Raw genomic sequence first — 57,671 nt, forward strand, 5'->3', positions numbered from 1 at the left:
TGAGCCCTTCGATCGACAGCCAGGGCTGGGACGGAACGATGAACGGAAGCCCGCTTCCTTCGACCGACTACTGGTTCAGGGTGGAATTCAGTGAGCAGGGAGTGGCCAAAGAATTTAAAGCGCATTTCTCTCTTAAACGATAATTTCCAAATTTTATATTAAAAAAGGCTTCCAGATGGAAGCCTTTTTTGTTTGTATAAATTATGGATTTGCTTTGGACGTACGTTTTGGAGAAGTTTAAAGAATGCCTGAAAGTTTGATGAATAGCCCTGATGCTCGAAAATATCCTTTTGTTTTGGGGTTCAAAACAAAAGATATTTCGAAGCAGCAGGAACATGGTTTAAAAAATGGATAAATGTTGGGCTTCTAATTTTTATTGGCGATTGGATTTTGATTTGACTTTTTGCAATAAAAAAGCCAGACGATTGTCTGGCTTTTCATTTATTTATAAATTTTACTTTCCGAAAAACTTTCCGAGCAATCCGCCAATTCCTCCCTTTTTTTCAACTGCAGCCATCGCGTCAGACATATCAACTTTGCCATCATTATTTTGGTCTAAGCCAAATTGGCCACCATACTTTTGAATAGCATCCATTACGGCAGAATTTCCTTGGCCACCAGAAATCGAGTTTACGATATCTGAAATTTCGAAACTTTTATCGTTTGGATTTTTTGCTTTTCCGATCAGCGAACTTAAAACTTTTGGAATCAAACCTCCTGCAACTTCTGAAGAAGTGTCTGAGCTTAATCCAAACTTTTCTCCTAAATTTCCAGAAAGCTGTTCTGTCAATTGCTTCACAACCGGATTTGATGCTGAACCAGCGTTGTTTCCTTGAAATAATTCCCCAATTTTATCTGCGCCACCTTCTGAAATAATTTTCTGCAAACCAGAAAAAATTGAGGTACTGGCTTCATCCATCACACCTTCATTCAGCTCATTTGGAACCGACTTATTATTTACAACAGCTTCGTTTCCAAATTGTTTTACTAACTCTGATAATTGTTCTAACATTTTTGTATGGGTTTAAAAATTTATCAAATCTATACAAAATTGTTTTACATTTAACATATGAAGAATTAATTTTTCAGCAGGCTAATAATTTGTTCCGCCAATTCAGTTCCAATTCTATCTTGAGCTTCTAAAGTCGCAGCGCCAATATGTGGCGTCAACGAAATTTTTGGGTGCATTAAAATCTGAACTGCGGGCGTTGGTTCTTCTTCAAAAACGTCTAAACCAGCAAATAAAACTTTTCCAGTTTCAAGCGCTTCGATTAGTTCAACTTCATTGATAACGCCTCCTCGCGAAGCATTTACGATTCCAACTCCTTCTTTCATCAACTCAAATTCTGCTTTGCCAATCACATAACCATCTTGCGCCGGAACGTGAAGCGAAATAAAATCTGAATGTCTGAAAATGTCTTCCATCGGTTCTGTAACAATATCCACATTGATGAATTGTCCGTTGTAAAAATCAACTTTGATTTCAGCATTTCCTACGAATTTATCCGAAGCAATAACGCGCATTCCAAGTCCCAAACCGATTTTTGCAACTGCTTTTCCAATACGTCCAAAACCAATGATTCCAAGTGTTTTTCCGCGTAATTCCAATCCGTTTGCATAAGCTTTTTTCAAACCTTCAAAGTTAGAATCACCTTCCAATGGCATATTCCTGTTGGCATCGTGCAAAAATCTCACGCCGGTAAATAAGTGTGCAAAAACCAATTCTGCCACAGATTCTGACGAAGAAGCCGGCGTGTTAATCACGTGAATGCCTTTTTCACGGGCATAATCCACATCAATGTTATCCATCCCAACACCACCGCGACCAATCACTTTTAAAGTCGGGCAATTGTCAATAATATCCTGTCTCACTTTCGTCGCACTTCTTACCAAAAGCACCGAAACCGCATTTGCGTTGATGTAATTTGCAACTTGTTCCTGCGCCACTTTTGTAGTAATTACTTCAAATCCGCCTTTTTCTAAAGCCTTGATTCCGCTTTTTGAAATTCCGTCATTGGCTAATACTTTCATGTTTTTTTATTTAAAAATTTAAGATTGAAATATTTAAAAATTCAATCTATATTAATTGTTCTATCTGAATTACTTTCGACAAAGTCTAAGAAGTCTAAAAATCTAATTATCTAAGAAATCTTTTTCTCCAATTCCTGCATCACATCTACCAAAACTTGAACGCTTTCTAAAGGCAAAGCATTGTACATTGAAGCTCTGTAACCGCCCACAGAACGGTGTCCTGGCAGTCCAGAAATTCCAGCATCTTTCCACATTTTGTCAAAAGTTGCAGCGTGAGATTCGTCGTTTAATAAGAATGTCGCATTCATATTTGATCGATCTTCGACAACAGAAGCACCTTTAAACAACGGATTTCTGTCGATTTCTGTGTAAAGCAATTTAGCTTTAGCGTCATTAATTTTCTCAATAGCTGGGATTCCGCCAAGATTTTTCAGCCATTGCATTGTCAAAAGCGAAGTATAAACTGCAAAAACCGCAGGCGTATTATACATACTTTCTGCCTTGATATGTTTTTCATAATCTAGAATACTTGGAATCGCTCTTCCTGTTTTTCCAAGAAGTTCTTCTTTCACCACAACCAATGTAACTCCCGCCGGACCCATGTTTTTCTGAGCTCCCGCATAAATTAAATCAAATTTTGAGAAGTCTAATTGTCTAGAAAAAATATCAGAACTCATATCGCAAACCACTGGAACATTCGTCGTTGGAAACGATTTCATCTGCGTTCCAAAAATAGTATTGTTTGAAGTGCAGTGAAAATAATCTGAATCACTTGGAATCTCAAATTGCTTCGGAATATGATTGTAATTTTCTTCTTTTGACGAAGCCACTACTAAGGTTTCTCCAAAAGCTTTTGCTTCCTTGATTGCTCCAGAAGCCCAAGTTCCGGTATCTAAATAAGATGCTTTTCCCCCTTGTTTTAGTAAGTTATACGGAACTCTCAAAAATTCCATACTTGCGCCACCTTGCAAAAATAATGCTTGGTAGCCTCTATTTTCAAGGCCTAAAAGTTCCAATGCTAGTGCTCTTGCTTCGTCCATTACGGCAACGAAATCTTTGCTTCTGTGCGAAATTTCTAAAATCGATAAACCAGAATCGTTGAAGTTTAAAACTGCTTGAGACGCTTTTTCGAATACTTCTTGAGGCAAAATGCAAGGACCAGCACTATAATTGTGTTTTTTCATTGTGTGTGTTTAGAATGTGTTGTCTAAAATTTTGAAACGCAAATTTCAGAAATTAGATAAAAACATTCCTTTACGTTTTGGTAATAATTTCATAAGGTTATTAACGAAAACGTTGTAGTAAAATTATTTTTTACCGCGGATTCGCAGATTTTATTTAAAAACGCCAAGGAAAAATCTGCTAATCTGCGGTGATTTTAAATCGATGAAAGAAATGCAATTGTATCGACATTATCAGCGTAATCCCAGAGTTCTGGGTTTTGGGTTTTTCCAAATGGAATGCTATTTTCAAGAAATCCTTTTGAAACAATACATTGAATTTGCTCTTTTTCATTTTCCAAGCGAGTTTTTAAATCTTCTAAATTATCATAGAATTCATAAAAAACGCTGGAAATAGGTGAGGAGTAGCTTGAATCTTCTTTTATGGTAAGAAATCCGTTGTCTAACAATTTGAAGTTGCTCATCAAGAAAACCGCTTTGTTGTAATCATAATTATTTGCATATTTTTCATAATGTATTACATCTTGAAATTCAAAAATCCCTTCAAAGAAAGTATCGAATTTGTAATCCTTTGGAACAAATATTTTAGAAACATTTCTGCATCCTAGACCGAAATACCTGAAAATATCTTCGCCCAAACCTAGAAAATCTTCCTTAGATTCTTTTCCGTTTAAAACAGCAACTGAATTTCTATTTTTACGGATAATTGACGGCTTGTCTTTGAAATAATATTCAAAATATCTTGCTGTGTTATTGCTTCCGGTGGCGATTACGGCATCAAAATTTTCTAATTTTCCTTCTACGAAAGTGATGTATTCTGAAAATTTTGGTTCAACCGTAATTAGATATTTGGCCAAAAAAGGCAACAAATGTTGGTCATTGGAAGAAGTTTTGACCAAAACCTTATGTCCGGAAATCAAAACCGATAAAAAGTCATGAAATCCAACTAAAGGAATATTTCCGGCTAAAATCAATCCAACTGTTTTCGGCTCAATATTCTCTAAATTATATTTTGAAAGCCATTGGTCTAAATTTTCTTTTGTAAGCGCTTCGGCCCAAGAATTCACTGCAAAATACACTTGTTCAGGGGTGTACCATCCGTTATGTGATTGCGATAATTTAATCAAATCTAAAAATTCATTGAAAAACAAATCGTTATGTAAAACGTTTTCGTTTCTAGTGCTTTCATTTTTAGAAAATTGGCTCAGGAATTTCCCAAGTTCAACGAAAATATTTTTTTTATGTTCTAAAGTCATATTGATTTGCTTATGAATTGTTTTGGACGTAATTTTGCAACAAAAATAAACCTTTTCTAGGCAGTAGGCAAGCGTAAAGCATTTTGCCTAAAGCTTAAAGCTAAAAAAGAAAAAATGGCCATCATAATAACAGACGAATGCATCAACTGTGGTGCTTGCGAACCAGAATGTCCAAATACCGCGATTTATGAGGGTGCGGACGACTGGAGATATAAAGACGGAACAAAATTAAGCGGAAAAATTATATTGCCGAGTGGGGAAGAAGTGGATGCCAATGATGCGCAAACGCCAATTTCTGACGATATTTATTACATCGTTCCGGGAAAATGTACCGAATGTAAAGGTTTTCACGAAGAACCACAATGCGCGGCAGTTTGCCCTGTCGATTGTTGCGTTCCGGATGATGATCATGTGGAAAGCGACGAAACTTTATTGAATCGTCAAGCGTTTTTGCACGGAGAATAATTTTTCTTTATTTATAAAACAAAAAAATCCTGAACGTAAATTCAGGATTTTTTTATTATTGAAAAAAGTGATTTCGAATTATTTTGTACGCGTGTAAGTTTCAACGCTTACTTTGTCTGATTTATCGTCATATGTTTCTACAACCAAGTTTCCGTTAGTATCGAAATATCCAATTGACGTTGCATTTTTTCCTCTATAAATGTAGCTATTTGTTGAAGTTGCTCTCAAAACTCCAACTTTTTTATTTTCTGGAGAAATAATTGCGTATCCAGAAGGATCCAATTTCAATTGATAGTTTTTTCCTTTATAATCATAAAATGCGGAACGGTCAACGTCTACAGTTCTTGTAGAACCATCCGGATTTGTTACTGTAGTTTTTGACACAACTTCCGTTGGAGTTTGCTTCATATCTTTGTTCAATGCTTTTGAATCCGCATCTTGAAACTCAATATTTTGAACTTCCTGGACCTCTTGTGTTTTCAACATTTTTTTCTCTCCGTCAGAATCTTTTACTGTTGTAACAGTAGTTTTTTGAATATCCGTGACGTTTTTGTTTTGTGCCTGAATGCTCATCGCTGCCAATAAAGTCATACAGCTTACTAAAATCGTTTTCATAAGTTTTAATTTAGAGTGTTTATGTTATCAAATTTACAATCGATATGTTAATTTAAATACTAAAAAAACATAAATTATTTATAAATAAACATTTGAACTGAAAACATCTCAATTTTTTTAGATATTCAAATTGAAAAATAATAACAACAAAATTCAAAATCAAAAAGCGTATATTTGCAGCCGTAAAAATATCAATATCATACTTATACCATAATGAAAGCAGGAATTGTAGGATTGCCAAATGTTGGAAAATCAACATTATTCAATTGTTTATCAAATGCAAAAGCACAAAGCGCGAACTTTCCGTTTTGTACAATTGAGCCAAATATTGGAGTTGTAAACGTGCCAGATCCAAGAATTAATAAATTGGAAGAATTGGTAAAACCAGAGCGCGTTCAAATGGCAACAGTTGATATTGTTGATATTGCTGGATTGGTAAAAGGAGCGAGCAAAGGTGAAGGTTTAGGAAATCAATTCCTTGGAAACATTCGCGAATGTAACGCGATTATTCACGTTTTGCGTTGTTTTGACAATGACAATATCGTTCACGTTGACGGAAATGTAAACCCAATTCGTGACAAAGAAACTATCGATATCGAGTTGCAGTTAAAAGATTTGGAGACTGTTGAAAAACGTCTTGAAAAAGTAAATCGTGCTGCAAAAACAGGAAATAAAGAAGCTCAAACAGAGAAAGCGCTTTTAGATAAAATTCGTGAAGCATTATTGCAAGCAAAATCGGCTCGCACAATTACTCCTCAAGGTAATGACGAAGAAGTTTTGATGGAGTCATTCCAGTTAATTACTGCAAAACCAGTTCTTTACGTTTGTAACGTTGACGAAAATTCTGCGGTAAACGGAAACTCTTATGTTGACCAAGTTCGTGAATTGGTAAAAGACGAAGATGCTGAAGTGATCATTCTTTCTGTTGGTGCTGAAGCAGATATCACAGAATTAGAAAGTTATGAAGAGCGTCAAGTTTTCCTTGAAGATATGGGATTGACTGAGCCAGGAGCTTCGGTTTTAATTCGTGCGGCTTACAAATTGTTGAAACAACAAACTTATTTTACAGCCGGAGTTAAGGAAGTTCGCGCGTGGACGATCAATATCGGGTCAACAGCGCCACAAGCTGCGGGAGTTATCCACACCGATTTTGAGAAAGGATTCATTCGCGCCGAAGTTATTTCTTATGAAGATTACGTGCAATATGGTTCAGAGGCAAAAGCCAAAGAAGCTGGAAAATTTAAAGTAGAAGGTAAAGAATATATCGTGAAAGATGGTGACGTAATGCACTTTAGATTCAACGTTTAATCTTTTTTAGATACTATTAAAAGCGACATTTATGTCGCTTTTTTTATGCAATTTTTTTCCCTGACTAAAAGACGTTTTTCTTTTTTTGGGCGTGCCGGCAAGAAAAAACCTAAAGGTGTTTTTCTCGCCGTCGGGCTTTCTGCTCTATCTTTTTTTGTTCTTAAAGAAAGAACAAAAAAAGGATGCCGCGCCAATCCCTCACGCGTACGCAACTTCGTCATGAGCCCAAAAACCAGAACTTCTTTCCAACGTTAAAAATCCTATAAACCAAGCTAAATTTCTTTCAGAATGAGTTATATTTGAGTAAATCAAAACCAAAATCATTGTGAAAACCAAAGGAATATTATCGAAAGGCTGGTATCTGCTCAAAACTACTTTTAATGAATTTAATGACGATAATGCCATAAAATTAAGCGCTTCTTTATCATATTACACCATTTTTGCGTTGCCCCCGCTGATGATTATCATCATAACGATTTGTGGTTTTTTCTTTGGTGAAGATGCTGTAACAGGGCAATTATATGGTCAAATAAATGGACTCGTTGGCAGTGATGCAGCAGTCCAAATTCAAAATGCAATTAAAAATGTACAGCTTTCAGATAGTAATCTTTTTGCTACAATTTTTGGAGCAATAATGCTTTTGATTGGTGCTTCGGGCGTTTTTGCGGAAATCCAAAGCTCGATCAATTTTATCTGGGGACTTCGCGCAAAACCTGACAAAGGAATTAAGAAATTTATACAAAACAGACTGATGTCTTTCTCAATGATTGCTTCCGTGGGTTTTCTTTTAATTGTTAGTTTGTTAGTAAATTCTGTAATGGATTTGCTTAGCGCAAGGTTAAAGCTCTATTTCCCTGAAAGTACCGTTTACCTTTTTTATGTTTTAAATACCCTGATCGTATTTTTTATAATTACATTACTTTTTGCCATCATTTTCAGAACATTGCCTGATGGAAATATTAAATGGAAAGATGCATTCGTTGGGGCTTCAAGTACAGCAATTTTATTTATGATTGGTAAATTTGCAATCGGATTTTATTTAGGAAGTTCAACAGTAGCCACCGTTTATGGTGCGGCAGGATCAGTAATTATAATTTTGCTTTGGGTATATTATTCCGCAATAATTCTGTATTTTGGTGCAGAATATACAAAAGTTTATGCCAAAGCTTTTGGTGGCAGCATCAGCCCAAATGAATATTCAGTTGAAATTCAAAAAGAAGTTTTTGAAATCATCGAACCAGAGAAACAACCAACACAAAATCCATAATTATGAAAATCATCGCCTTTGCCGGAAGTTCTAGTAAGAATTCCATCAACAAAAAATTAGCCATTTACACGTCAAGTCTTTTTAAGGATGCTGACGTAGAAGTTTTAGATTTGAATGATTATGAATTGCCATTGTTCAGTGTTGATAAAGAAGCAGAAATAGGCAAACCAGAATTGGCTAAGAAATTTTTAGAAAAATTAGCTTCGGCAGATATTTTAGTACTTTCTTTAGCTGAACATAATGCAGGATTGACGGCGGCTTTTAAGAATATTTATGATTGGGCTTCGCGCCAAGATAAAAATGTTTTCCAAGAAAAACCAATGCTTTTGACAGCAACTTCACCAGGAAGAGGCGGAGGCAGAAATGCAATTGAAGCGGCAAAAATCAGCTTGCCAAAATATGGCGGAAATATTAAAGAAACTTTTTTCTTGCCTTCTTTCAATGAAAACTTCGATGTGGAAAACGGAAAAATTTCTAATGAAGAATATGATAAGCAATTGAAAGAAATCATAAATAATTTCTCTGTTTGAAGCCGTTAAGGAGAATTCTAAGAATATTGCTGAAATTCCTTTTGGGGATTTTGGCTTTTTTTGTTTTGTATATTATTGTGGCTTTGATTTTGCCAAGATTTTCGGTCAATTCTAAAGATGAAAATCCGAAGGAAGACGTGGCGATTTACATAAAAAGCAACGGAGTTCATACGGATATCGTGGTTCCGATTAAAACGGAATACAAAGATTGGAGCGAGAAATTAAAATTTGAGCATATTCCGTCAAAAGATTCTACAATGCAATTTATAGGAATCGGCTGGGGTGACAAAGGATTTTATCTGAATACACCAGAATGGTCTGATTTGAAATTCAGCACTGCTTTTAACGCTGCATTTTATTTGGGAACTTCTGCGATGCATGCCACGTTTTATAAGCAAATTAAAGAAAACGAAAACTGTATTAAAATCAATATCAGCAAAGAAGAATATGCAAATTTGATCAAATATATCGAAGACAGTTTTCAAGTTGATTCAGATGGAAATCCGATATTGATTACCGCAAGGACTTACGGTCAAAACGATAGTTTTTACGAAGCAAACAGAAAATATAGTTTGTTTTATACTTGCAATACTTGGGCAAATAACGCCTTAAAAAGTGCTGATCAAAAAGCCGCAGTTTGGACCCCGACAGATACTGGAATCTTTCGTCATTATCGCTAACTTTGAACGCAGATTCATAGATTTTTACATATCTATGATAGATAATATTATTTTTTGATTAAATTCTAAGTTTAAAAAATTCAAATAAAGTTTTAGATAATAATTTGTAAAAATCTGTGAAATCTGTGTTTTAACTTTGGCAAGATTCTTGGTAATCTTCGCAATATGAAAGAGATATATGTTCGTTTTTTGAAAAAAGCATTTGTGTTGATGCTTTTTTTCTCCCTGCAGACTTTGGCTCAGGATTTTTCAAAAGTGGATGCGATTGTTTCCAATTATCCCAAATCATTTTCTAAAGTTGAAGACTTAGCTTCAAAAATCAATCACGATTTTTCGAAGGAAGAAGAGAAAGCGCGCGCCATTTATTCGTGGATTGCTTTCAATGTGAAATATGACGTGAAAAGCTATTTTTCTAATTCGGGGCGAGTGGTGAAATATAGTTATCGAACGCCAGAAGAAAAGATTCAGAAGCAAAACCAGATCAAATTAGACAAAGTCAATAATGTGCTGAAAACCAAATTGGCGGTTTGCCAAGGTTACGCGTTGCTTTTTGAACATTTGGCTAATTTATCTGGATTGGAAAATGCTATTGTGACCGGAAACGCAAAGACAAATCCGAGCGATATTGGGAAGTTGCCTACTGAAAGTTCGCACGCGTGGAATGCCATAAAAGTCAACGGGAAGTGGAAATTGGTTGACGTAACTTGGGGCGCCGGAGTTGTAAATGAGCAGAAAAGAACTTTTATTCCGAAGTTTAATGCGGGATATTTTTTTACCGAGCCAGAAGTTTTTGTATTGAATCACTTTCCAGATGACAAACAATGGGTTTTAGGTAAATTTTCGCAGAAAGATTATGCTAATTTTCCGTTTTATTATGCGGAATATTTAAGGTCTGATTTTAGATTTATTACGCCAGAAAAGGGAATAATTTCTTCGAATAAAGCAACTATTCTTAAATTCAAAATTGAAGATTTGGCCGAAACGGATAAAGTTTTTTATGTATTGAGTTCTGATGATAAAGCTCGAAATGCGGTTTTGAAAAAAGCTGGAAATATTTCAGAATTTGAAGTGAATATTGCACAAAATTCTAATTATTATTTGACAGTTTTTGTAAATCAAAAAGCAATTTCGATGTACAAAATCACGCGTGGCAAATCGACTGCTATTTGACGCAAACGGCATCACTGCCCCAGATTGCAGGGGAAAGCATTTTAATTGAAAACCTATTTTTTGCCGGACTTAAAAAGCGACCAAAGGAAGCTCTTTTCAGGCCTTGCAAAAAAAGGTTTTTCAGTTAAAATCTTGTACCGGAAAGCTGGATTAAGGCCCTTGAAAAAGTCGTAAAGTTATAAAGTCTAATGTCGAAAGTCTATTGTTTTAGGTTTTAGAAAATTTGTAATTCATAACTCATAATTCATAAATTTCTTTGTGAACAAGTCTTGGAAAAATTACTTTTCAGGACTTTCTTTTTTCTTGTGAATGCTGTATATTAGCACCAAATCCATAATTTTCAAATGTCAGAACAAAATCAGTATACCGAAGACAATATCCGTTCCCTCGACTGGAAAGAGCACATCAGGATGCGTCCCGGAATGTATATCGGGAAATTGGGCGACGGTTCTTCGCCAGATGATGGTATTTATATTTTATTAAAAGAGGTTTTGGACAACTGTATCGATGAGTTCGTTATGGGTGCCGGAAAAACTATTGAGGTGAGCATCAAGGATAAAACCGTTGCCGTGAGGGATTATGGCCGTGGAATTCCGCTTGGAAAAGTCGTTGATGTGGTTTCAAAAATGAATACGGGTGGAAAATATGATTCGCTCGCCTTTAAGAAATCGGTAGGTTTAAACGGTGTCGGAACCAAGGCTGTGAACGCTTTGTCGAACTATTTCAGAGTAGAATCTGTTCGTGACGACAAGCAAAAAGCGGCGGAATTTTCTGCCGGAAATTTGGTTCTGGAAGAAGATATAATCGATACTACAAAGCGAAAAGGAACGAAAGTAACGTTCATTCCAGACGAAGCGATTTTTAAAAACTACAAATTCAGGAATGAATATGTAGTAAAAATGCTGAAAAATTATTGCTACCTGAATACTGGTTTGACGATAATTTACAATGGCGAAAAATATTTTTCTGAAAATGGATTGAAAGATTTGCTGGAAGAAAACATTGCAGCAGATGATATGGTTTATCCAATTATTCATCTTCTTGGCGAAGATATTGAAGTTGCGTTGACACACAGTAAATCGCAATATTCTGAGGAATATCACTCGTTTGTGAATGGTCAGAATACAACCCAAGGAGGAACGCATTTGGTTGCTTTTCGTGAGGCGGTTGTAAAGACAATTCGTGAATTTTATAACAAAGGTTTCGAGCCTTCAGATATTCGTAAATCCATTGTGAGTGCGGTTTCAGTGAAAGTGATGGAACCGGTTTTTGAATCGCAAACTAAGACTAAATTGGGTTCTACTGATATGGGTCCGGATTTGCCTTCGGTTCGAACTTTTGTCAATGACTTCGTAAAAAATAAATTAGATAATTTTCTACATAAAAATCCTGAGACGGCAGATTTGCTTTTGCGCAAGATTTTACAAGCCGAAAGAGAACGTAAAGAGTTATCTGGAATTCGAAAATTAGCAAAAGACAGAGCAAAGAAAGCCAATCTTCACAACAAGAAATTACGTGATTGCCGCGTGCATTTGACCGATATCAAAAACCCAAGATATTTAGAAAGTACGCTTTTTATTACCGAGGGAGATTCCGCTTCTGGTTCGATTACTAAATCTCGTGACGTAAATACCCAAGGCGTTTTCAGTTTGCGTGGGAAGCCTTTGAATTCCTACGGAATGAGCAAGAAAATTGTTTATGAAAATGAAGAATTCAACTTGCTGCAAGCGGCTTTGAATATCGAGGAAGATATGGGCGATTTGCGTTACAATAATATCGTAATTGCAACAGATGCCGATGTTGACGGAATGCACATTCGATTGTTATTAATTACGTTTTTCCTGCAATTTTTTCCAGAATTAATTAAGGAAGGGCATTTGTATATTCTTCAAACTCCGTTATTTAGGATTAGAAATAGAAAGGAAACGATTTACTGCTATTCAGAAGAAGAACGTGTGAATGCAATTGAAAAATTAAAACCAAAACCGGAAATCACGCGATTTAAAGGTTTGGGAGAAATTTCTCCGGATGAGTTCAAGCATTTTATTGGAGACGATATTCGTTTGGAACCAGTTATGCTTGATAAATTGACTTCCATCGAACAGCTTTTGTCGTTTTATATGGGAAAAAATACGCCAGACAGACAGAAATTCATTATCAATAATTTGAAGGTGGAATTGGATGTTGTGGAGAAATAATTTAGAATTGAAAATAGTTTAAGGAACTAATTTAATAAATGGACGAAGAAGAGAATTTAGAGCCAATAGACGAAGGTCAAGAATCCAGAGAATCTACGGGACAATTTTACGACAACCAAGACGACGACAGCCAAGATACCATCACCAAGGTTACCGGAATGTACAAAGATTGGTTTTTGGATTATGCATCTTACGTAATTCTGGAGCGTGCCGTTCCTGCGATTGAAGATGGTTTCAAACCGGTTCAACGTAGAATTATGCACTCGATGAAAGAATTGGATGATGGACGTTACAACAAAGTGGCGAACATTGTCGGTCATACCATGCAGTATCACCCGCACGGAGATGCGAGTATTGGCGACGCTATGGTGCAAATCGGGCAGAAGGATCTGATCATCGACATGCAAGGGAACTGGGGAAATATCCTCACGGGCGATGGCGCTGCAGCTTCACGTTATATCGAAGCGCGAATCAGTAAATTAGGCCACGATATTTTATTCTCGCCAAAGATTACGCCTTGGCAGGCTTCCTATGACGGAAGAAGAAATGAACCGATAAACCTTCCGGTAAAATTCCCGCTTTTATTAGCGCAAGGTGCAGAAGGAATTGCCGTAGGGCTTTCCATGAAAGTGTTGCCACACAACTTCAACGAATTGATTGACAGTTCGATAAAAATATTAAAAGGAAAACCTTTTACCCTATTTCCAGATTTTCCAACTGCTGGTATTGCTGACGTTTCCAACTATAATGATGGAATGCGTGGCGGTCGTGTCAGAGTTCGTGCCAAAATTTCGCAATTGGATAAACAGACATTGGTGATTACGCAAATTCCGTTTTCTACAAACACAGGAACTTTAATCGAAAGTATCTTGAAAGCGAATGAAAAAGGGAAGATAAAGGTCAAAAAAATTGAAGACAATACCGCTGCGGAAGTAGAGATTTTAATCCATCTTTTTCCTGGCGTTTCTCCTGATAAAACGATTGATGCACTTTTCGCATTTACGGCTTGCGAAACTTCGGTAGCACCTTTAGGTTGCATCATTGAAAACCATAAGCCTAGATTTTTAGGTGTTTCTGAAATGTTGAAAATTTCGACAGAAAGAACTGTTGAATTATTGAAGCGAGAACTTGAAATCCAGCTGGATGAATTAGAAGAACAGTGGCATTTTCTTTCGCTGGAGCGTATTTTTATCGAAAAGAGAATCTACCGTGATATTGAGGAAGAATCGACTTGGGAAGGCGTAATTCGTGCCATTGACGAAGGTTTGAAGCCTTATACCCAACATTTGAAACGTGCTGTTACCGAGGAAGATATAACACGTTTGACAGAAATCCGAATCAAGAGAATTTCGAAATTTGACATTGATAAAGCGCAAGAAAAAATTGAAGCTTTAGAAGGCGATATCGAGCAAGTAAAATACGACTTAGAACATATTATCGACTTTACAATTGCGTTTTTTACTAGATTGAAAGAGAAATACGGAAAAGGCCGTGAACGCCAAACCGAACTTCGAATTTTCGACGATATTGAAGCGACAAAAGTAATTTTGAGAAACACGAAATTATACGTTAATCGCGAAGAAGGTTTCGTGGGAACGGGCTTGAAAAAAGATGAATACGTTACCGATTGTTCTGATATTGATGATGTTATCGTTTTTCTTCGTGATGGAACGATGATGGTTTCCAAAGTCGATGAAAAGAAATTCGTAGGAAAAGATATTATTCACATCGCTATTTTTGACAAGCAAGACAAGCGAACGATTTACAATATGATTTACCGAGATGGAAAATCCGGACCGTCATATATCAAACGTTTTAATGTTTCCGGAATTACAAGAGACAAAGCATACGCACTTTCGCAAGAAAAACCAGGTTCTCAAGTTTTATATTTTTCGCATAACCCGAATGGTGAAGCGGAAGTCATAACGATTTTATTGCGTCAAGTAGGAAGTATCAAAAAGCTGAAATTCGATATTGATTTTGCCGATTTGGCTATCAAAGGAAGAGCTTCCAAAGGAAATTTGGTGACAAAATATCCAATTAAGAAAATCGAGTTAAAAGAAAAAGGAATTTCTACTTTAAAACCAAGAAGAATTTGGTTCGATGATACCGTTCAAAAATTAAATGTCGATGGAAGAGGAGAGTTGCTGGGCGAATTTCGTCCAAATGACCGACTTTTAATCATCAGTCAAGCTGGAAAATTGAAAACGATTATCCCAGAATTAACCACGCATTTTGATGAAGACATGGTTGTTTTAGAAAAATGGCTTCCTAAGAAACCAGTTTCGGCTATTTATTATGACGGAGAGAAGGAGAAATATTTCGTCAAGCGTTTCTTGATTGAAAACGAAAATAAGGAAGAAATTTTTATTACCGAACATCCAAAATCTCAGTTGGAAATTGTTTCCACAGATTATCGTCCGGTTGCAGAAGTGATTTTTGCAAAAGTAAAGGGAATCCAAAAAGAAAATCAGACAATTGATCTAGAAGCTTTTATTGCTGTAAAAGGAATAAAAGCGATAGGAAATCAATTGACAGGTGACAAGTTAAAGCAGGTAAATCTTTTAGAACCTTTGCCATACGAACCGCCAGTGGAGGAAATTCCAGAGGAAATGGAAGTTGTTGATGAAGATTTAGGCGACGTTCAATTGGACGACGATGGACAAATAACTTTAAGTTTAGATTAAAAATTAAAGGCTTTCCAATTGGAAAGCCTTTAATACTTTATAGTTTTGCGTCTTAGCGCCTTAGCGAGAAATTTTAAGCTTTCTTCTTCCTCATTTTCATATTGATAAACTCCACTGCCAAAGAAAAAGCAATCGCAAAATACAAATATCCTTTTGGAACGGCGCCCACGTGTTGTCCAGCTAATTGCGCATTCGATAAATGCATGCTCTCCGTAATCAGCATAAATCCGATTAATATCAAAAACGCCAAACCAAGAATTTGAATAGACGGATTTGCATTTACAAATGTCCCAACCGGAACCGCGAAAAGCATCATAATTCCCACAGAAATCACAACCGCCGTAATCATAATTACAAGCGCGCCGTCCAAACCATTCGTCATTCCCACGGCCGTCAAGATAGAATCCACAGAAAAAATCAAGTCAATCAGCAAAATTTGCACAATCACATTCGCAAAAGATTTTCGTGCCACTTCGCCCAGGCTTTTTTCTTCTTCGCCTTTGTGGTCCACTTTTTCGTGAATTTCCTTGGTACTTTTATAAATCAAGAACAAACCTCCAAGCAATAAAATCATTGCCTGGCCAGTAATATCAGCGCTAAACCAACCAAAATCAAACGAAAACCAAGGCGCTTTCATTGCAATCAACAACGTGATTCCAAAAAGCAACCCGATTCGCATAAACATCGCCAAAAACAAACCAATTCTTGTGGCCTTTTTTCGGTCTTCCACAGGAAGTTTTCCGGTTACAATCGAAATAAAAATAATATTGTCAATTCCCAGAATAATTTCCAAGAAAGTCAATGTCAGCAAGGCAACCCAAGCATCCGGATTTAAAAAAACTTCCATTTTTCAGCGTTATTAGTTGATTTTAGTCACAGTCCCTTTTTGTTTCTGCGTGTCTCCCAATTTTGAGAACTCAAATGTATATGAATTTTCCGTAGTACTCAAAATTTTCATGTGAATTGCCTGTTTTTCCGCCATGTTCTTCGGATTTATTTTTTCCAACACAAATTCGCAATCATTAATCCAACGCACCGACGAACTGTCCACTTTTCCCTCAAATGTATCGATTTCCAAAGTATCGTTCCTTACGAAATTTGAGATTTTTTTTACACCATCAACTTCATATTCAAATTCAAATTTTCCTGTTTTAAAATCAGAACAATTGCGCTCAATATTGTAGCAAGACGTTGCTGTCACTGCCAAAATTCCTAAGAGTATTATCTTTTTCATAATTTATTTTTGAAGCTCTTTCCCGCTTTTTCGCTTCAATCTTTTTTGCCAATGTCTTTTTTTTCAAGCCACAAAACGAGCTTCCTTTGGTCGCTGTTTTGTGTCAGCAAAAAATAGCCATTGCATAAAAAAGGATTTCCGCTTCAATCGGGGCTATCAGCTGTATTTTTAAAATTATTTTAATTTATTTAATTCATCATCAGTAAAATTCTTGATACTTTTTTCTCTAGAAAATTTCTCAGAATTATAATCTCCCGACTTATTCTTTGGAATTGAAAGACTTTCCCATTCCGTTTTCTTCAACAATTTTGCATAAAAAACTATTTGTCCAATGTGATAAGGATAGTGCGCCAACTGCCTGTTAATAGCCTCCACAACAGAATGTCCTTCGTTTCTGATGTAAATAATATCTGAAAGCTGTTCTGGTTTTAACGGATTTATCGCATTGAAAAGACAATCCCAGCCTTTATTCCAATTCTCCAGTAATTCTGCTTTTGACTTGTAAGTATCAACAAATTCATCATCTCTATTTCGCCATTCCTTTTCTCCGTCTGAACTCAAAAAATCGGTCCAGCGAGAAAGCATATTTCCTGACAAATGTTTCACAATTTGTGCGATACTGTTCGTATCGTTGTTGGCAACTACAAAAAGCTGTTCGTCATCTAATTGACTAATCGCTTTTTCGCCGAGCATTTTATAATATAAAAATTGCTTTTTCGCACTTTCTAAAAACTGTGAATTTACTTCCATATTAAACTAATTTGAGATTGTATTTTTCCAATAAACCGCCCGCGTCTTTCAAAGAAAACTTTGCTTTTTTAACAGGATTTAATTCTGGGTCGATTGAAAAATTATAGGCTTTTGACAAATCTGCTTCTGATAAATTTGTTCTGTCAAAGGAAGCTCCGTTTAGATTTACGTCGTCAAAAACAGCTTTCAAAAGATTGGTTCCAGCAAAATTTACATCTTGCATTGAACATTTTATGAATTTTGTTTTCTGCATTTTTTTATTGGCAAACGACGAAAAATCAAGTACGCAATCGTCAAATTTCACTTCAAATAGAAAATCTTCGCAATATTCAAAAGCGATTCCCATCATTTTGCAATTTTCAAATTCCACGTTTTTTAAACTCGTAGAATTGAATTTTACCATTGATAAATTGCAACCTTTGAAAGTGCAATCTAAAAACTGCGACATAGAAAAATCGCTTCCATATAAATCACAATCAATAAAAGTGCAGTTTTCGAATTCTCTGTTTTTAACGGATTCTTCGGTGTAAATAACCTTCGAAAAGGTTTTGTTTAAATGAACTGTTTCTTTCATTTTTTCTTAAATAAACTATTCATTATTTTTCTTAATCCTAAAAACATCATTAACATTGCGCTAAGGCAAACAATAATTCCAACACCCAAAACTACATAATAATAAGGATGATTTTGGTTTTTAAAGGCGCTGTGAATCACAACTGGCCCAAGAAAAAGCAACGGCATTGCGATTGACATAAACAAAATTCCTTTTTGGAGTATTTTTCTATCGGTGTTCATATTTATTTTGTCCAGTTGTTTAAGAATTTTTTATCGGCAGAAATTTTTCCGACGACTCTGTATTTTGATTTCGCGATGATTTTTGAATCTGATAATTTCTCTTTCATCACTTCTTGAGGGAAATAACCATTTGAATGGATAAAATAATTTCCTTTGTCAGAAACCAACACAAAACCAGTGTGATTGTCTAATCCGATGATGTAAAGACCGTTTCCTTTTTTGATGATTTTCTTTTCAAAATCTTCCATTGAAATTCCAGAAAATCGCGTAATATTTTCCTTTGAAACCAGGTTTTTAATCATTTCTTCAGAAGCGCATTGAGCCAGTTTGATTCGGTTAATCGGGAAACCCATATCTTCAATTGTTGTGGTTACAAAATAACCGCAGGCAATTTTTCCTTCGTTTGGTTTTTGCGTGGTTCCGTTAAAATTCCAAGGAGTTCCATACCAATATGGAAAAATTTTATCGACCATTAAATTGGTAAACGCTTTTCCTTTTTCTTCGGTACTTTTATTTTTTAAATTTTTTCGGATGGTTTGAATTGTATCAAGCGTTTTTTGATAATTTTCAAGTGCGATATTGTTCTTGTGAAACAAATTCGGAAACGAAAAATACACTGCAAAACCAATTGCAATCACAAAGAAGATTAAAAATATCCTTTTAATCATTGCAATTATTTTTTATAATTCTCAATCGAATTCCGAACGTTTTTGTGTTTTTCCAATAATGATTTTGCTTCAGTTTCAGAAATTGAAAGTTCGTCCATAATCATTCTCACGGCTCTGTCCACAAGCTTGTGATTGCTCAATTGCATATCCACCATTTTGTTTCCTTTGACTTTTCCGAGTTGAATCATCGTGGAAGTTGAAATCATATTTAAGACTAATTTCTGAGCTGTTCCCGCTTTCATTCTAGAGCTTCCGGTCACGAATTCTGGACCAACAACCACGTCAATCGGGAGATTAGCTGTTTTTGACAACGGACTTTCTGCATTGCAAGAAATGCTTCCGGTGGTGACGTTATTTTCATTGCATTTTTGCAAACAACCAATTACATAAGGAGTTGTTCCTGAAGCGGCGATTCCGATAACCACGTCATTTTCATTGATATTCCATTCTTGCAAATCTTTCCAAGCTTGGTCTTTATCATCTTCAGCAAATTCCACGGCTTTTCTGATGGCCGTGTCGCCTCCGGCAATAATTCCGATGACCAAGTCGAACGGAACACCAAAAGTAGGCGGACATTCTGAAGCATCCACAATTCCCAATCTTCCAGAAGTTCCCGCTCCGATATAAAATAAGCGTCCGCCATTTTTCATCTTTTCGACCACTTTTGAAACCAAATTTTCAATTTGTGGCAACGCTTTTTCTACAGCAAGCGGAACGGTTTTGTCTTCGTTATTTATGTTTTGCAATAAATCAGCAACCGACATTTTTTCTAAATGTTCGTATTTTGAAGCTAGTTCTGTGGTTTTTGTGAAGCTCATTTTTAAGTTGAATATGATGCTTCAAAGTTACAAATAATTTGCAGGCTTATATTGATTTGTTGGTTTTCCTTTGCATTCTAAATTGATAAATTGAACCCGTAATAAATAGAAGTAAAATAACAAGAAGTGTTTGAGCAATTAATGGATCTGTGGGGCCTTTTGCTAAGGGATGTCCGAAGGGGACACGAGTAAGTGTTTCATTAACTGTGGGAATCATCGATAAGAAAAAACTGAAAGAAAGGAAGAAGTTTTCGATAAAACGAGCGCGATTGTTTCCTTGTCTTCTAGCGTGCAAGAAGTAAGCAATTACTATCAAAATAACAATTAAGATTGCAAGAATATGTCCTGGATTTAAGCCTACAACGCTTGACAATCCTAAAGCTGTTAACGAGCTGATAAGTGTGGTATAAAAATATACTTTACCAGTGATTTGGCCTAAATTGATTTTACCACTTCTGATAAATCCTATGATTGCAGCAATAATTGCTATAATACCTATAATCGTGTGAAAAATTCCTAAACTTGATAATCCCATTTTTTGTTTTTTACAATTTATGTCATTATTGACATTGCAAAGTTGCTTTATAAAAAACAGATTAATTTTGTGAATTAGGTCAATTATGTGTCAATTTGGTTCAAACGATCTAAAATTTTGGTAGGTTTAAAAAAATCGAAATGATAGAATTATTTGCCATTCAACCGATAATTTGTAGGTGTAATTTCATATTTATCATGAAAGCTTTTAGTAAAATTTGCCAAGTCATTAAAACCACAATCCATAGCAATGTCTGATATGCGCTCTGTTGAAAGTAAAAGCATATCGGCAGCTTTTTCCAATCTTTTAGATTTGATGTAGTTTGCAGGCGAATCATTGTAAAGCTTTTTAAATTCTCTTTTAAAAGAAGAAACGCTTAGGTTTGTTTTTTGAGCCAAGTCTTCTACATTAATGTGCGAAAATAGATTTGCTTCTATGATTTGTTTAAAAGTGTAAGTAGTTGATGAAAAAAGTTGCGATAGTATAACTTGTATCGTTGTCGCATTTTGCGTTTGTGACAGCAAAAGAATGATTTCTTTCAGTTTTAAAATTAAAATTTCATCATTTGCCAAAGATGGATTTTCAAAATAAAAGAGAAGTCCTTCAATATATTTTTGAATTAAAAAATCATTATTTATTTTTTCGCTTGACTGATTACTCGCATTATTGCTGGGCTGAAGAACAAGAGGAAGCTCTCGATCATAGATTTTCTTTAATATATCTGGATGAAAAGTAACGATTACAACTTCTCCCTCTTCATTGAGATTATCATTTGATTCGTGAATTTGTTTTCCAGAATTTATGCAGTTTAGCAATAATGAATGATTTGTATTTATGCTAAAATTATAATTATCAGACTCATACAGAATTTTTCCTTTCATTACATACAAAAAGCAGGCACGCTCTTCCACTGGAAAATCATATTTGAATGGCGGTTTTATTATCAATTTCTGGATAAAAGGTTTGCCTAATAAATCGATTTTTTTATAGTCAATAACCATTCTAAAATATTTTTTGATAAGGAGTTGCTTGCTTTTTCTTTTGCAAAATTACTCAAATGAAATAAGCACTGACAATTCCAATGGCAATCATCGATAATTTGGCCAAATTAAATTTATGACCTTCGCTGCTTTCAAAGATAATCGTAGAAGAAATATGGAATAAAATCCCGATTACAACAGCCGTAATTTGTGTATAATATTCAGATAAAAACGGAAGATATTCTGAAGTAATTGTTCCTAATGGCGTCATGAATGCGAATGCTACCATAAATAAAAATATGGCTTTTTTATTCAATCTTGCATTAACAAAAAAGGAAGTCAAAATAATGGCGATCGGCAAGTGATGGATGGCAATTCCCAAGGCCAAATCATTGTGGTGACTTACCGGAAAACCTTCTAAAAACGCGTGAATACAAAGACTTATGAATAAAAGCCAAGGCATTTTGTGCATTTCTTCGTGGCCGTGAACGTGTCCGTGTTCGGCGCCTTTTGAGAAAAATTCTAAAATAATTTGGAACAAAATTCCAAGCATAATGAAAATTCCGACCGCATTTGAGTGCGCGTGCTCGTGATTGTGCTCGTGATGCATTTCAGCTTCATAAACTTCAGGCAAAAGATGCATTACCGTTATAGAAAGCAAAAAAGATCCGCTGAAAGCCATCAAAAGTTTCAGGTTGTTTTTCTTCGTAGGTTTTAAAAATAATGCCACAGCATACCCGATCAAAACCGAAAATAAGGGAAGAATGTAAGTTAAAATGTTGTCCATTTCAGTAGAACTATTTTATTTGAAAACCATTATCAATCTTTCGCTTTCATTTTTATAGAACTTTTTTAGCTTATAATCGCCAAAAGTGTCTAAAAGATAAATTCCGGCTTCTTCCATCATTTCTTCAAAATTTTGTAGCGTTAAAGCTTGTACTTTTTCGGTAAAATGAAACTTTTCGCCTTTATCTTCAAAGTCAATTTCCTTAATTATATGATTGTCGATAACGTAACGTTTGATATGAAAGTCAATGCCATCAACGGTTTTCACTTCTTCTGGAACCAAATTTTCAATGACGTGTTGCACATTCATAAAATCAATTACCGCAAAACCATATTCAGTAAGGCTTTCTTGAATGGCTTTTAAAGTCGTCAAATTATCAGCGTCATTTTCAAAATATCCAAAACTTGTAAAAAGATTAAAAATCGCGTCAAACTTCTGCTCAAACGGAATTCTCATATCGTGAACCTCAAAATGAAGTTTGTCGTTGCTGTGTTTTGAAGCTTCTTTTATGCTATTTTCAGACAAATCTGCGCCTGTAACGTCATAACCAAGCTCATTTAGATAAATGGAATGACGGCCTTTTCCGCACGCCAAATCTAAGATTTTAGCATCATCCGGAAGATTTAAATATTGCGTGATGTTGTCCATAAACACTTGCGCTTCGGCATAATCTCGGTCTTTGTAAAGAATATGATAATAAGGACTGTCGAACCAAGAGGCGAACCAAGTATTTTTTTCTTTTTGCATCGTATTTATTTAAGCCACAAATTTAGTGTATTTTTGCAGAAAATTGGCATAAGCCAAAATGTAAAACGCAATTAAGTTGCAAAATTGCGAATCAGATCGATTTTATGGAAAATTTTAAAATGATAGCCAAAACTTTTTTTGGTTTTGAAGAGATATTAGCAAAAGAATTGCAAATTTTAGGCGCTCAAGATGTTGAACAAGGCATAAGAATGGTGAGTTTTGTGGGAGACAAAGGTTTTATGTACAAAGCAAATCTTTCATTGAGGACCGCTTTAAAAATTTTAAAACCGATTTATCATTTCAAAGCCAATAACGAACTAGGTTTATACAAAGGTATTTCCGGAATTAATTGGTCGAAATATTTGAATGCAAATCAGACTTTTGTAATTGATACGACGGTTCATTCTGATTATTTCAAGCATTCGCAGTTTGTATCTCAGAAATCAAAAGATGCAATTGTGGATCAATTCAGAAATAAAACAGGAGCAAGGCCGAGTGTTGACAAAGATTATCCAGATTTGAGAATTAATATTCACATTGATAAGGATCAGGTTTCTGTGGCTTTAGACACTTCTGGAAATTCATTACACCAAAGAGGTTATAGAATCGCGACAAATATTGCTCCGATAAATGAAGTTTTGGCAGCCGGAATTTTACTGCTTTCGGGTTGGGAAGGACAAGGACATTTTTTAGATCCGATGTGTGGATCAGGAACACTTTTGGCGGAAGCCGCAATGATTGCCTGCAATATTCCAGCAAATTTGAACAGAAAAGAATTTGCTTTTGAAAAATGGAACGATTGGGACAATGATTTATTCGACCAAATTGTGGATTCACTTTTGAAGAAAATCAAGGAATTTCACTATACGATTCAAGGTTTTGACAAAGCGTCTTCTGCTGTTTTAAAAGCAAAAGACAATATTAAAAATGCTAATCTTGAGGAATATATCACGATTTCTGAAAAGAACTTTTTTGATACTGAAAAAACGACTCAAGGTCCGTTGCACATGGTTTTCAATCCACCTTATGGAGAACGTTTGGATATTGATATGGAACGTTTTTACAAAGAAATTGGAGATACTTTAAAGCAAAGTTATCCTGGAACAAATTCTTGGTTTATCACATCAAATTTGGAAGCTTTAAAATTCGTAGGATTAAAACCTTCCAGAAAAATTAAGCTTTTCAACGGAAGTTTGGAATCGAGATTGGTAAAATATGAAATGTATGAAGGAAGTAAACGAACGAAATTTCAAGATAGAAAAGAAGAATAGTCAAAATTAAAGCAAAAAGATATGTCATTAAAAACAAAAGCATTTATATACCAATTATTGAGTTTTGCCGTATTATTTATCGGATTTAGATACTTAATTGGCGCTTTCACCAACTTAACCGGATTTTGGATTCCGTTGACAGCGTTCATTATTGGAACAATTATTTCGCCAAAATTTCAAGCGGTAAAAACCAACGATGGCGAAAAATTATTTATGAGTTGGATTTTCTTAAAAGGAATTAGACAGATAAAATAATTGCAATTTTATAAAAAGAAAAAGGGATAATCAACGTTCGTTAGTTATCCCTTTTTTATTATTTTGCTTTTACTTCTTCTTCAACTTTTGGAAGATTCTTTTTCTTGTAAAGAGGAATAAAATAACTCACGGTATAATTAAATCCTACACCAAAATCGGCTTCATATGTTCGATTGAATCCTGGAATGTAAAGATTATCAAAGTTTGCAGGCTTTTTATTCGAAACCAGATGATTCAGTCTTAAGCTGAAACCTACAAAAACATTGTCAAAAACTTTCGCTTTTACTCCGGCGACAAATTCCAACCAATGTGCTGAAAGCCCGTCAAAAGAGCGAGAACCGGTTACTGAAGAATCGTTATTAAAATAAGGGTTTGGATTGTAAATTGCATAGTTGTTTAACTCGTGTGAAAACGAACTCACGCCATATCGCATTCCCAAAGTGATCAAGTTTTCCATATCGAGCCAATTTTCATAAATATTATAATCGGCTCCCACTTTAAAATAAGTCCCTTTTGTAGTGAAATTTAATTGTGGCTCGTCTGTGGTTTTATTTTCATTTCCAATTTCACCAGCAATAAAAATTCTTTTTGAATAGCGATAATCTGCTGTAATTTCAAGACCTTTATAATCTTTGTCATAAACAGATCTTGCGATTTTGTACAAATCAACCCCAACACGAAGTCCATAACGATCAGTCTTTGGAACAATTGTGTCAGCTATCTTTTCTTGTGCAAACGTTGATAACGAAACCAACAAAAATGCGAAACTACCAATATATTTTAACATGTATGTCTTGTTCATTATCAATAGTTGAAGGTTCAAAAGTAATGTTCCTAATCCACTCGCTGTCGTTGGTAATTGGAGTTCTAGTAACATTATTGAGGTAAAAAATGGTCTTGTAACCGCAAGCTCGAGAAACATAAATTTGTTCTCTTGCATAGTCAATTTTGATGATGTCGTCGTTGTAAACCGCAGGATTAGTGCTGTTTGCTTTAACCCTTAATTTATAAGTTGTCATGTCTTGCGATATGTCAAGAGGCAAAGCTACAGACGTCGCGCTTATCAAATATTTTGTGCTATCTTGAGCCAATTCATTGAAAATTACGCCAGTTTCTTGATCATTTCCAATTGCCGACAAATTATCAATACTTTTTAAGACCGCAGGATTGCTAAAATCATAAAACTCGACGATTAATCTTGGAGTAGTTGGCGTCGTACCTGCACAAATATCATCTTTTTCACAACTAGAAAAGCTGAAAGCAATTACAACAATTAATATATTCAGAAATTTCTTCATCAATTATCTTTTTTCCAAAAGTACAACATTTTCAACGTGATGCGTCTGCGGAAACATATCCACCGGACGAACTCTTGAAACTTTATACATTTCGTCCATTAAAGCCAAGTCACGCGCTTGAGTTGCAGAACTACAACTCACATAAACCACTCTTTCTGGGGCAATATTTAGAATCTGCTGCACCACATCTTTGTGCATTCCGTCTCTCGGCGGGTCAGTGATAATCACGTCTGGCTTGCCGTGTTGCGCAATAAAAACTTCGTTGAAAACTACTTTCATATCTCCAACAAAGAATTCGCAATTGGTGATATTGTTGCGTTTTGCATTTTCTTTAGCGTCAGCAATCGCTTCTGGAACTGCTTCCACACCAATTACTTTTCTTGCTTGTTTTGAAACGAATTGTGCAATCGTTCCGGTTCCGGTATATAAATCATAAACCAGTTCGTTGCCCGTTAAACCTGCAAATTCTCTGGTGATTTTATATAATTCGTAAGCTTGATCTGAATTGGTCTGGTAAAAAGATTTTGCATTAATGCTAAATTTTAAACCTTCCATTTCTTCCAAAATATAATCTCTACCTTTATATAGAATCACATCTTGGTCATAAATGGTATCATTTGGTTTTCCGTTAATTACATACTGAAGCGACATAATATTTGGAAATTTCTCCAATAAAAACTCCATTAGGCCCTCTCTTTGTTCTTTGTTTTCTTCAAAAAACTGAATCAAAACCATAATTTCTCCGGTCGAAGCGGTGCGAATCATCAGCGTTCGCAACAAACCTTCGTGATTTCTCGGATTAAAAAATGGCAAGTTGTGTTCGTTCGCATAATCACGAACAGAATTTCTGATATCGTTTGAAGGATCTTCCTGCAAGAAACATTTGTCGATATTCAAAATCTTGTCCCACATCTTTGGAATATGGAAACCAAGCGCATTTTTGTTATCAAATTGTTCTTCGCTTGCCAATTCTTTTTCAGTCAGCCAACGCGCATTTGAAAACGAAAATTCCATTTTATTTCTATAGAAAAATTTCTTTTCCGAGCCTAAAATTGGTTCAAATTCAGGCAATTCAATTTTTCCAATACGTTTTAAGTGATTGAAAACTTCGTTATTTTTATAAAACAACTGCTTTTCATACGTCATATTTTGCCATTTGCAACCACCGCAAGCACCAAAATGCTCACAGATAGGCTCAATTCTATCTTCCGAAAATTCGTGAAAATTGATGGCTTTTCCTTCATAATAAGCTTTTCTTTTCTTGAAAGTCTGCACATCCACCACATCTCCTGGCACCACATTCGGAATAAAAATTACTTTTCCGTCTGGTGCTTTTGCCACAGAAACTCCTTTAGCACCTGCATCCAGTACTTTTACATTCTCAAAAATAACCTTATCTGTAATCTTTTTTCCCATACGGCAAAAATAAGTGATTGTTCGGTTTTTTTGGATGGAAAACAGAAATTTTTTAGCGTAAGCTTTTTCTGTTAAATATTTTGTTACATTAGTAACTTATATAATCCTAAAAAATACTATATGAAACGTTACTTATTTTTAATTCTTTGCCTTTTTAATTTGTCTCTTTTTGCGCAGGAAAATCTTTTAAAGTTCGATAAAAATTTTTATGAAAGTGAAGATCGTTGGGTCGCATTTCCTCCAAATGACGAAGAAAATAAGTATATGTACGGATTTATTTATTTAGACAACAGTGCAGGTTTTACTTTTCATTATGAGGGTAGTTTTTCTGTCGATTCTAATGGTAAGTTTATATCAGACGAAAAAGATAAAAATTCTAGAATTATTAGAAGACTTGAACCAAATACTAGAAAAATGGCAATTATTCCAGATTCCAAGTTAAAGGAGCTTGAAGTTCCAAAAATACCAGATTGGCTGGAAAATTACAAAAGTGATGAAACTACTGAAACTCTTGTTAGAAAAGGATATCATTTAAATCACATTGGCGCCAGCACAAACGCGTTAGAACCTCTACTGAAAGCATATAAATTGAATCCGCACGAAAAGGGTCTTGAATTTGAGCTTTCTTACGCTTATAATGCCACAGGAGAATTTCAAAAAGCGGTGGAAGTTTTGGAAAAAGCGTTAAAGAACAATCCTAAAGACCATATGTTTTATCGCGAACTTGGCTATTCTTATATTAATTTGAAAAAGCCTCTAGAAGCCGAAAAGATATTTAAAAAAGGAATATTGGTTTCTAGCGATGACTCTCAAAAAGCAGAAATGGCTTATAACATGGCGGGAGTTTACTACCAATCTAAAGAAAAAAGTAAATTTGAAGAATGGGCGAAGCAAGTTAAAAAATTCGCGAACCCTGAATCCCAATATGCTAAAAACATAACTTTGATGGAGAACGAATTGAAGTAACGTTGTTAAAGTTTCTCCAAAAACATTCCAATAAGCATTTCCTTTTCGTAATTTTATAAAACAAACAACCAATAAAAAATTATTATGAAAAGAGGAGCAAAAGCAGTCTGGGAAGGCTCACTAAAAGAAGGAAACGGAAAAATATCAACCGATAGCAACGTTTTAAGCAATACACAATATTCGTTTAAAACAAGATTTGAACAAGGAAACGGAACCAATCCAGAGGAATTGATTGCTGCTGCACACGCAGGATGTTTCACAATGCAATTGACGGCTTACATAAATGAAGCAGGTTTTACAGTAGCATCTATCGAAACAAAATGTGACGTTGATTTTCAAGATGGAACTGTTGTTGGTTCACATCTTTCAGTTGTGGCAAGAGTGGATGATATTACAACCGATAAATTCCAAGAATTAGTAACAAAAGCCGAAACAACTTGCCCAATTTCAAGACTTTTGAACACAAAAATTACATCAAATGCAACATTGGTTTTAGCATAAACTAAAGCATTTTAAAATACAAGAATCCCATTTTTGCATCTGGAAAGCCAGTTGGAGAAATGGGATTTATTTTTAAACACAGATTTCACAGATTTACACAAATGCAAAAATTTATTTATTTATGAAATTCGTGTTGCTTAAAATTGATTTTGCAAAAAAAATCTGTGCTAATCTGTGGAATCTGTGTTCCATTCCATTCACGATAACGATTGAAAATCAAATTAGATTCCTTAATTTTGCAAAAGCGATATGGATGATTTCTCTCCACAAGAAGGAATTGATTTTTGAAGAATTAAAATACTCTCACAATGTCAGTTTTAGAAAAAAACAATGATGCGATTGCATTAGAAGAAAAATTTGGCGCACACAATTATCATCCGCTTCCAGTAGTTTTAAGTAAAGGCGAAGGCGTTTATGTTTGGGACACCGACGGAAAAAAATACTATGATTTTCTTTCGGCTTATTCTGCCGTAAATCAAGGGCATTGCCATCCAAAAATTATTGGAGCAATGGTAGAACAAGCACAGACTTTAACGTTGACTTCACGTGCTTTTTACAACGATAAATTAGGAAAATACGAAGAATTTGTAACCAAATATTTTGGTTTTGATAAAGTGCTTCCGATGAATACTGGAGCTGAAGCCGTTGAAACAGCTATCAAACTTTGCAGAAAATGGGTTTACGAAAAAAACGGAATTCCAGAAAATGAAGCACAAATTATTGTTTGCGACGGAAATTTCCACGGAAGAACGACGACGATTATTTCTTTTTCCAATGATGAAAATGCACGTAAAAACTTTGGACCATATACTGCGGGTTTTATCAGCATTGCTTATGACGATTTAGAAGCTTTGGAAAACGTATTAAAAACTCAAAAAAATGTGGCTGGATTTTTAGTGGAACCAATTCAAGGCGAAGCTGGAGTTTATGTTCCGTCAGAAGGTTATTTGGCAAAAGCAAAAGAATTATGTGAAAAACACAATGTTCTTTTTATTGCTGACGAAGTACAAACCGGAATCGCAAGAACTGGAAAATTATTGGCAGTTCACCACGAAAATGTACAGCCAGATATTTTAATTCTTGGGAAAGCTTTGTCTGGAGGCGCTTATCCAGTTTCTGCCGTTTTGGCAAATGATTCAATTATGAATGTTATCAAGCCAGGACAACACGGTTCTACTTTTGGTGGAAACCCAATTGCTGCTACAGTTGCAATCGCCGCTTTGGAAGTTGTAACCGACGAAAAACTAGCTGAAAACGCAACTTATTTAGGGAATATCTTCAGAGAAAAATTAGACGATTACATCCAAACGAGTAACATTGCAACGCTCGTTAGAGGAAAAGGACTTTTAAACGCTGTTGTAATTAATGACACAGAAGAAAGCGACACAGCTTGGAATATCTGCATGAAATTACGTGACAACGGACTTTTAGCAAAACCAACGCACGGAAATATCATTCGTTTTGCGCCACCTTTGGTGATGAACGAAGAGCAACTTTTAGATTGCGTTTCAATAATTATTAAGACTTTAAAAGAGTTTGAGAAATAAAAAAAGACCCGAAAGAGTCTTTTTTTGGTTAGTAAAATTAGAATATTACAAATAAAATGTTAATTTTGATTACAAACATTTAAAAACAATTTTATCATGGATCAAAATTCTACATTTGACAGCTTTGAAATGCAATTAAACGACTCAGCAAAAGGTTTCCTAAAAGAAATTGCAAGATGGGCTTATTTCTTATCAATAATTGGTTTTATTGGTATTGGGCTTTTAGTACTTTTTGCATTATTTTTTGGATCGATATTTGCAACCGCTGGTGCAATGGGTGGCGGAATGGGCGCCCTTGGAGCGATGGGAGGAACATTAGTTACAGTAATTTATTTAATTATGGCTGCTCTTTATTTCTTCCCAGTTTATTATTTGAATAAATTTGCAACTAACGCAAAAGAAGCTTTTAGAGTTGATGATACGCAATCATTGACAAAATCATTTGAGTATTTGAAATCGCATTATAAATTCATGGGAATTTTTACAATCGTACTTATTTCTATCTACTTATTAATATTTTTAATTGGTCTGATAACAGCAGCATCTTCGTTTTAATTTTATAATAAAAGTGCACAAGTAAAATGCCCCAAAAAGTTTTTAATTTTTTGGGGCATTTTTCATGAAAGAGAAAGTACTATCTACTTTGGTTTCTTTGCGCTTCTTCCATCGCTTTATTATATTCAGTCATAATCATATCCCATTCTTCAGGAGTTGTTGTAGCAAAGCTGTAAATACAATATAAAAATGTCAGCGCACTTAAAACAGTTCCAATTATAGCTAAAATTCTTCCCGTATTAAGGTTACTATAATTTGAATATAATTCTGGATTCTCTTTATAAAGCTTCATGTCTTTATTGGCTAAAAATAAAGCGATTAAGCCAAATATTAACCCGATAATTCCAAAACAACAACACGTAATAATTGAAATAATTGATAATACAATCACTGCCGTTGCATTGGGTAATTTTTGTTGTTCCATAATTTTGAGTTTTGTTTTTATTAGTAATTTGATATTTTGATTAAGAATGCGACTACCATAATTACAGCATTTATTATGGCTGAATAAATTATCAGTTTATGATAGCTTCTTGTTTTGTCTATAAAGTGAAGTGCAACAAATAAAAAAAAAATTAATGTTGAATAAATGGCAGGAAACATATGAAAAGCATTTAAGAAGTCGCCTTTAAAAACCATTACTAAAGCTCTTTGACTGCCACATCCCATACATTCCATTCCGAAAAATTTTTTGCTTAAGCATGGCAACATATATTCTTCCATCTTAAATAGGTTTGGTTTATCACGCAATTTTACGAAAAAAACTAGAAACTTTCGCTCATTGAACGGTTATTATTTTATTGTTTCTTACTTTTGGGAAGTTCTAAAAATAGAAAATTGAAATGAAAAAATTATATATTCCGATTATGATAATTGCTGGTGGCGCTGCTTTGTATGAGCAAAGTAAGGCTACGCCAAATATTTATATCATGATTGGAGCGATTGTATTGTTTATGTATGGAATGATGCGCTTGACAGCAAAAGTACCAAGTAAAAACCAAGATAATTCTGAAGAAGATGATACAGAAAGGTGATAAAGTAACCGTTTTAGACGAAGCTGTAAACGGAACCGTATTGTCTATTAAAAACGATCAAGTTACTGTGGAAACAGAAGATGGTTTTGAATTGACATATTCATTGAGAGAACTAATTAAAATTGATTCTTCAGTAAATTTAGGCATTGGAGGCCATAATTTCAATGAAGTTTTAAAAGACAAAGAAATTCCGAAGCCGAGAAGTTTTGTCAGAGAAAAGAAAAATAAAGACGAACGAGCAGCGCCAGAATTTGATTTGCACATTGAAAAATTAGTTCCAAATAAGAGAGGAATGTCAAACTATGATATTTTGACTTTGCAAACAGAAACGGCAAAAAGACATATTGAATTTGCTATCAGAAATAGAATCCCAAAAATCGTTTTTATCCACGGAGTAGGCGAGGGCGTTTTAAAATCAGAACTTGATTTTCTCTTAGGAAGATATGACGAAATTGTATTTCAAGATGCTGATTATCAAAAATATGGACTTGGAGCTACAGAAGTTTATATAAAACAGAATCCAAATAGATAAAAAAAAAAACTCCGATATTTCTATCGGAGTTTTTTTTTTATTCTGTTGGCAAACTTATTGTTCCAAAATTAACGTCCACGCTTGTGAATGTTCCGGCAGGCGCTCCGGTTGGATCTATCGGAAATGCTCTGGTAAAACTAAATTTCTTTAACGTAATGTTGAAAACCAATAACCCAGTATCGGGATCAGTTGAAGCAGAAATCTCAAAATATCCTTGGTCATCTGCGTCTTGTGGCGCATTGACACCTTCATTGGCTTTCCATTCTTCTTGTTTGCTTAAAGTCTCAACTTGTCCGCAATAATCTTCGTTTTCAACATCGCCATTATAAACTCGGTAAATCGCATTAACGCCATCCGTTTCGCTTAAAAAAACTTTCCTTACTTCAGTTGATTGTGTGGGAAACATGCTCACTGGAATATTGATTTCTAGAAATTTATTCAAATTTTCAGTGCCAGCAATATTTCCTAAATTGGTATCAATTACTTTAAATAGATTACCGGTGCCAACGCTACAATGTTGAGCTGTTAAATTAGAGAAAGCAAATTCAACACTTGAAACCGTTGAATATGTACCAAAATTGAGCTCGTCAAAAATTAGTACGCCACCTTGAGAATTTGTAAACGTGACATTCCTCAATATAATAGAGTGTAAATATTTTGCATTTGCAAGCGTCGTTGTGCTTGGAACTAAAGTTGTAGTAATCTCAATGATACCGTTACCTGTATCAGAAGTCGCATATTCGCTTGTAACAGTTGGCGAAGCCGGCGGTATTGTTGAACAGAAGTAAGAACTCCCGTTAATATCGCCACTAAAAGTTCGATAAAAAACTTTGTTACTATTGTTCAATGGAATTGTCTTTGTGCCAATAACATTTCTAAACGGAAAAATATCATTGGCCGCAGTACTATTAATTTGTAAAATCAAAGCTTCATTGCCGTTTACCTTGTAAATCAGATTATTGTTTGAGCAATTGCTAGCTTGAACTTCTGAAAAATCAAAAGTATCAAACGTCATTTCACCATCGTCGCATGCGTTCAAAACAACTAAACAAATCAAAAAGGCAAGATATTTTTTCATTTTAATAGAATTTAAAGCAAAAATAGTTTTTTTTATGGTTTATCCATTCTCCATTAAATTTTATTTATGCTTTAGTTCTATTGCCTTTAACCGATAATGTTTTTTATATTTGAAGCAAACAAGAATACCGTGAAATTCAAAATAATCCTTCTATATATTACAGCATTTTTTGCAACAAATTCCTTCGCACAAGAACTTTTGCCTTTTGTCGAAAATTTTACAAAATCAGATTACAATGGTGATAACCAAGTTTGGAATGTTGCCCAGGGAAATGATAACGCGATGTATTTTGCCAATAATCAATATTTTTTAAGATATAACGGCGTAAAATGGGAAAAATATACGCTTCCTAATAAAACAATTATTCGTTCCATTTTTATTGATGGAGACAAGATTTATTCCGGGTCTTATAAAGAATTTGGCTATTGGAAAAGAATTGAAGGAAAGATGGTTTATTTTTCACTTTCTAAAGGAAAAAATATTTTTTATGGAAGTTCTGATAACGAGGAAGTTTGGAAAATTTTTAAATTAAACGGAAAGATTTATTTCCAGACTTTCAATGAGATTTTTGTTCACGACGATTTAAAAACTATCAAATTAAAATTTCCGTACCAAGTTTCATATTGTTATGTTGTTGACAATCAAATATATGTGGCGACGGTTAAAAACGGAGTTTATTTGATGGAGAACAATACGTTTGTCAAAAAAGAAAATTGGCAGGCTTTAGAGCAAAATGTGATTCACAATATGCAGAAATACAAAGGGAAATTGTATTTTTTTACTAAGAATAATGGCATTTTTATCGAAGAAAATAATGCTTTAATTCCGTGGAATCATCCGTTAAATGCGATATTAAAAAAGGAAGTTCTTGTAACAGCAAAATTCATTGATGACAGCACTTTGGCAATTGGAACTGGTTTACAAGGAATTTATATTTTAAATTTAAATGACAATTCTTATATTAATGTAAACCGAAAAAATGCTTTAAAAAACAACTCGATATTGTCGATCGCTGTTGATAATGAAAAAGATCTTTGGCTGGGTTTAGACAACGGAATTTGTCATATCGAAATAAATTCTCCCGTCAAGGTTTTCACTGATAATTCAGGAATCTTGGGCTCAGTTTATTCCATTTCAACGATCGATAATGGTTATTTATTTGTAACAAATCACGGAATTTTTACTTGCAGAAATAAAAGTTTGGAAGTGGTTTCAAATTCTCAAGGCCAAGTTTGGGATATTTTTAAAAAGGATAATGAATTTATAATTGGCCATAACGACGGAACTTTTATTTATGACGGGAAATCAGTCTTGAAAAAAGTTAATGAAGTGAATGGAGGTTGGAAATTTTTGCAAAGCCAATATGAAAACGTCTATTTTCAAGGGAATTATTCTGGAATTGTGGTTTATGAGGACACAAATGACTTAAGCAAGTGGAAGTTTTTAGATAAATTAAAAAAACCAATTCGAAACATTGCTCAAAAAAAGCCAGGCGAACTTTGGGCTGCCGACACATATCGAAGCTTGTACAGAATTAGTTATGATGAAAAATTCAACGTAAAAAATGTTGAAAACGTCTCACAATCCAACGGAATTACAAACGATTATGGCGTAAAACTGTTTAGTTATAAAAACGAAGTACTTTTTTTAATTGACAATACTTGGTATGTTTATAATTCGATTTCCGGGAAATTGGTGAAAGATGTCGTCTTTAATAAAAGCTTTAAAAATATTTCGGATATAATTCCGATTGATGATGACAATTTTTTGGTTTTGAAAAACGGAACTTTATATTCGGTAACCCAAGTAAATCAAGACTTTATCTGGTCTTCAATTCCAGAAAAATATTATGAAGGAAGAAACATCATCGAAAATATAAAGGTAAATAAAAGCGGAAACCAACTATTGATGAATCTTGACGACGGATTCATTGCTTTTGATCTAAAAAGTGCCAAGAAAAAAATAAAAAATGTTTTTGCAGAAGCATATTACCATGGAAATTTGATTGATGATGACACAAAAATCGATTACAATCAGTCTGTTGAGGTTAATATTATCACCAATTTGTTTGGATTCAGCAGACCCGATATTTTCTATAAATTGAATGATTCTGATGGATTTATTCCCATAAAAAAAGGTCACTTAGTTTTAAACAATTTATCAAGCGGAAATCAAGAATTAGAGTTTTATTATAACGACGGAACAAACTTCGTAAAATTGACCACTTATGAATTTCATGTTCTGAAACCTTGGTATTTTTCGTTTTGGATGATTTTAATTTATATCGTAATAATAGCCGGAAGTTTTTTTGTTTATTATAAGTTTAATAAAATCAGATATTTAGAAAAAATAAAATTAAATGAGGAAGAGTTAAAACATCAAAAAGAAATACTTGAATTAGAGCTTAACGCTGAAAATAAATTAAAACTTCAAGAATATGAAAAACACATTTTAGAAATTGAAGTACAAAATAAAGCGTATGAAGTTGCCGGTAAATCATTATCAATTGCCAAGCAAAGTGAAATGATTGACAGCATACAGCAGATTTTAGAAAAGGAAAATGATTTATCGCAACTAAAATCAAAGATAAAAAAATCGATTAAAATTAATGCAATTAACAAAAATGAATGGGAAAGTTTTGAGCATAATTTAATGCAAAGCCACGAAGAATTTGTACATAAACTATCTAATAAATACCCGATTTTAACTTTGAAGGATATTAAGCTTTGCATCTACTTAAAAATGAATTTATCTTCTAAGGAAATTGCGCCTTTAATGAACATTTCTTTCCGAGGCGTTGAGCTACATCGTTATAGATTGCGAAAGAAATTAAACTTAAATTCGGAAGAAACCCTATCCAAATTTATGATTAATGTTTAAAAAGACTACATTTTTGAATAATATTTAATTAATAATGGCTTTTATTGAGATATTGAAACACATCAGTACTACATCATCGATCCTTTTTTAACATAATATTAGACGTAGCAATTTTATTTATAACTTTTTGATTTTCAAGATTTTGTTTTGGAATTATATAGAAATGATGTAGCTATGTAGTGAGTTTGTAATAGTTACTACAACGTTGTAATTTGTTAATTTAGTGCCACTAACTTTAACAAATTTCAAACAGATGAAAAACTTTATTTTTGGAGTATTTGTATTCCTTTTTTATCAAGGTCAGATGATGGCTCAAGATATTAAGGGAAAAGTGCTTGATGAGACAGGTTTGCCACTTCCAGGAGTGACAATCACCAACGCAAATTCAACATCGAGTGCAGCTACAGATTTTGACGGAAATTTTTCTATCAATGCTCAAGCAGGTGAATTGCTTACATTCACATTTTTAGGTTTTACAACCCAAACAGTTCCGGCGTCTCAAAGTATGAGCGTTTCAATGTCTTCTTCAGCAACAAATATCGAAGAAGTTGTGGTTGTGGGATATGGAACACAAAAAAGATCAGATTTAACAAGTGCGATTTCCACGATTAAGTCAGACCAAATTTCAAAACAACCGGCATATAATGCTTTACAATCTATTCAAGGTAAAGCAGCTGGTGTAAACATCATTGCTAATGACGCTCCTGGATCAACTCCAACGATCATTATCCGTGGTTTGGGAACTGCGGAAGGCGGAAGATCTCCAATGTTTGTTGTTGATGGAATTATTACAGGATCAATCGCAAATTTAAACCCGAATGATATCGAATCTTTCGACGTTATGAAAGACGCGGCTTCTTCGGCAATTTATGGTTCAAATGCTGCCAATGGTGTGGTTTTTATTACTACTAAAAAAGGAAAGCAAGGAAAAACTCAAATTAAAGTTAACTCATTCTATGGAGCTAAATCTATTTTGAATCCAATTGAAATGGCAAATTCTAGCCAATTCGTTACATATTATAATGAAAGCCAAACGGCGATAGGAAGTACTAACAGATTGTCTGCAAATCAACCTTATGATACAGATTGGTATGATGCTTTAGTTGGAACAAGCTTTTCTCAAAGCAATGATGTCTCGTTTTCTGGAGGAAATGAAAACGCAACTTACTTCTTTAGTTTCAATAATTATAGCGAAGACGGTCTTTTGGCAGGTCACGATGTTGACAGGAATACTTTAAGATCTAGCAACACTTTAAAAGCATTTGAAGGGAAGTTGAAGATTACTCAAAATTTTAGCGCATCTTTTAACAAATCAACTCCAAAGCCATACGGTTCTTTTACAGAGGCTTACAAGCAAGCACCAGTTGTTCCAGTTTATTATCCTGATGGAAGATATGGAACACCTTTTTGGAATACAACAACTGGGTTGCCTGATTATATCATTGGGCCTGGACAGCAGGGAGGAAAATTAAATGCAATTGGAAATCCAGTAGCTAATGTAAATTTCACAAATGAAAAGAACAAAATGATGGAGTTGCAAGGTTTGATCCAAGCAGATTATACTATTACTGATTGGTTAACGGCGACTTCTCGTTTTGGTGCTACAAAATCATATGCTAAAAATAGAATCTACACTGATATTCGTGGAAGATACTTGGCAGCAGATCCAACGCTAACATCGCAAGATTTTGATAATTCACAAGCAGGTGCTCCAGGTTCTACACAATTTGCAAACAACTCACTTTCTTATGAAGATGTTGAAAGCTTTAGATACAACTGGGATACTTATTTGACTTTTGACAAATTGGTAGGAAAACATAGAATTGGCGCTACAGCGGGTGTAACTCAAGAGAGAAGAAATGACGTTTATCATTCATTAATTAGAGGTTACAACGTTTCGACAGAAGAGCAATATTGGAACATCAATATGGCTGCGGCAAACCCAACTAGAGTTGCAGAGCAGTACTTTGAAACCCCAACAAATATTCTTTCTTACTTTGGAAGATTACAATACAACTTTGACGAAAAATACTATATTTCTGGAACTGTAAGAAGAGATGGAAATAGCAACTTTAAGAAAAATGCCGACTATTGGGGGACATTTCCTTCTGTAAGTGCAGGATGGGTTGTTTCAAACGAAAGCTTTTTGAAAGATGTCAAAAATCTTGATTTCTTAAAAATTAGAGCTGGTTATGGTGAAGTTGGAAACGCAAATGTTCCATTTAATGCAACATCAATAAAGATAAATGCAGGAAGCGCAAATACTAACTACGTATTTGGACCAAATCAAGACTTGATATTTGGTGGAGCTGTAGGTTCACCAGCAAAAGATTTGACTTGGGAAGTTACAAAAGAACTTAACATTGGAGCTGATTTCGAATTGTTAAACAGAAGATTATCAGGTACATTTGATTACTATAATAGATTGAATACAAATGCAATTTTATTGATCAAACCAGTTCCAAATTCACCAGCAACTGATGATTTTTACGATCACGGAGGTGAAATCAGAAACAAAGGTTATGAGGCATCTTTAAATTGGAGAGATAATATTACTGACGACTTTTCATATAGTATCGGTGTAAATTATGCTCATAATACAAATACTCTTGAGAATGTAAAACCAGAATATGAAGGTCGTACAGGAGGAAGTCTTGGAGACGGACAAATTACAAAAAGATTGACTAACGGACAACCAGTTTATTCTTGGTGGATGTATGAAGCAGTTGGTGTTTGGCAAACTCAAGATGAAATCGATGCAAATACACATATTGGTGGTGCTGCTCCTGGACATTTACGTTACAAAGATCAGAATGGTGACGGTGTAATTGATGACAGAGATAAGAAAAATTTTGGTTCTTATATCCCAAAATTCTCTTACGGAGTAAACATTTCATTAGCTTACAAAAACTTTGACTTTTCTGCAGATGGTTTTGGCGTTGGAGGAAACAAAGTATATAACGGTTTAAAAGGAACACGTGTTGACGCTGGCGAAAATATCGCATTAGACACTTATAACAACAGATGGCACGGTGCTGGTACAAGCACAACAAATCCTGGAGCGAGCAGAGATGCACTTTCATCAAGTTATTTCTTAGAAGACGGTGATTATTTCAGAATTAACAACATCACTTTAGGATATACTTTTAAAGATATGTTTAGCCTTTCTAAATTGAGAATTTACGGAACTGCACAAAATCCTTTTATGTTTACAAAATATTCTGGCTTAACTCCAGAATTAAATAATAGCGGTATTCCAAGTGAAACTGCAGGTATAGAATTAGCAGCATATCCACAAATCAAAACATTCATTTTTGGTGTAAATATTGAATTTTAATAAAAATAATATGAAAATAAATTATATAAAAATAGCTTGCTTTACATTCGCCATGGGCGTAATGATTGGCTGTGACGATTTTATTGACGTCGATCCAAGACAGAATTATTCTGAAGAGGATAGTCCAAGTAACCTGGAGCCAGAAGCGTTTGTCAATGGTATTTATGGAATGATGACTGAATGGGATTATGCTTTCTCTTATTTGGGAATTACAGAAATTATCTCTGACAATGCCGACAAGGGAAGTTCACCAGGAGATCCAGGTGGCGACAAAGCTCTTTTAGACGGTTTAACGCACACAGCATCTTCGGGATCTTTTGAAGCGATGTGGGCAAACTGGTACAAAGCTATCGGTCGCGCAACATATTCGATTGAATATACAGAAAACTATGGATTAACAGACGAAGCTTACAAAAACAGATTAATTGGCGAAGCTAAATTCTTAAGAGCTTATCACTATTTTTTCTTAGTAAGAGGTTGGGGAGATGTGCCATTACAACACATTGACTTAGTAAACAGAGTTCCAAAAGCAGAAGTTTATGATTACATCGAACAAGATCTTTTAGAAGCAATCGCTGTTTTACCAGAAAAAAGCGAATATGCGCAACAAGATCTAGGTAGAGTTACAAAAGGTGCTGCAAAAGCATTATTATCAAAAGTTTACTTATACCAACAAGATTGGGCAAATGCTTATGATTATGCAAACCAAGTAATAACTTCAGGGCAATACAGTTTAGAGCCTGATTACGCTCAAATCTGGAGAGCAAATACAGAAAATGGTGTAGAATCAATTTTTGAAGTTCAAGGAAGAGGTGAATCAATTGCTCACGGAGTTCAACAATATTCTGAAACGCAAGGTGCACGTGGACCAAGCGGATGGGGATGGGGATTCAACACACCTTCTCAAAATCTTCTTGACGCATTTAACGCTGAAGGTGATGTTATCAGAAGAGATGCAACAATCATTTTCAGAGGCGAAACAATGTATGACGGTCGTATAGTAAGCGAATCTGTTGAAAATCCAATGTACAACGAAAAAGCATATTCAAGCGCAAATGCTGGTGCAGGTGATGGAGATAAAAACATCAGAGTCTTAAGATTAGCCGAAATTCTTTTAATTCGTGCTGAAGCTGCGAATGAATTGAACAACACAGATGTAGCTGTAAGCTCATTAAATGATGTTCGTGGTCGTGTAAACTTAGGAGTAGTTTCGTTCACAAGCCAATCTCAAATGAGAGCAGCAATCTGGAAAGAAAGAAGGCTAGAATTAGCTTTCGAACATGACAGATGGTTTGACTTAATTAGAACTGGTCAAGCACCGGCAGCTATGACAGCAAACGGAAAAACTTTTGAAACAGGAAAACACGAATTGTTCCCAATACCAAACAATCAATTGATTGCAACACCGGGAATGGTTCCAAACCCTGGCTACTAATTTTAAGTCTTTTTAATGAAATACTTACTATTCATATTTTTTATATTTACCAGTTGTGGTTCAAGCGAATCGTCTCCATCCGGAGGCGATTCAACCACACCTGAACCTCAAACGCCATTAACTGATGAACAGTTAGTGGATTTGGTGCAAAAGCAAACTTTCAAATATTTTTGGGATTTCGCAGAACCAAATTCAAAATTGGCCAGAGAAAGATATCATCCTGACGGAATTTACCCAGAAAACGATTCAAACATCGTTACAACAGGAGGTTCAGGTTTTGGATTGATGTCAATCGTAGCAGCCGTTTCCAGAAATTATGTTTCTAGAACAGAAGCTGTTGCAAGATTAAATACTATTGCTGATTTCCTTGAAAATGCTGACCGTTTCCACGGAGCCTGGCCTCATTGGATGGACGGAAACACCGGAAACGTAAAACCTTTTGGGCAAAAAGACAACGGTGGGGATTTAGTCGAAACCGCTTTTTTATGCGAAGGAATCATCTGCGTTCGCGAATTTTTCAAAAATGGTTCTGTAGAAGAACAAGCTTTGGCACAAAAATTTGACAACTTATGGAAAGGTGTTGATTGGAATTGGTACAGAAATGAACAAAATGTATTGTACTGGCATTGGTCGCCAAACTACGCTTGGGAAATGAACTTCCCGCTAGAAGGTTACAACGAATGCCTGATCACTTACGTTTTGGCCGCATCTTCGCCAACGCACCCAATCACCGCAGCGCCTTACCACCAAGGTTGGGCAAGAAATGGAGCAATTGTTTCATCAAATACCAAATACGGAATTCCGCTTATTTTAAAGCACAACGGTGCCGAAGAATTCGGAGGCCCATTGTTTTGGGCACATTATTCTTATGTTGGTTTAGACCCAACACAGCTTACAGACCAATACGCAAATTATTGGGACGTGAACGTAAATCAAACAAAAATCAATTACCAATATTGCGTTGAAAATCCAGGAAATTTTGGAGGCTACGGACCAAATTATTGGGGATTGACAGCTTCTTACAGCAGAAATAACGACGGTTCTATCGGTTACGATGCGCACATGCCATCAAACGACAAAGGCGTAATTTCTCCAACGGCCGCCATTTCTTCAATAGTTTACACACCTACAGAATCTTTGGCAGCAATGCGAAATTTTTATGAAAATAATAGCGGCACAATGTGGGGACCAGCAGGTTTTTACGACGCGAACAGCAAGCATTTCGGTTGGACGGCAAAAAGATACCTTGCCATCGACCAAGGACCAATGGTTGTGATGCTTGAAAATTACCGCACTGGCTTACTTTGGAGTCTTTTTATGAATGCTCCAGAAGTTCGTCAAGGCTTACTAAATCTAGGTTTCCATTCAGGTAAACACGGATTTTAATTTAATAGAAGTTCCGGTTTCTTAAAGCAATTAACCGGAACTTTTATTTTTTATAAATTTTTTCAGAAACGAAAGTTCAGGCATTTTATGGTTTCCCTATTCCTGCCTTATTCCAGAACTTTTTATTTTTTTTAAAGAAAAAAAAATAAAAAGGTTCTTCCCTGCAGTCAGGGTTAGTGGAGAATCCAATTACACAAATTAAACGCCAGTTCGCCAAAATTGCGCATACCAAAAACATCAATCAATCAACGCATAAAATTACAATACCAGAATATAAATTTTCCCCTATAAATAACACAATTATAATGAATTTAAAAGCAGTAGCATTAGTAGTATTAGCAACGTCTTTTTCGGTTCACGCCCAGAAAGACAAGAAAAAACAAGCAATTAAACCAAGGCAAGAGTTCGTTTCTGAATTGATTTCAAAAATGACTCTAGAAGAAAAAATCGGGCAATTAAATTTACCAAGCTCGGGAGATATTACAACAGGTCAGGCAAAAAGTTCAAACATTGCCAAAAAAATAGAAGACGGTCAAGTTGGTGGATTATTCAACATAAAATCCGTTGCAAAAATTAAAGACGTTCAAAAAATCGCAGTAGAAAAAAGCCGTTTAGGAATTCCGTTAATCTTCGGTATGGACGTAATTCACGGTTATGAAACTACATTCCCAATTCCGTTAGGTTTATCAACTTCATGGGATTTAGAAGCCGTTGAAAGAAGTGCAAGAATCGCAGCAACCGAAGCAAGCGCAGACGGTATCAACTGGACATTTTCGCCAATGTTAGACATTTCTCGCGAACCAAGATGGGGAAGAGTTTCTGAAGGAAATGGTGAAGATCCATATTTGGCAGGTAAAATCGGAGCAGCAATGGTAAAAGGATACCAAGGCGATGATTTATCAAAAAACAACACAATATTATCTTGTGTAAAACACTTTGCACTTTATGGCGCGCCCGAAGCGGGAAGAGATTACAATACTGTGGACATGAGCCACATCAGAATGTACAACGAATATTTTCCTCCTTATAAAGCGGCAATCGAAGCTGGAGCAGGAAGTGTAATGGCATCGTTCAATGAAATCGACGGAATTCCAGCAACCGGAAACAAATGGTTATTGACAGACGTTCTTAGAAATCAATGGAAATTTAAAGGTTTCGTGGTAACAGATTACACAGGAATTCCTGAAATGATCGATCACGGAATGGGCGATTTGCAAACTGTTTCTGCTTTAGCATTAAAAGCTGGAGTTGAAATGGATATGGTTGGTGATGGATTTTTGAATACCTTGAAAAAATCTTTAGACGAAGGAAAAGTGACAATTGCAGAAATTGACAATGCCGTTCGCCTGATTTTAAATGCAAAATATGACTTGGGACTTTTCCAAGATCCATATAAATATTGCGATGAAAAAAGAGCTAAGTCTGAAATTTACACAAATGGTTTTAGAGCTGAAGCCAGAAAAATCGCTTCAGAATCGATGGTTTTGATGAAAAATGACAACCAACTTTTGCCATTGAAAAAATCAGGAATAGTTGCCTTAATCGGGCCGTTAGCTGACGCAGGAAACAACATGGCAGGAACTTGGAGCGTTGCTACAAACCAAACCAGAACAAAATCTTTTAAAGATGCGATGAAAGAAGTTTTGGGTAATAAAGTGAATGTTTTGTATGCGCAAGGTTCAAATTTAGATTATGACGCAGAATTCCAAAAGAACGCAACAATGTTCGGGAAAGATTTAAACAGAGATTCAAGAACGCCACAACAAATCATCGACGAAGCAGTTGCAGTTGCTCAAAAATCTGACGTAATCATAGCCGCGATCGGAGAATCTGCTGAAATGAGTGGCGAAAGCAGCAGCAGAACAAATCTTGAAATTCCACAATCTCAAAGAGACTTATTAGAAGCATTGAAAAAAACAGGAAAGCCAATCGTTGTGGTTTTATTCACAGGTCGTCCGTTAGTTTTGACAAACGATATTGATAAAACAAACGCGTTATTGAATGTTTGGTTTCCGGGAAGTGAAGCTGGTTACGCAATCACAGATGTTTTATTTGGAGATGTGAATCCATCGGCAAAATTATCGGCAACTTTCCCAAGAAGTTTAGGTCAAGTGCCAATTTTTTACAATCATAAAAATACAGGAAGACCATTGGCTAACAAAGAAGGTAAATTTGAAAAATTCCGTTCTAATTATATCGACGAGAGAAACGAGCCGCTTTTCCCATTCGGATTTGGTTTGAGCTACACAAAATTTGATTACTGCAATTTGAAAATTTCTACAGATAAAATCAATGCTAATCAAAAAATGACCGTTTCTGTTGATGTAAAAAACAGCGGAAATTATGACGGAAAAGAAGTAGTTCAGTTATACATCAGAGATTTGGTTGGTTCAGTTACAAGACCAGTTAAAGAGTTAAAAGGTTTCCAAAAAGTGCTTTTGAAAAAAGGCGAAACCAAAAATATTACATTCGAAATTTCGGTTGAAGATTTGAAATTCTACAATTCAGATTTAGATTTTGTAGCAGAACCAGGAAAATTCCAGGTGTTTGTGGGAACAAATTCGGATGAAGTTTTAAACAAGGAGTTTGAGTTAGTTAAGTAATTTTTTTTTGTGCATTTGAAGAACCCTTTAGTTAATTCTAAAGGGTTTTTTTCAAAGCAATTAATCCAATTATTCTAAAATTAAAATATGACAGTTTCAAAGAAAATAAATAATTTTTTAGTTGCAATTACTTTGTTATCAGCAACTAAAGAAATTATCGCACAGCAAAAAACATATTGCAATCCGATCAATGTTGATTATGGATATTGCCCGATTCCAAATTTTGTCACACAAGGAAAACACCGCGCCACAGCCGATCCGGTAATTACCAATTTTAAAGGAGAATATTACCTGTTTTCCACAAATCAATGGGGATATTGGCACAGTGCAAATATGCTTGATTGGAAATTTATTCCAAGGAAATTCCTTCGTCCAGAACATAAAGTGTATGATGAACTTTGTGCGCCGTCGGTTTCATTTGTAAATGATACTTTGCTGGTAATCGGTTCGACACATACCAAAGATTTTCCGTTATGGATGAGTAAAAATCCAAAAACTGATAATTGGAAAGAGCTAGTTCACAAATCAGAAGCTGGTGCTTGGGATCCGCAAATTTTTTGGGACAAAGAAAAAGACGAAGTCTATATGTATTATGGTTCAAGTAATTTATATCCGTTATATGGAATGAAATTGAACCGAAAAACGTTTCAGCCAGAAGGCGAAAGAATTCCGGTTTTGGCTTTAAATGACGACGAACACGGTTGGGAAAGATTCGGTGAACACAACGATAATACTTTTTTGCAGCCGTTTACCGAAGGCGCTTTTATGACCAAACACAACAATAAATATTACCTTCAATATGGCGCGCCGGGAACTGAGTTCAGTGGTTATGCGGACGGAGTTTACGTAGGAAATAATCCGCTTGGACCTTTTGAATACCAATCTCACAATCCGTTTTCGTATAAACCAGGAGGTTTTGCCAGAGGCGCGGGCCATGGAGCGACGTATCAGGATAACAACAACGATTATTGGCACGTTTCCACAATTGTGCTTTCGACAAAAAATAATTTTGAGAGAAGAATCGGGATTTGGCCAGCTGGTTTTGATGCTGATGGCGTGATGTATTCCAACACGGCTTATGGCGATTACCCGACTTTTTTACCTTCGGAAAAGAAAAATCATTTAAATGAAAATTTCTCGGGTTGGATGCTTTTGAATTATAATAAGCCAGTTCAAGTTTCTTCAACTTTAGGTGGTTTTCAACCAAATTTTTCTACGGATGAAGACATAAAAACTTATTGGTCTGCAAAAACATCCAACAAAGGAGAATATCTGATTTCTGATTTAGGAGAAAAATCTACAATTAATGCGATCCAAATAAATTATGCCGACCAAGATGTGGAATTGATGGGAAAACCAGAAACTACAACCGGACATAAATACATTATCTATTCTTCGAATGACAATAAAAATTGGAAGGTTTTGGTTGATAAAAGCAAGAATGCGAAAGACGTGCCACACGATTACATTGAATTAGATAAACCAGCTTCAGCACTTTATTTAAAATTAGAAAATATCCAAATGCCAACCGGAAAATTTGCGATCAGCGGTTTCAGAGTTTTCGGAAAAGGTTCAGGACAGAAGCCAAATGCGGTTCAAAATTTTGTTCCGTTAAGAGCGGAAGCCAAGAAAAAAGGTGAACGTAGAAGTGTTTGGTTTAAATGGCAACAAGAAGAAAATGCCGATGGTTATGTGATTTATTTCGGAAAATCAGCAGATAAACTTTATGGTTCAATAATGGTTTATGGCAAAAACGAATATTATTTCAACGGATTAGATCGTTCAGATGCGTATTATTTCCAAATTGAAGCTTTCAATAACAACGGAATCGGGCCAAAATCGGATATTAAAAAGTCAGAATAATAGAAATTAGCCAAAAACGGCATCGCAAACGTTGTAACATTGACGAATTTGAGTTTAAGAAATCGTTTTCGTTAATAACTAAATTGGATTCTCTTGTTTCGTAATTTCTTATAAATGTATATTTAACCAATATTTTTTTAAGTTATCATAATTTTCTAAATGGAAATTTGAAATATTCTTAATTAGATAGCAAAACAAATAATAATTAACCCTCAACTTTATGAATTCAGAACAAACAAAATCTAATAATTCGGCGCTTTACACGCTGATTACAGTTTTTTTCTTTTGGGGATTTATTGGAGCATCAAATGGTGTTTTCATTCCCTTTTGCAAAATTAAATTTGGTCTTGACCAATTTCAAAGTCAGCTGATCGACTTCGCATTTTATGGTGCTTATTATTTGGGCGCTTTATTGCTCTTCATTTTTAGCGGTTTTGCAAAAAAAGATATTTTGAATTCTTGGGGATTTAAAAAAGGTATTATTAACGGTTTGATAGTAAGTGCTGTGGGTGCCGCGTTTATGATTTATGCGGTGACGCAAGGAAGTTATGCCTTGATTTTGGCAGCTCTGTTTGTCGTTGCGTTAGGTTTTTCATTACAACAAACTTCGGCTCAGCCTTTTGCAGCATCTTTGGGTTCGCCACAAACTGCTTCTAACAGATTGAATTTAGCCGGAGGAGTTAATTCCTTTGGAACGACAATCGGGCCAATTGTAGTTTCTATAGCACTTTTCGGAGTTATCGCTGGAGTAAATTTGGAAGAATTTGCTAAAAAAGCAGATTCTCTTGACAAAATGGAGATCCTTTATATGGCTGTTGGAGCGTTATTTTTAATTGCAGCGGCTTTATTTTTCTTCTCTAAAAAATTGCCAGCAGGAAAAAGCGAATCTGTTTTTGAACCTGCGAACAAGGCGAGAAACATCTTGGTTACAATCACTTTAGCGTTGATTGTGATTTTTGCTTACATCTTTTCTCGTTATGAAGATCCTGAATTTATCACACGATTCCTTGAAAATAAAGAGAAAGATTATTTAGGTCTTTCCTTGACAATTGGCACTTTACTTGTCATTGTTATCGGATTACTTTACGCTAATACCGCAGCTCAAAAATCTCCGGAAGGTTGGGGTGCAATGCGTTACCCGCAATTAGTTTTGGGAATGTTGGCGCTTTTTACATATGTTGGAGTTGAAGTTACAATCCAAAGTAATTTGGCGGAATTATTAGGGACTTCTGCTTTCGGCGAAATTACTGGTGCTGCAATCGCTCCTTATATTTCGATGTATTGGGGAAGCATGATGATTGGTCGTTGGGCAGGAGCGATTTCTGTTTTCAATCCGTCAAATAGCTTGAGAAAGATTTTATTAATTATTGTTCCTTATATTGCTTTTGGAGTTGTTCTTGCTGTCAATTATGTGTCTGGTCAAGATATCAAGCCATTATATGCTTACGGAGTTGTCGTGGCAATTCAAATTGCAGGATTCTTTTTAGGCCAAGATAAACCTGCAAAAACTTTGATGATTTTTGGTCTTTTCGGAATGGTTGCGATGATTATCGGGCTGTTTTCTACAGGAACTATCGCAATTTACGCCTTCATGAGTGGTGGATTATTCTGTAGTATTATGTGGCCGGCGATTTTTGCTTTGGGAATTACAGGTTTAGGAAAATATACTTCTCAAGGTTCAGCTTTCTTAGTAATGATGATTTTGGGTGGTGGAATTATCCCGCCATTGCAAGGAAAAATTTCTGATATTATCGGAATCCACGAATCGTATTTTATTCCAGTTTTATGTTTTGCATACATTGCTTTTTATGGTTTTGCTGTAAAAGGAATTTTGAAAAAACAGAACATCGACGTGGATGCGATCGAAGCAGAAGGCGGCCATTAATTTCTCTTAATTAATTCATAATAAAAAATCCGGAGCAGAATGTAATAGTTACATTTGCTTCGGATTTTTTACATTAAAATGAGGACTTCAAAACACTATTTCGCGGCAGTTACTGCCTTTATTATCTGGGGATTTTTTAGCTTGGTTTTGAAGCCTTTGCACGAATATCCATCTTTAGATATTTTATTTTATAGGGTTTTTCTGTGTGTCATTTTGATGCTCGGAATCAATCTGCTTTTTAGAAAAAATATCTTGAAAGAAACCAAGCAAAATTTTTTGGCAATGCCTAAAAAAGAAAAGCGAAACGCAATCCTTTTAACTTTAGGCGGCGCGATTTTATTGACGGCGAATTGGTTCTTTTTTATTTATGTGATGAATCACGTTAGCGTGAAGTCGGCGGCATTTGCGTATTTAGTTTGTCCGATTCTGACAACGGTTTTTGCCTTTTTTATATTGGAAGAAAAACTAAATAATTGGCAATGGACAGCTGTTGCTTTAAGCGTTTTTAGTTGTATTTTGCTCGGATTCAATCATATAATGGATGTTTTTTATAGCGTAATTATTGCGGCAACTTATGCGTTGTATTTGGTCAGTCAAAGAAGAAATAAAGCGATTGACAAGTTTTTATTGTTGACCTTACAATTGACAACTTCTGCGATTATCTTGCTTCCGTTTTATCCTTTTTACCGAGGTGAAGTTCCAACGGAGATTTCGTTTTATGTTTACATTGCAATTATCTCGGTGTTTTTTACCATAATTCCGCTGTTTCTGAATCTTTTTGCTTTAAAGGAAATGAGTTCGGCCAGCGTAGGAATTTTGCTTTATATCAATCCGTTGATAAACTTTTTTCTGGCGATTTTTTATTATCACGAAGAAATTACGGCGCTGCAAATTGTAGCTTATTCTATAATATTTCTGTCGATTTTGGTTTTTAATGTCAAGACGATTTTTAAGACAAAAGCACAAACGCTTCCGCAGAATTAGATTTTTTAAGTCACTAAAATTCCCGACTTTTGCACTATGAAAAAAGTATATCTTGATAATGCTTCCACAACCGCATTTCGTCCCGAAGTAATTCAGGAAATGACTAGCGTGATGCAGGAAGATTATGGAAATCCATCTTCAACGCACAGTTTTGGTAGAACTTCTAAAAATATTTTGGAGACTTCTCGAAAATCTATTGCCAAGCAAATCAACGCAACCGCACAAGAAATCATTTTTACTTCTGGAGGAACCGAAGCCAATAATTGGATTTTGCGTTCAGCAGTGGAAGATTTGAAAATCAAAAGAATTATCACAAGTAAGATTGAACATCACGCAGTTTTGCATACGGTTTTGGCGTTGGAGTCTGATTATCAAATTCAAGTTGATTATGTGAAATTGAAACAGAATGGGGAAGTGGATATCAATCATTTGGTTGAATTGCTTTCAGAAGATATTCCGACTTTGGTTTCTTTAATGCACGTTAATAACGAAATCGGAACTGTTTTAGATTTGGAAAAAGTCGGAAGATTGTGCAAGCAATACAAAGCGCTTTTTCATTCGGACACAGTTCAATCGATTGGAAAAACAGAAATTGATTTGCAGAAAACGGATGTAGATTTTATCGTTGCCAGCGCTCACAAATTCCACGGACCAAAAGGAATTGGCTTTGCTTTTATCATAAGAAATTCAGGATTGCAACCATTACTTTTTGGCGGAGAACAAGAAAAAGGACTTCGCGCGGGAACAGAATCAATTCACAATATTGCCGGAATGGCAAAGGCTTTAGAGCTTTCGTATGAAAATTTGGAAGATGAAAGAAAGCATATTTTAGATTTGAAAAATTACTTCGTAAATCAGTTAAAATCAAACTTTCCAGAATTTAAAATTAATGGACGTTCAGATGGTTTTTATAATATAATTAATGTTTTATTGCCTTTTTCGGAAGACAAGACTTCGATGATTCTTTTCAATTTAGACATGAAAGGAATTGCGGTTTCGAGAGGAAGCGCCTGCCAATCGGGAAGTATCAAACCGTCGCACGTTTTATTGGAAATTTTATCGGATGATGAAATTAGAAAACCTTCTTTACGAATTTCGTTTAGTCATTTTAATAGTGAAGAAGATATTGATATTTTGGTTGAAGCGTTGAAGGGAATTTAGTTGTCATTGCCAGACGGCCGCCATACAATAATCTGAATTGACAATCTTGATATGATGGCGCGTGTCCTCGCAATAAATTTTGGATGTATAATTTTTATGTAGCGATTCTGCGCGTAAAATGGAACTGGTTTCTGAAAAAGGAATTATTACTTCATTGATAAAGAATGCTATTTTTAAAACGGGTCAAATCGGTAGTAAATTCATTAGGTGGTAGTTGCTGCACTTTAAATATAATTGGACTTTCTAATATTTCTAAAGTTTAGCACTTAACAGTAACAGCAATTATGATGAAATAATCAAACTTAATATGAACTTATATTATAAGATAATGGTCAGCTCAATTTATACAGCCAGAAATAACGGCGATATGAGTGACATATGGAAATTTGCTTCGACTATATATTTTGCATTTGCAAGTTCGATTTATGGGGCTTTTTTATTTTTATTTTTTAATAAAAAGATTATACCACATAGACTAGATTTTCTATATCTGAATATCATTGAAATAGCTAAATATAATTTTATTTTGAATATGATATTATATTTTATTTTTCCAATTATGGTGTCTAATTACTGTTTTATATTTTATAAAAGGCGATATGTCGAATTGATTAAAAGTAATAAAAAAGCATACTCCAAAAGACTTTTTGCGTATTATTTCATGTTTTCGATAGTTCTTATGTTTGTTATTTTATTTCTTTTCTCAAAAGAGTGACACTTAAATCTAATTACTACAATTGTATAACTCCGTTTAAATTTATCTGCGAAACATATAGAAAAAAATTTTAGGTTCAACCGTCGGGAAGGTCGTACTAAGTTTACGCAAAAGTAATGGCGGGTCAGCAGGAATTTCATTTAAAAAAGCCTTTTGTTTGGTTCAAAAATGAGATTGAAAGATGTTTTGAAACCATAGTTGTCATTGCGGGGGAAGGGCGCCATCGCACCAGGATTGTCGACTTAGATTATGAGATTGCTTCGTTCCTCGCAATGACAGAACAAAAAAAAATCCGTTTTGAATGAACAAAACGGATTTTCTATTTATAAAGAATTTTTAAATCTTTTAATCAATTATAGGTGAATCACTTCATCATAAGCGGCTGCTGCAGCTTCCATAATTGCCTCACTCATTGTTGGGTGTGGGTGAATTGATTTGATGATTTCGTGGCCTGTAGTTTCTAGTTTTCTAGCTACAACTGCTTCTGCAATCATGTCTGTAACACCGGCTCCGATCATGTGGCAACCTAACCATTCGCCATATTTTGCATCGAAAATTACTTTTACGAAACCGTCTGGAGCTCCAGAAGCTTGTGCTTTTCCAGAAGCTGAGAACGGGAATTTTCCGATTTTCAGTTCGTAACCTTTTTCTTTAGCTTGTTTTTCAGTCAAACCAACAGAAGCGATTTCTGGAGTCGCGTAAGTACAACCCGGAACGTTACCATAATCAAGCGGTTCAACGTGAAGACCGGCTAATTTTTCAACACAAAGAATTCCTTCAGCAGAAGCAACGTGCGCCAAAGCTTGACCAGGAACGATGTCGCCAATTGCGAAATAGCCTGGAATGTTTGTTTCGTAATATTTGTTTACCAAAACTTTATCTCTGTCAGTTGCGATTCCAACTTCTTCAAGACCGATATTTTCGATATTAGATTTGATTCCAACAGCAGAAAGAACGATGTCAGCTTCAAGGATTTCTTCTCCTTTTGCAGTTTTAACCGTAGCTTTTACGCCGTTTCCAGAAGTGTCCACTTTTTCAACAGAAGCGTTTGTCATAATTGTGATTCCCGCTTTTTTCATTGAACGCTCCATTTGTTTTGAGATATCTTCATCTTCTACTGGAACGATATTTGGCATAAACTCAACGATAGTTACTTGCGTTCCCATTGAATTGTAAAAGTGTGCAAATTCAACACCAATTGCTCCAGAACCTACAACGATTATCGATTTTGGCTGTTCAGGAAGTGTCATTGCTTGACGGTAACCAATTACTTTTTTACCATCTTGAGGCAAGTTTGGCAATTCGCGAGAACGTGCGCCTGTTGCGATGATGATATTGTCTGCGGTATATTCAATTACTTTTCCGTCTTTATCTGTAACGTCGACTTTTTTTCCTGGTTTTACTTTTCCAAAACCATTGATAACGTCAATTTTATTTTTTTTCATCAAGAATTGGACACCTTTGCTCATTCCGTCAGCAACGCCACGAGAACGAGAAACGACAGCGTTGAAATCTTTGTCAAATTTTTCGATGGTCAAGCCATAGTCAGAAGCGTGCTTTAAATAGTCAAAAACTTGAGCCGATTTTAAAAGCGCTTTTGTTGGGATACAACCCCAGTTTAAGCAGATTCCGCCAAGGTTTTCTTTTTCGATTACAGCTACTTTAAAGCCTAATTGTGAAGCTCTAATTGCAGTAACATAACCTCCAGGACCGCTTCCTAAAACAATAATATCGTATTTCATTTGATTGTATTTTTCTAGTTTATTTTTGAAGGTACGAATTTAGGGATTTATTTAGGAGTTGCAAAGTTTCAAAGTCCCAAAGTTTTGAACCGTTATTGTTCATTTGTTCATGTTTCTATAATAATTACTAATTCATCAATTTTGGTTGGATACCCAAAAACGACGTTGCTACTCACTGTCTTAATCGATATTATTCTATTTGATGGTTCATTTAACAACAAAGTGACTAAGTTTCTGTTTGAAATTCTTTTGTTAATTATATAAACTTCATTGATCTTGTATTCACCATTATTCTCTGAAATAAAATAATCTTCGAGATCTTCGATGGTTTTAAACTGTTTAATTTTGTCAATTGGTAGATCACACATTTGTGTTTTATTACCAGTTTTACATGAAAATAATAATGATAAAATTGCAAATAGTAAAAAACATTTCATAATTGCTACGTACCTGTTGTTTATTATAAGAGCAATTAATTTGGGATAAGGTTGGGATCGGAAAAAAAATATTTTTTAGCGCTTAAAATTATAATTCGATTTTTCGATCTCTTCGCCAATTGAAAATCCCGATCATCAAGTTGATAACATAAATGGGTTGTGCGATAAAGAGGATACAAATTGCGCTTACGGAAAAAATGAAATTTAATGATTCGGAGTTTAATAGCGCGAAAAATCCATAAATAATAAGGCTTCCAAACATAATTAAAGCGTGTGCAAAAGACAAAATTGGTTTCAATCTGCCTTTTACTTTTTTGACAAGCCAATATCCAAAGCCTAGTAAAAAATAAAATAAAGCAAGAAATAGCAAGAATTGAAATTTTTGCAAGACAACGAACGTATCGTAGATATTTATGAAAAAAGTATTTTCTGATTCTGGAATGTTGTAAAATTTAAAACTTATTGCCAATAAAATGATGCTCGTTATCCAAAATAATGCGGGTAAATATTTTTGAAGATTTGCTGACATAATTGGCTAATTTAATTCTAATTTGAGGTTTAATTTGCAATCGCAAATTGGGAATAATATAAATTTTTGTAAAAACCTTCGTCTTTATTAATCAATTCATAGTGCGTTCCTTGTTCCACGACGTGGCCTTTTTCCATCACAATTATTTTGTCTGCGTTTATGATTGTGGCCAGTCTGTGCGCAATTACGATTGAAGTTCTTCCTTTTGTGATTGTTTCTGTCGCTCTTTGAATCAAATCTTCAGAATATGAATCGATCGAAGAAGTGGCTTCGTCTAAAATTAAAATACTTGGATTACTGACAAATGCTCTCAAGAAAGCAATCAATTGGCGTTGGCCAGAAGAAAGCATCACGCCACGCTCTTTCACGTTGTAATCATAACCGTTTGGCAACGTCATAATGAAATCGTGAACACCAATTTCTTTTGCTGCTTTAATGACTTGTTCGCGAGAAATATTAGGGTTTTCAAGCGTAATATTATTGTGAATTGTATCTGCAAAAAGGAAAACGTCTTGCAAAACAACGGCAATTTGGTTTCTCAAACTATCTAAAGTAAAATCTTTAATATTGACTTTATCGATCAAAATTTCACCACTGTTTATTTCATAAAAACGATTTAAAAGATTAATAATCGTGGATTTTCCGGCGCCTGTTGCTCCAACAATGGCAATGGTTTCGCCTTGTTTTACATCTAAATTGATTCCTTTTAAAACTTCTTCTTTATCAGTATAACTGAAGTGAACGTTGTTAAATTCAATGTTTCCGTGGAAGGTGTGCGCCACTTCTTTTCCTTTGTCTTGAATGTGTTCTTCGATGTCAAGTACTTCAAAAACACGATTTGCAGCAATCATTCCCATTTGCATTTCATTGAATTTATCAGCGATTTGACGCAAAGGATTGTACAACATTCCGATGAACATGGTGTATGAAAACAAATCTCCAAACGAAGTCGAGCCGTTTCCTGCAACAATATTCATACCGCCATACCAAACGACCAAACCAAGTGAAATCGAAGAAATAATATCGGCAATTGGAAAGAAAATCGAGTTGTACCAAACATTTTTGATCCACGCTTTTTTGTGTTTGTCGTTGATAACTTTGAATTTTTCATATTCAATATCTTCCCTCGAAAAAAGCTGTACGATTTTCATTCCTGTAACTCTTTCTTGAACAAAAGTATTTAAGTTTGAAATTTGAGTTCTAACTTCTTCAAAAGCAACTTTCATTTTCTTCTGGAAAACTCTTGTCGCAATTACCAAAATTGGCATCGCGCACATTACGATGACCGTCAATTTCCAGTTCATGTAAAACATAAAAAGAAGTACCACAACCATTTTCAGCAAGTCACTGATGATCATGAAAAGTCCTTGGCTAAAAATTTTGGAAATGGATTCAATATCAAAAACCGAACGTGTAACTAATTTTCCAACTGGTTCATTATCAAAATATTTCATCTTGAAACTCATCAAATGGTTGAACAATTTCACACGAATATCACGGATAATATCTTGTCCGAGCCAGTTAGCCAAATACACAAAATAGAACTGAGAAATAACCTCAAAAATTAACGCGCCTCCCATTAAAAGGATGTAATAAAGCAATCCCACAGAATCTTCTGGAGAAATATATTCGTCAACCGTTTGTTTCAATAAAAACGGACGAAGTGCTGCGAAAATCGATAACGTAACCGCAAAAAAGATAACCCAGTAATATCTGGATTTGTATGGTTTTGTATATTCCATTATCCTTTTGAAAACGCTTACGTCATTTGTTTTCTTAGTATTATTTTTTTGGCTATTATTCATTTTTGATGATATATGGATATTCCACTTTAGTTAAAAAAAGCCCGTGGGCTGGGGCAGAAGCTCCTGCTTGATTTCGATCTTTGCTTTCGATAATTTTTTTTAAATCATCGAGATTTCTTTTTCCAGAACCAATTTCTGTCAAAGTTCCCACAATGGCGCGAACCATATTTCGTAGAAAACGATCGGCAGAAATAGTGAAAACAATTCGGTTTTTGTCTTGTTTCCAATTGGCTTCAAAAATACTACAATTAAATGTTGTTACATCAGTATGAACCTTTGAAAAACACTGAAAATCTTGATATTCAAAAAGCATTTTTGATGCTTGATTCATTTTTTCAAGATCTAATTTTTGATGCAAATACCAACTTTGTTCATTTTCAAACGCATCTTTAAAACTATGAATGTGATATTCATACGTTCTTTTTTTGGCGTCAAAACGCGCGTGCGCTTCGTCAGAAACTTGGTGAATATCAAAAACAACAATGTCTTTTGGCAAATAAGAATTCAACTTTGGGATTAATTTCTCGGCTTTAAAATTTACGTCAGAATCAAAGTGGGCGAACATTTGTTTGGCGTGAACACCGCTGTCTGTTCGTCCGGCTCCCATCAATTCAGTTTCATTTCTAAGCAAAACAGAAACGGCGTTGCCCAAAGTTTCTTGAACAGACGAAGCATTTGGCTGGTATTGCCAACCGTGATAATTTTTTCCGTTGTAAGCGAATTCGATGAAATATCTCAAGGTAGATTTTGTAAAGATGCAAAGTTACAAAGTTTCATAGATAGAATGTAGCAAAGTTTTCTTAAGTTTTTTGGAAGATTCAAAGTTTTAGAGTTTTATAATTTCTAAATTTTAGCGAACGTTGGAAAAAAAATCTCTAGTAGCTAAACTTTGCGACTTTACAACTTTAAAGGTAACTTTGCTGCTTTGTAACTCTCTCTTAAAATGAAAAAAATCCTTTTGCTTTCTGATACGCACAGCCACATCGACGATACTATTTTAAAATATGTTGATCAAGCCGATGAAGTTTGGCACGCTGGCGATATTGGCGACTTAATTGTGAGCGACACCATTAAAAAAAGGAAGCCGTTAAAAGCGGTTTTTGGAAATATTGACAGCAATGAAGCTCGAATGGAATTTCCGTTGCATAATCGTTTTATGTGCGAGGGTGTGGATGTCTGGATTACGCATATTGGCGGTTATCCGGGGAAATATAATTCTAATATTATGAAAGATATTGCTTCAAATCCCCCGAAATTATTTATCACGGGACATTCTCATATCTTAAAAGTGATGATGGATAAAAAGTATGATTTTTTACACATGAATCCGGGTGCTTGCGGGATTTCTGGCTTTCACCAGGTGAGAACGATGCTTCGTTTTGTGATTGATGGTGATAAAATTAAAGATTTGGAAGTTATTGAAATCGGGAAGAAGGCATAGTTTGGGAAAGTTTACAAATATGTAATTTGTTTCTCTCTAACCCCGATGCAAGAGGAAATCCTTTTATTTTTTTCTTTTGAAAAATAAAAGATTGGAACGGCAGCGGGAAATGCGATTGCTGAAAATGCCTAGACTTTCGTTCAAAAAAGAAAAACTATTTTGGGATTTGAAGTTTTATATAAATTAAAGTTCCGGCGTTTATTTTTGAATTTATAGTGATGTTTCCGCCTAAATGTTTTATTCTGGATTTTATTTGGGTCAAGCCAAAACCGTCGCTCGAAAGTTCTTTTGTGGTGTCAAAACCTTTTCCGTC

53 protein-coding genes (1 of these 53 running past the window's edge) are annotated in these 57,671 nt (G+C 35.0%); 27 read left to right on the forward strand and 26 right to left on the reverse strand.

The genetic code is table 11. The features are described 5' to 3' along the window. Positions 1-11: 11 nt before the first annotated feature. Positions 12-143 (forward strand): T9SS type B sorting domain-containing protein, encoded by a 132-nt coding sequence (locus ACFPVY_RS00025; protein ID WP_379790250.1) that lies wholly within the window; start codon positions 12-14, stop codon positions 141-143. 311 nt (positions 144-454) lie between these two features. Here the strand turns inward: ACFPVY_RS00025 and ACFPVY_RS00030 are convergent, their stop codons facing one another. From ACFPVY_RS00030 to ACFPVY_RS00045, 4 genes are all read right to left on the reverse strand, one after another. Then, entirely contained in the window at positions 455-1,012 is a 558-nt protein-coding gene (locus ACFPVY_RS00030; RefSeq protein WP_379789620.1) for a hypothetical protein, read from the reverse strand. Positions 1,013-1,077: 65 nt separating this feature from the next. Next, positions 1,078-2,031: a D-2-hydroxyacid dehydrogenase gene (locus ACFPVY_RS00035; protein ID WP_379789621.1), complete on the reverse strand. Its 954-nt coding sequence runs from the start codon at positions 2,029-2,031 to the stop codon at positions 1,078-1,080. 110 nt (positions 2,032-2,141) lie between these two features. Then, a complete protein-coding gene (serC, locus tag ACFPVY_RS00040; RefSeq protein ID WP_379789622.1) occupies positions 2,142-3,215 on the reverse strand; it encodes a 3-phosphoserine/phosphohydroxythreonine transaminase in 1,074 nt (357 codons plus the stop codon). Positions 3,216-3,409: 194 nt separating this feature from the next. Next, on the reverse strand, positions 3,410-4,468 hold the full coding sequence (locus tag ACFPVY_RS00045) for an acyl-CoA reductase (protein ID WP_379789623.1): 1,059 nt from the start codon (positions 4,466-4,468) through the stop codon (positions 3,410-3,412). A gap of 114 nt (positions 4,469-4,582) precedes the next feature. Here ACFPVY_RS00045 and ACFPVY_RS00050 point away from each other — a divergent pair, with 114 nt between their 5' ends. Further along, positions 4,583-4,933, forward strand: coding sequence for a 4Fe-4S dicluster domain-containing protein (locus ACFPVY_RS00050; protein WP_379789624.1), 351 nt, complete (start codon positions 4,583-4,585; stop codon positions 4,931-4,933). A gap of 78 nt (positions 4,934-5,011) precedes the next feature. Here ACFPVY_RS00050 and ACFPVY_RS00055 read toward each other — a convergent pair whose 3' ends face one another. Further along, the gene (locus ACFPVY_RS00055; RefSeq protein WP_379789625.1) at positions 5,012-5,548 is read right to left on the reverse strand and encodes a hypothetical protein; all 537 of its coding nucleotides are present in this window, start codon (positions 5,546-5,548) and stop codon (positions 5,012-5,014) included. Between the two features lie 213 nt (positions 5,549-5,761). On the opposite strand from ACFPVY_RS00055, the gene ychF reads away from it, so the two are divergent. The 7 genes from ychF (at position 5,762) to ACFPVY_RS00090 (ending at position 15,388) form a co-directional block, all read left to right on the forward strand. Further along, positions 5,762-6,856 carry a redox-regulated ATPase YchF gene (gene ychF / locus ACFPVY_RS00060; protein ID WP_379789626.1) on the forward strand — a complete coding sequence of 365 codons (1,095 nt, stop codon included), beginning with the start codon at positions 5,762-5,764 and terminating at the stop codon, positions 6,854-6,856. Between the two features lie 325 nt (positions 6,857-7,181). Beyond that, positions 7,182-8,123, forward strand: coding sequence for a YihY/virulence factor BrkB family protein (locus tag ACFPVY_RS00065; protein WP_379789627.1), 942 nt, complete (start codon positions 7,182-7,184; stop codon positions 8,121-8,123). Between the two features lie 2 nt (positions 8,124-8,125). Beyond that, a complete protein-coding gene (locus ACFPVY_RS00070) occupies positions 8,126-8,653 on the forward strand; it encodes an NADPH-dependent FMN reductase (protein ID WP_379789628.1) in 528 nt (175 codons plus the stop codon). 50 nt (positions 8,654-8,703) lie between these two features. Further along, positions 8,704-9,333, forward strand: coding sequence for a TIGR02117 family protein (locus tag ACFPVY_RS00075; protein WP_379789629.1), 630 nt, complete (start codon positions 8,704-8,706; stop codon positions 9,331-9,333). A 165-nt stretch (positions 9,334-9,498) separates the two neighbouring features. After that, positions 9,499-10,503: a transglutaminase domain-containing protein gene (locus ACFPVY_RS00080; protein ID WP_379789630.1), complete on the forward strand. Its 1,005-nt coding sequence runs from the start codon at positions 9,499-9,501 to the stop codon at positions 10,501-10,503. A gap of 344 nt (positions 10,504-10,847) precedes the next feature. Then, positions 10,848-12,701: a DNA topoisomerase IV subunit B gene (locus ACFPVY_RS00085; protein WP_379789631.1), complete on the forward strand. Its 1,854-nt coding sequence runs from the start codon at positions 10,848-10,850 to the stop codon at positions 12,699-12,701. 38 nt (positions 12,702-12,739) lie between these two features. Next, positions 12,740-15,388, forward strand: coding sequence for a DNA gyrase/topoisomerase IV subunit A (locus tag ACFPVY_RS00090; RefSeq protein WP_379789632.1), 2,649 nt, complete (start codon positions 12,740-12,742; stop codon positions 15,386-15,388). 73 nt (positions 15,389-15,461) lie between these two features. Here ACFPVY_RS00090 and ACFPVY_RS00095 read toward each other — a convergent pair whose 3' ends face one another. The 11 genes from ACFPVY_RS00095 to ACFPVY_RS00145 form a co-directional block, all read right to left on the reverse strand. Continuing rightward, positions 15,462-16,235, reverse strand: coding sequence for a TerC family protein (locus tag ACFPVY_RS00095; RefSeq protein WP_379789633.1), 774 nt, complete (start codon positions 16,233-16,235; stop codon positions 15,462-15,464). A gap of 12 nt (positions 16,236-16,247) precedes the next feature. Beyond that, positions 16,248-16,622 (reverse strand): DNA topoisomerase IV, encoded by a 375-nt coding sequence (locus ACFPVY_RS00100; RefSeq protein ID WP_379789635.1) that lies wholly within the window; start codon positions 16,620-16,622, stop codon positions 16,248-16,250. Positions 16,623-16,796: 174 nt separating this feature from the next. Beyond that, positions 16,797-17,372: a DUF1572 domain-containing protein gene (locus ACFPVY_RS00105; protein WP_379789636.1), complete on the reverse strand. Its 576-nt coding sequence runs from the start codon at positions 17,370-17,372 to the stop codon at positions 16,797-16,799. 1 nt (position 17,373) lies between these two features. Beyond that, positions 17,374-17,946, reverse strand: coding sequence for a pentapeptide repeat-containing protein (locus ACFPVY_RS00110; RefSeq protein WP_379789637.1), 573 nt, complete (start codon positions 17,944-17,946; stop codon positions 17,374-17,376). Continuing rightward, on the reverse strand, positions 17,943-18,167 hold the full coding sequence (locus ACFPVY_RS00115) for a DUF6095 family protein (protein WP_379789638.1): 225 nt from the start codon (positions 18,165-18,167) through the stop codon (positions 17,943-17,945). Before ACFPVY_RS00115 ends, ACFPVY_RS00110 begins: the two co-directional genes overlap by 4 nt. Positions 18,168-18,169: 2 nt before the next feature. After that, positions 18,170-18,835 (reverse strand): hypothetical protein, encoded by a 666-nt coding sequence (locus tag ACFPVY_RS00120; protein ID WP_379789639.1) that lies wholly within the window; start codon positions 18,833-18,835, stop codon positions 18,170-18,172. 5 nt (positions 18,836-18,840) lie between these two features. Further along, positions 18,841-19,653: an N-acetylmuramic acid 6-phosphate etherase gene (murQ, locus tag ACFPVY_RS00125; RefSeq protein ID WP_379789640.1), complete on the reverse strand. Its 813-nt coding sequence runs from the start codon at positions 19,651-19,653 to the stop codon at positions 18,841-18,843. A 46-nt stretch (positions 19,654-19,699) separates the two neighbouring features. After that, complete coding sequence (locus ACFPVY_RS00130; protein ID WP_379789641.1) at positions 19,700-20,188, reverse strand: hypothetical protein; 489 nt, start codon at positions 20,186-20,188, stop codon at positions 19,700-19,702. 149 nt (positions 20,189-20,337) lie between these two features. Beyond that, positions 20,338-21,135 (reverse strand): helix-turn-helix domain-containing protein, encoded by a 798-nt coding sequence (locus ACFPVY_RS00135; RefSeq protein WP_379789642.1) that lies wholly within the window; start codon positions 21,133-21,135, stop codon positions 20,338-20,340. Positions 21,136-21,241: 106 nt separating this feature from the next. Next, a complete protein-coding gene (locus ACFPVY_RS00140) occupies positions 21,242-21,955 on the reverse strand; it encodes a ZIP family metal transporter (RefSeq protein ID WP_379789643.1) in 714 nt (237 codons plus the stop codon). A gap of 15 nt (positions 21,956-21,970) precedes the next feature. Then, entirely contained in the window at positions 21,971-22,702 is a 732-nt protein-coding gene (locus ACFPVY_RS00145; protein ID WP_379789644.1) for an SAM-dependent methyltransferase, read from the reverse strand. Between the two features lie 104 nt (positions 22,703-22,806). On the opposite strand from ACFPVY_RS00145, the gene ACFPVY_RS00150 reads away from it, so the two are divergent. Continuing rightward, on the forward strand, positions 22,807-23,973 hold the full coding sequence (locus ACFPVY_RS00150; RefSeq protein ID WP_379789645.1) for a THUMP domain-containing class I SAM-dependent RNA methyltransferase: 1,167 nt from the start codon (positions 22,807-22,809) through the stop codon (positions 23,971-23,973). Positions 23,974-23,994: 21 nt separating this feature from the next. Further along, a complete protein-coding gene (locus ACFPVY_RS00155; RefSeq protein ID WP_379789646.1) occupies positions 23,995-24,228 on the forward strand; it encodes a hypothetical protein in 234 nt (77 codons plus the stop codon). A 58-nt stretch (positions 24,229-24,286) separates the two neighbouring features. Here the strand turns inward: ACFPVY_RS00155 and ACFPVY_RS00160 are convergent, their stop codons facing one another. From ACFPVY_RS00160 to rlmD, 3 genes are read right to left on the reverse strand one after another with little or no spacing between them, the layout of a single operon-like run. Next, the gene (locus ACFPVY_RS00160) at positions 24,287-25,030 is read right to left on the reverse strand and encodes a DUF6048 family protein (RefSeq protein WP_379789647.1); all 744 of its coding nucleotides are present in this window, start codon (positions 25,028-25,030) and stop codon (positions 24,287-24,289) included. Next, a complete protein-coding gene (locus tag ACFPVY_RS00165) occupies positions 24,996-25,526 on the reverse strand; it encodes a DUF6452 family protein (protein ID WP_379789648.1) in 531 nt (176 codons plus the stop codon). Before ACFPVY_RS00165 ends, ACFPVY_RS00160 begins: the two co-directional genes overlap by 35 nt. A gap of 3 nt (positions 25,527-25,529) precedes the next feature. Next, on the reverse strand, positions 25,530-26,942 hold the full coding sequence (gene rlmD, locus ACFPVY_RS00170; RefSeq protein WP_379789649.1) for a 23S rRNA (uracil(1939)-C(5))-methyltransferase RlmD: 1,413 nt from the start codon (positions 26,940-26,942) through the stop codon (positions 25,530-25,532). Between the two features lie 120 nt (positions 26,943-27,062). Between rlmD and ACFPVY_RS00175 the strand changes: the two genes are divergently transcribed. The 4 genes from ACFPVY_RS00175 to ACFPVY_RS00190 all read left to right on the forward strand — a co-directional run bounded on the left by ACFPVY_RS00175 (position 27,063) and on the right by ACFPVY_RS00190 (position 30,511). Beyond that, positions 27,063-27,908, forward strand: coding sequence for a tetratricopeptide repeat protein (locus ACFPVY_RS00175; RefSeq protein WP_379789650.1), 846 nt, complete (start codon positions 27,063-27,065; stop codon positions 27,906-27,908). Positions 27,909-27,992: 84 nt separating this feature from the next. Next, a complete protein-coding gene (locus tag ACFPVY_RS00180) occupies positions 27,993-28,409 on the forward strand; it encodes an OsmC family protein (RefSeq protein WP_379789651.1) in 417 nt (138 codons plus the stop codon). Between the two features lie 308 nt (positions 28,410-28,717). Further along, the gene (gene rocD, locus ACFPVY_RS00185) at positions 28,718-29,956 is read left to right on the forward strand and encodes an ornithine--oxo-acid transaminase (RefSeq protein WP_379789652.1); all 1,239 of its coding nucleotides are present in this window, start codon (positions 28,718-28,720) and stop codon (positions 29,954-29,956) included. A gap of 96 nt (positions 29,957-30,052) precedes the next feature. After that, positions 30,053-30,511 (forward strand): DUF5362 family protein, encoded by a 459-nt coding sequence (locus tag ACFPVY_RS00190; RefSeq protein ID WP_379789653.1) that lies wholly within the window; start codon positions 30,053-30,055, stop codon positions 30,509-30,511. Between the two features lie 79 nt (positions 30,512-30,590). Here ACFPVY_RS00190 and ACFPVY_RS00195 read toward each other — a convergent pair whose 3' ends face one another. Continuing rightward, complete coding sequence (locus ACFPVY_RS00195; protein ID WP_379789654.1) at positions 30,591-30,935, reverse strand: CCC motif membrane protein; 345 nt, start codon at positions 30,933-30,935, stop codon at positions 30,591-30,593. A 20-nt stretch (positions 30,936-30,955) separates the two neighbouring features. After that, entirely contained in the window at positions 30,956-31,234 is a 279-nt protein-coding gene (locus tag ACFPVY_RS00200) for a DUF2752 domain-containing protein (RefSeq protein ID WP_379789655.1), read from the reverse strand. A 119-nt stretch (positions 31,235-31,353) separates the two neighbouring features. Here ACFPVY_RS00200 and ACFPVY_RS00205 point away from each other — a divergent pair, with 119 nt between their 5' ends. Together ACFPVY_RS00205 and ACFPVY_RS00210 are read left to right on the forward strand one after the other, a co-directional pair. Continuing rightward, positions 31,354-31,545, forward strand: coding sequence for a hypothetical protein (locus tag ACFPVY_RS00205; protein ID WP_379789656.1), 192 nt, complete (start codon positions 31,354-31,356; stop codon positions 31,543-31,545). Next, positions 31,529-32,077, forward strand: coding sequence for a Smr/MutS family protein (locus tag ACFPVY_RS00210; protein ID WP_379789657.1), 549 nt, complete (start codon positions 31,529-31,531; stop codon positions 32,075-32,077). The genes ACFPVY_RS00205 and ACFPVY_RS00210 overlap by 17 nt, the downstream gene beginning before the upstream one ends. A gap of 37 nt (positions 32,078-32,114) precedes the next feature. Here the strand turns inward: ACFPVY_RS00210 and ACFPVY_RS00215 are convergent, their stop codons facing one another. Further along, positions 32,115-33,155 (reverse strand): hypothetical protein, encoded by a 1,041-nt coding sequence (locus ACFPVY_RS00215; protein ID WP_379789659.1) that lies wholly within the window; start codon positions 33,153-33,155, stop codon positions 32,115-32,117. A 129-nt stretch (positions 33,156-33,284) separates the two neighbouring features. Between ACFPVY_RS00215 and ACFPVY_RS00220 the strand changes: the two genes are divergently transcribed. From ACFPVY_RS00220 to ACFPVY_RS00260, 9 genes are all read left to right on the forward strand, one after another. Then, positions 33,285-36,035, forward strand: coding sequence for a helix-turn-helix and ligand-binding sensor domain-containing protein (locus ACFPVY_RS00220; protein ID WP_379789660.1), 2,751 nt, complete (start codon positions 33,285-33,287; stop codon positions 36,033-36,035). Between the two features lie 253 nt (positions 36,036-36,288). Further along, positions 36,289-39,372, forward strand: coding sequence for a SusC/RagA family TonB-linked outer membrane protein (locus tag ACFPVY_RS00225; RefSeq protein ID WP_379789661.1), 3,084 nt, complete (start codon positions 36,289-36,291; stop codon positions 39,370-39,372). Positions 39,373-39,382: 10 nt separating this feature from the next. Then, positions 39,383-40,807, forward strand: coding sequence for a RagB/SusD family nutrient uptake outer membrane protein (locus ACFPVY_RS00230; protein WP_379789662.1), 1,425 nt, complete (start codon positions 39,383-39,385; stop codon positions 40,805-40,807). A 15-nt stretch (positions 40,808-40,822) separates the two neighbouring features. Then, on the forward strand, positions 40,823-42,193 hold the full coding sequence (locus ACFPVY_RS00235; RefSeq protein ID WP_379789663.1) for a glucoamylase family protein: 1,371 nt from the start codon (positions 40,823-40,825) through the stop codon (positions 42,191-42,193). A gap of 305 nt (positions 42,194-42,498) precedes the next feature. After that, positions 42,499-44,796, forward strand: coding sequence for a beta-glucosidase BglX (gene bglX / locus ACFPVY_RS00240; protein ID WP_379789664.1), 2,298 nt, complete (start codon positions 42,499-42,501; stop codon positions 44,794-44,796). Between the two features lie 87 nt (positions 44,797-44,883). After that, the gene (locus tag ACFPVY_RS00245; RefSeq protein ID WP_379789665.1) at positions 44,884-46,659 is read left to right on the forward strand and encodes a discoidin domain-containing protein; all 1,776 of its coding nucleotides are present in this window, start codon (positions 44,884-44,886) and stop codon (positions 46,657-46,659) included. Between the two features lie 220 nt (positions 46,660-46,879). Beyond that, positions 46,880-48,544, forward strand: a complete 1,665-nt coding sequence (locus ACFPVY_RS00250; RefSeq protein ID WP_379789666.1) for an MFS transporter — start codon at positions 46,880-46,882, stop codon at positions 48,542-48,544. 78 nt (positions 48,545-48,622) lie between these two features. Continuing rightward, positions 48,623-49,528 carry an EamA family transporter gene (locus ACFPVY_RS00255; protein WP_379789668.1) on the forward strand — a complete coding sequence of 302 codons (906 nt, stop codon included), beginning with the start codon at positions 48,623-48,625 and terminating at the stop codon, positions 49,526-49,528. A gap of 36 nt (positions 49,529-49,564) precedes the next feature. Continuing rightward, positions 49,565-50,689, forward strand: a complete 1,125-nt coding sequence (locus tag ACFPVY_RS00260) for a cysteine desulfurase family protein (RefSeq protein WP_379789669.1) — start codon at positions 49,565-49,567, stop codon at positions 50,687-50,689. Positions 50,690-51,757: 1,068 nt separating this feature from the next. Here ACFPVY_RS00260 and lpdA read toward each other — a convergent pair. The 3 genes from lpdA to truA form a co-directional block, all read right to left on the reverse strand. Then, complete coding sequence (lpdA, locus tag ACFPVY_RS00265; RefSeq protein ID WP_379789670.1) at positions 51,758-53,146, reverse strand: dihydrolipoyl dehydrogenase; 1,389 nt, start codon at positions 53,144-53,146, stop codon at positions 51,758-51,760. Positions 53,147-54,141: 995 nt separating this feature from the next. Continuing rightward, positions 54,142-55,854, reverse strand: a complete 1,713-nt coding sequence (locus ACFPVY_RS00270; RefSeq protein WP_379790251.1) for an ABC transporter ATP-binding protein — start codon at positions 55,852-55,854, stop codon at positions 54,142-54,144. Between the two features lie 55 nt (positions 55,855-55,909). Further along, a complete protein-coding gene (gene truA, locus ACFPVY_RS00275; RefSeq protein WP_379789671.1) occupies positions 55,910-56,656 on the reverse strand; it encodes a tRNA pseudouridine(38-40) synthase TruA in 747 nt (248 codons plus the stop codon). Positions 56,657-56,860: 204 nt separating this feature from the next. Here truA and ACFPVY_RS00280 point away from each other — a divergent pair, with 204 nt between their 5' ends. Further along, on the forward strand, positions 56,861-57,358 hold the full coding sequence (locus ACFPVY_RS00280; protein WP_379789672.1) for a metallophosphoesterase family protein: 498 nt from the start codon (positions 56,861-56,863) through the stop codon (positions 57,356-57,358). A 154-nt stretch (positions 57,359-57,512) separates the two neighbouring features. On the opposite strand, the gene ACFPVY_RS00285 is transcribed toward ACFPVY_RS00280, so the two are convergent. Continuing rightward, positions 57,513-57,671, reverse strand: partial view of a tetratricopeptide repeat-containing sensor histidine kinase gene (locus ACFPVY_RS00285; protein ID WP_379789673.1) — the 3' portion only. It continues 1,596 nt past the right edge of the window; the window shows 159 of its 1,755 coding nt (coding positions 1,597-1,755); its start codon lies off the right edge, out of view; its stop codon occupies positions 57,513-57,515.

It is taken from the genome of Flavobacterium qiangtangense, from assembly GCF_042658345.1.
Lineage (GTDB): Bacteria > Bacteroidota > Bacteroidia > Flavobacteriales > Flavobacteriaceae > Flavobacterium > Flavobacterium qiangtangense.

Excerpts from the sequence above, each read along its gene's own strand:
- ACFPVY_RS00095 (WP_379789633.1), bottom strand. The coding sequence starts at position 16,235 with ATGGAAGTTTTTTTAAATCCGGATGCTTGGGTTGCCTTGCTGACATTG.
- ACFPVY_RS00050 (WP_379789624.1), top strand. The coding sequence starts at position 4,583 with ATGGCCATCATAATAACAGACGAATGCATCAACTGTGGTGCTTGCGAA.
- ACFPVY_RS00100 (WP_379789635.1), bottom strand. The coding sequence starts at position 16,622 with ATGAAAAAGATAATACTCTTAGGAATTTTGGCAGTGACAGCAACGTCT.
- ACFPVY_RS00030 (WP_379789620.1), bottom strand. The coding sequence starts at position 1,012 with ATGTTAGAACAATTATCAGAGTTAGTAAAACAATTTGGAAACGAAGCT.
- murQ (WP_379789640.1), bottom strand. The coding sequence starts at position 19,653 with ATGAGCTTCACAAAAACCACAGAACTAGCTTCAAAATACGAACATTTA.
- bglX (WP_379789664.1), top strand. The coding sequence starts at position 42,499 with ATGAATTTAAAAGCAGTAGCATTAGTAGTATTAGCAACGTCTTTTTCG.
- rlmD (WP_379789649.1), bottom strand. The coding sequence starts at position 26,942 with ATGGGAAAAAAGATTACAGATAAGGTTATTTTTGAGAATGTAAAAGTA.
- ACFPVY_RS00055 (WP_379789625.1), bottom strand. The coding sequence starts at position 5,548 with ATGAAAACGATTTTAGTAAGCTGTATGACTTTATTGGCAGCGATGAGC.
- ACFPVY_RS00085 (WP_379789631.1), top strand. The coding sequence starts at position 10,848 with ATGTCAGAACAAAATCAGTATACCGAAGACAATATCCGTTCCCTCGAC.
- serC (WP_379789622.1), bottom strand. The coding sequence starts at position 3,215 with ATGAAAAAACACAATTATAGTGCTGGTCCTTGCATTTTGCCTCAAGAA.
- ACFPVY_RS00130 (WP_379789641.1), bottom strand. The coding sequence starts at position 20,188 with ATGGGATTATCAAGTTTAGGAATTTTTCACACGATTATAGGTATTATA.
- ACFPVY_RS00120 (WP_379789639.1), bottom strand. The coding sequence starts at position 18,835 with ATGATTAAAAGGATATTTTTAATCTTCTTTGTGATTGCAATTGGTTTT.
- ACFPVY_RS00175 (WP_379789650.1), top strand. The coding sequence starts at position 27,063 with ATGAAACGTTACTTATTTTTAATTCTTTGCCTTTTTAATTTGTCTCTT.
- ACFPVY_RS00215 (WP_379789659.1), bottom strand. The coding sequence starts at position 33,155 with ATGAAAAAATATCTTGCCTTTTTGATTTGTTTAGTTGTTTTGAACGCA.
- ACFPVY_RS00195 (WP_379789654.1), bottom strand. The coding sequence starts at position 30,935 with ATGGAACAACAAAAATTACCCAATGCAACGGCAGTGATTGTATTATCA.
- ACFPVY_RS00090 (WP_379789632.1), top strand. The coding sequence starts at position 12,740 with ATGGACGAAGAAGAGAATTTAGAGCCAATAGACGAAGGTCAAGAATCC.
- ACFPVY_RS00080 (WP_379789630.1), top strand. The coding sequence starts at position 9,499 with ATGAAAGAGATATATGTTCGTTTTTTGAAAAAAGCATTTGTGTTGATG.
- rocD (WP_379789652.1), top strand. The coding sequence starts at position 28,718 with ATGTCAGTTTTAGAAAAAAACAATGATGCGATTGCATTAGAAGAAAAA.
- ACFPVY_RS00255 (WP_379789668.1), top strand. The coding sequence starts at position 48,623 with ATGAGGACTTCAAAACACTATTTCGCGGCAGTTACTGCCTTTATTATC.
- ACFPVY_RS00260 (WP_379789669.1), top strand. The coding sequence starts at position 49,565 with ATGAAAAAAGTATATCTTGATAATGCTTCCACAACCGCATTTCGTCCC.
- ACFPVY_RS00210 (WP_379789657.1), top strand. The coding sequence starts at position 31,529 with ATGATACAGAAAGGTGATAAAGTAACCGTTTTAGACGAAGCTGTAAAC.
- ACFPVY_RS00190 (WP_379789653.1), top strand. The coding sequence starts at position 30,053 with ATGGATCAAAATTCTACATTTGACAGCTTTGAAATGCAATTAAACGAC.
- ACFPVY_RS00250 (WP_379789666.1), top strand. The coding sequence starts at position 46,880 with ATGAATTCAGAACAAACAAAATCTAATAATTCGGCGCTTTACACGCTG.
- ACFPVY_RS00155 (WP_379789646.1), top strand. The coding sequence starts at position 23,995 with ATGTCATTAAAAACAAAAGCATTTATATACCAATTATTGAGTTTTGCC.
- ACFPVY_RS00235 (WP_379789663.1), top strand. The coding sequence starts at position 40,823 with ATGAAATACTTACTATTCATATTTTTTATATTTACCAGTTGTGGTTCA.
- ACFPVY_RS00205 (WP_379789656.1), top strand. The coding sequence starts at position 31,354 with ATGAAAAAATTATATATTCCGATTATGATAATTGCTGGTGGCGCTGCT.
- ACFPVY_RS00200 (WP_379789655.1), bottom strand. The coding sequence starts at position 31,234 with ATGGAAGAATATATGTTGCCATGCTTAAGCAAAAAATTTTTCGGAATG.
- ACFPVY_RS00115 (WP_379789638.1), bottom strand. The coding sequence starts at position 18,167 with ATGAACACCGATAGAAAAATACTCCAAAAAGGAATTTTGTTTATGTCA.
- ychF (WP_379789626.1), top strand. The coding sequence starts at position 5,762 with ATGAAAGCAGGAATTGTAGGATTGCCAAATGTTGGAAAATCAACATTA.
- ACFPVY_RS00280 (WP_379789672.1), top strand. The coding sequence starts at position 56,861 with ATGAAAAAAATCCTTTTGCTTTCTGATACGCACAGCCACATCGACGAT.
- ACFPVY_RS00160 (WP_379789647.1), bottom strand. The coding sequence starts at position 25,030 with ATGAACAAGACATACATGTTAAAATATATTGGTAGTTTCGCATTTTTG.
- ACFPVY_RS00150 (WP_379789645.1), top strand. The coding sequence starts at position 22,807 with ATGGAAAATTTTAAAATGATAGCCAAAACTTTTTTTGGTTTTGAAGAG.
- ACFPVY_RS00045 (WP_379789623.1), bottom strand. The coding sequence starts at position 4,468 with ATGACTTTAGAACATAAAAAAAATATTTTCGTTGAACTTGGGAAATTC.
- lpdA (WP_379789670.1), bottom strand. The coding sequence starts at position 53,146 with ATGAAATACGATATTATTGTTTTAGGAAGCGGTCCTGGAGGTTATGTT.
- ACFPVY_RS00145 (WP_379789644.1), bottom strand. The coding sequence starts at position 22,702 with ATGCAAAAAGAAAAAAATACTTGGTTCGCCTCTTGGTTCGACAGTCCT.
- ACFPVY_RS00270 (WP_379790251.1), bottom strand. The coding sequence starts at position 55,854 with ATGGAATATACAAAACCATACAAATCCAGATATTACTGGGTTATCTTT.
- ACFPVY_RS00230 (WP_379789662.1), top strand. The coding sequence starts at position 39,383 with ATGAAAATAAATTATATAAAAATAGCTTGCTTTACATTCGCCATGGGC.
- ACFPVY_RS00180 (WP_379789651.1), top strand. The coding sequence starts at position 27,993 with ATGAAAAGAGGAGCAAAAGCAGTCTGGGAAGGCTCACTAAAAGAAGGA.
- ACFPVY_RS00105 (WP_379789636.1), bottom strand. The coding sequence starts at position 17,372 with ATGGAAGTAAATTCACAGTTTTTAGAAAGTGCGAAAAAGCAATTTTTA.
- ACFPVY_RS00140 (WP_379789643.1), bottom strand. The coding sequence starts at position 21,955 with ATGGACAACATTTTAACTTACATTCTTCCCTTATTTTCGGTTTTGATC.
- ACFPVY_RS00110 (WP_379789637.1), bottom strand. The coding sequence starts at position 17,946 with ATGAAAGAAACAGTTCATTTAAACAAAACCTTTTCGAAGGTTATTTAC.
- ACFPVY_RS00165 (WP_379789648.1), bottom strand. The coding sequence starts at position 25,526 with ATGAAGAAATTTCTGAATATATTAATTGTTGTAATTGCTTTCAGCTTT.
- ACFPVY_RS00245 (WP_379789665.1), top strand. The coding sequence starts at position 44,884 with ATGACAGTTTCAAAGAAAATAAATAATTTTTTAGTTGCAATTACTTTG.
- ACFPVY_RS00035 (WP_379789621.1), bottom strand. The coding sequence starts at position 2,031 with ATGAAAGTATTAGCCAATGACGGAATTTCAAAAAGCGGAATCAAGGCT.
- ACFPVY_RS00070 (WP_379789628.1), top strand. The coding sequence starts at position 8,126 with ATGAAAATCATCGCCTTTGCCGGAAGTTCTAGTAAGAATTCCATCAAC.
- ACFPVY_RS00225 (WP_379789661.1), top strand. The coding sequence starts at position 36,289 with ATGAAAAACTTTATTTTTGGAGTATTTGTATTCCTTTTTTATCAAGGT.